57 protein-coding genes (2 of these 57 cut by a window edge) are annotated in these 55,431 nt (G+C 70.3%); 35 read left to right on the forward strand and 22 right to left on the reverse strand.

Translation table 11 applies throughout. The features are described 5' to 3' along the window. Nucleotides 1–475: the start of a betaine/proline/choline family ABC transporter ATP-binding protein gene (locus ABZS64_RS16210; RefSeq protein ID WP_355829101.1), read on the reverse strand. The gene continues 707 nt to the left of window position 1, outside the view; 475 of the gene's 1,182 nt are visible here — the first part of the coding sequence; the start codon lies at nt 473–475; the stop codon falls past the left edge of the window. A gap of 128 nt (nt 476–603) precedes the next feature. On the opposite strand from ABZS64_RS16210, the gene ABZS64_RS16215 reads away from it, so the two are divergent. The 4 genes from ABZS64_RS16215 (at nt 604) to ABZS64_RS16230 (ending at nt 4,086) form a co-directional block, all read left to right on the forward strand. Further along, nucleotides 604–1,332: an ABC transporter permease gene (locus tag ABZS64_RS16215; protein ID WP_355829104.1), complete on the forward strand. Its 729-nt coding sequence runs from the start codon at nt 604–606 to the stop codon at nt 1,330–1,332. Next, nucleotides 1,332–2,009 carry an ABC transporter permease gene (locus ABZS64_RS16220; protein ID WP_355829107.1) on the forward strand — a complete coding sequence of 226 codons (678 nt, stop codon included), beginning with the start codon at nt 1,332–1,334 and terminating at the stop codon, nt 2,007–2,009. Before ABZS64_RS16215 ends, ABZS64_RS16220 begins: the two co-directional genes overlap by 1 nt. Before the next feature lie 37 nt (nt 2,010–2,046). Beyond that, nucleotides 2,047–3,018 carry an ABC transporter substrate-binding protein gene (locus ABZS64_RS16225; RefSeq protein ID WP_355829110.1) on the forward strand — a complete coding sequence of 324 codons (972 nt, stop codon included), beginning with the start codon at nt 2,047–2,049 and terminating at the stop codon, nt 3,016–3,018. Nucleotides 3,019–3,102: 84 nt separating this feature from the next. Beyond that, nucleotides 3,103–4,086: a hypothetical protein gene (locus tag ABZS64_RS16230; RefSeq protein WP_355829113.1), complete on the forward strand. Its 984-nt coding sequence runs from the start codon at nt 3,103–3,105 to the stop codon at nt 4,084–4,086. Nucleotides 4,087–4,125: 39 nt separating this feature from the next. Here ABZS64_RS16230 and ABZS64_RS16235 read toward each other — a convergent pair whose 3' ends face one another. Together ABZS64_RS16235 and ABZS64_RS16240 are read right to left on the reverse strand one after the other, a co-directional pair. Beyond that, on the reverse strand, nt 4,126–5,268 hold the full coding sequence (locus ABZS64_RS16235; RefSeq protein ID WP_355829115.1) for an NADH-quinone oxidoreductase subunit D: 1,143 nt from the start codon (nt 5,266–5,268) through the stop codon (nt 4,126–4,128). 56 nt (nt 5,269–5,324) lie between these two features. After that, complete coding sequence (locus tag ABZS64_RS16240) at nt 5,325–6,323, reverse strand: SAM-dependent methyltransferase (protein ID WP_355829118.1); 999 nt, start codon at nt 6,321–6,323, stop codon at nt 5,325–5,327. 96 nt (nt 6,324–6,419) lie between these two features. Between ABZS64_RS16240 and ABZS64_RS16245 the strand changes: the two genes are divergently transcribed. Further along, nucleotides 6,420–7,619, forward strand: coding sequence for a sensor histidine kinase (locus ABZS64_RS16245; protein ID WP_355829120.1), 1,200 nt, complete (start codon nt 6,420–6,422; stop codon nt 7,617–7,619). A 64-nt stretch (nt 7,620–7,683) separates the two neighbouring features. Continuing rightward, complete coding sequence (locus tag ABZS64_RS16250) at nt 7,684–8,361, forward strand: response regulator transcription factor (RefSeq protein WP_355829123.1); 678 nt, start codon at nt 7,684–7,686, stop codon at nt 8,359–8,361. A gap of 279 nt (nt 8,362–8,640) precedes the next feature. Here ABZS64_RS16250 and ABZS64_RS16255 read toward each other — a convergent pair whose 3' ends face one another. The 3 genes from ABZS64_RS16255 to ABZS64_RS16265 all read right to left on the reverse strand — a co-directional run bounded on the left by ABZS64_RS16255 (nt 8,641) and on the right by ABZS64_RS16265 (nt 11,392). Beyond that, nucleotides 8,641–9,843 (reverse strand): SPFH domain-containing protein, encoded by a 1,203-nt coding sequence (locus ABZS64_RS16255; protein WP_355829125.1) that lies wholly within the window; start codon nt 9,841–9,843, stop codon nt 8,641–8,643. A gap of 11 nt (nt 9,844–9,854) precedes the next feature. Next, on the reverse strand, nt 9,855–10,106 hold the full coding sequence (locus tag ABZS64_RS16260; RefSeq protein WP_355829128.1) for a hypothetical protein: 252 nt from the start codon (nt 10,104–10,106) through the stop codon (nt 9,855–9,857). A gap of 179 nt (nt 10,107–10,285) precedes the next feature. Beyond that, nucleotides 10,286–11,392, reverse strand: coding sequence for a DUF5937 family protein (locus ABZS64_RS16265; RefSeq protein ID WP_355829265.1), 1,107 nt, complete (start codon nt 11,390–11,392; stop codon nt 10,286–10,288). 105 nt (nt 11,393–11,497) lie between these two features. Here ABZS64_RS16265 and ABZS64_RS16270 point away from each other — a divergent pair, with 105 nt between their 5' ends. Beyond that, nucleotides 11,498–11,722, forward strand: coding sequence for a hypothetical protein (locus tag ABZS64_RS16270; protein ID WP_355829131.1), 225 nt, complete (start codon nt 11,498–11,500; stop codon nt 11,720–11,722). Between the two features lie 42 nt (nt 11,723–11,764). On the opposite strand, the gene ABZS64_RS16275 is transcribed toward ABZS64_RS16270, so the two are convergent. Beyond that, nucleotides 11,765–12,907, reverse strand: a complete 1,143-nt coding sequence (locus ABZS64_RS16275; RefSeq protein ID WP_355829133.1) for a beta-eliminating lyase-related protein — start codon at nt 12,905–12,907, stop codon at nt 11,765–11,767. Between the two features lie 141 nt (nt 12,908–13,048). Between ABZS64_RS16275 and ABZS64_RS16280 the strand changes: the two genes are divergently transcribed. The 10 genes from ABZS64_RS16280 to ABZS64_RS16325 all read left to right on the forward strand — a co-directional run bounded on the left by ABZS64_RS16280 (nt 13,049) and on the right by ABZS64_RS16325 (nt 21,142). After that, entirely contained in the window at nt 13,049–13,969 is a 921-nt protein-coding gene (locus ABZS64_RS16280; protein WP_355829136.1) for a DUF2520 domain-containing protein, read from the forward strand. After that, complete coding sequence (gene panC / locus ABZS64_RS16285; protein ID WP_355829139.1) at nt 13,966–14,976, forward strand: pantoate--beta-alanine ligase; 1,011 nt, start codon at nt 13,966–13,968, stop codon at nt 14,974–14,976. Before ABZS64_RS16280 ends, panC begins: the two co-directional genes overlap by 4 nt. Beyond that, nucleotides 14,973–16,682, forward strand: coding sequence for an L-aspartate oxidase (locus ABZS64_RS16290; protein ID WP_355829142.1), 1,710 nt, complete (start codon nt 14,973–14,975; stop codon nt 16,680–16,682). The genes panC and ABZS64_RS16290 overlap by 4 nt, the downstream gene beginning before the upstream one ends. 2 nt (nt 16,683–16,684) lie before the next feature. Further along, a complete protein-coding gene (gene nadC / locus ABZS64_RS16295; RefSeq protein WP_355829144.1) occupies nt 16,685–17,713 on the forward strand; it encodes a carboxylating nicotinate-nucleotide diphosphorylase in 1,029 nt (342 codons plus the stop codon). Next, nucleotides 17,713–18,510 carry a type III pantothenate kinase gene (locus ABZS64_RS16300; RefSeq protein WP_355829147.1) on the forward strand — a complete coding sequence of 266 codons (798 nt, stop codon included), beginning with the start codon at nt 17,713–17,715 and terminating at the stop codon, nt 18,508–18,510. Before nadC ends, ABZS64_RS16300 begins: the two co-directional genes overlap by 1 nt. A gap of 316 nt (nt 18,511–18,826) precedes the next feature. Then, nucleotides 18,827–19,432, forward strand: coding sequence for a hypothetical protein (locus ABZS64_RS16305; protein WP_355829268.1), 606 nt, complete (start codon nt 18,827–18,829; stop codon nt 19,430–19,432). A gap of 14 nt (nt 19,433–19,446) precedes the next feature. Continuing rightward, nucleotides 19,447–19,620 carry a hypothetical protein gene (locus tag ABZS64_RS16310; RefSeq protein ID WP_355829150.1) on the forward strand — a complete coding sequence of 58 codons (174 nt, stop codon included), beginning with the start codon at nt 19,447–19,449 and terminating at the stop codon, nt 19,618–19,620. A 116-nt stretch (nt 19,621–19,736) separates the two neighbouring features. Beyond that, nucleotides 19,737–20,132, forward strand: coding sequence for a BlaI/MecI/CopY family transcriptional regulator (locus ABZS64_RS16315; RefSeq protein ID WP_355829153.1), 396 nt, complete (start codon nt 19,737–19,739; stop codon nt 20,130–20,132). A 9-nt stretch (nt 20,133–20,141) separates the two neighbouring features. Beyond that, nucleotides 20,142–20,663 (forward strand): amino-acid N-acetyltransferase, encoded by a 522-nt coding sequence (locus tag ABZS64_RS16320; protein WP_355829156.1) that lies wholly within the window; start codon nt 20,142–20,144, stop codon nt 20,661–20,663. Nucleotides 20,664–20,806: 143 nt separating this feature from the next. Beyond that, nucleotides 20,807–21,142: an Lsr2 family protein gene (locus ABZS64_RS16325; protein WP_355829159.1), complete on the forward strand. Its 336-nt coding sequence runs from the start codon at nt 20,807–20,809 to the stop codon at nt 21,140–21,142. Here ABZS64_RS16325 and ABZS64_RS16330 read toward each other — a convergent pair. Further along, complete coding sequence (locus ABZS64_RS16330) at nt 21,121–21,735, reverse strand: SCO3374 family protein (RefSeq protein ID WP_355829162.1); 615 nt, start codon at nt 21,733–21,735, stop codon at nt 21,121–21,123. The genes ABZS64_RS16325 and ABZS64_RS16330 overlap by 22 nt on opposite strands. A 432-nt stretch (nt 21,736–22,167) precedes the next feature. On the opposite strand from ABZS64_RS16330, the gene ABZS64_RS16335 reads away from it, so the two are divergent. Next, the gene (locus tag ABZS64_RS16335) at nt 22,168–24,693 is read left to right on the forward strand and encodes an ATP-dependent Clp protease ATP-binding subunit (protein ID WP_355829165.1); all 2,526 of its coding nucleotides are present in this window, start codon (nt 22,168–22,170) and stop codon (nt 24,691–24,693) included. Between the two features lie 82 nt (nt 24,694–24,775). On the opposite strand, the gene dacB is transcribed toward ABZS64_RS16335, so the two are convergent. Then, on the reverse strand, nt 24,776–26,389 hold the full coding sequence (gene dacB, locus ABZS64_RS16340) for a D-alanyl-D-alanine carboxypeptidase/D-alanyl-D-alanine-endopeptidase (protein ID WP_355829168.1): 1,614 nt from the start codon (nt 26,387–26,389) through the stop codon (nt 24,776–24,778). 534 nt (nt 26,390–26,923) lie between these two features. Here dacB and ABZS64_RS16345 point away from each other — a divergent pair. Then, a complete protein-coding gene (locus tag ABZS64_RS16345) occupies nt 26,924–27,652 on the forward strand; it encodes a M23 family metallopeptidase (protein ID WP_355829171.1) in 729 nt (242 codons plus the stop codon). Between the two features lie 31 nt (nt 27,653–27,683). Here the strand turns inward: ABZS64_RS16345 and ABZS64_RS16350 are convergent, their stop codons facing one another. Further along, a complete protein-coding gene (locus tag ABZS64_RS16350) occupies nt 27,684–28,244 on the reverse strand; it encodes a helix-turn-helix domain-containing protein (protein WP_355829174.1) in 561 nt (186 codons plus the stop codon). A gap of 103 nt (nt 28,245–28,347) precedes the next feature. On the opposite strand from ABZS64_RS16350, the gene ABZS64_RS16355 reads away from it, so the two are divergent. The 3 genes from ABZS64_RS16355 to ABZS64_RS16365 all read left to right on the forward strand — a co-directional run bounded on the left by ABZS64_RS16355 (nt 28,348) and on the right by ABZS64_RS16365 (nt 31,058). Further along, nucleotides 28,348–29,958 carry an MDR family MFS transporter gene (locus tag ABZS64_RS16355; protein ID WP_355829177.1) on the forward strand — a complete coding sequence of 537 codons (1,611 nt, stop codon included), beginning with the start codon at nt 28,348–28,350 and terminating at the stop codon, nt 29,956–29,958. 172 nt (nt 29,959–30,130) lie between these two features. Next, nucleotides 30,131–30,538: a helix-turn-helix transcriptional regulator gene (locus tag ABZS64_RS16360; RefSeq protein ID WP_355829271.1), complete on the forward strand. Its 408-nt coding sequence runs from the start codon at nt 30,131–30,133 to the stop codon at nt 30,536–30,538. A gap of 73 nt (nt 30,539–30,611) precedes the next feature. Continuing rightward, entirely contained in the window at nt 30,612–31,058 is a 447-nt protein-coding gene (locus tag ABZS64_RS16365; protein ID WP_355829180.1) for a VOC family protein, read from the forward strand. Nucleotides 31,059–31,091: 33 nt separating this feature from the next. Here ABZS64_RS16365 and cseC read toward each other — a convergent pair whose 3' ends face one another. The 5 genes from cseC to ABZS64_RS16390 all read right to left on the reverse strand — a co-directional run bounded on the left by cseC (nt 31,092) and on the right by ABZS64_RS16390 (nt 35,513). Further along, a complete protein-coding gene (cseC, locus tag ABZS64_RS16370) occupies nt 31,092–32,417 on the reverse strand; it encodes a two-component system sensor histidine kinase CseC (protein ID WP_355829182.1) in 1,326 nt (441 codons plus the stop codon). Then, nucleotides 32,414–33,121: a two-component system response regulator CseB gene (gene cseB, locus ABZS64_RS16375; RefSeq protein ID WP_355829184.1), complete on the reverse strand. Its 708-nt coding sequence runs from the start codon at nt 33,119–33,121 to the stop codon at nt 32,414–32,416. The genes cseC and cseB overlap by 4 nt, the downstream gene beginning before the upstream one ends. 12 nt (nt 33,122–33,133) lie before the next feature. Further along, entirely contained in the window at nt 33,134–33,805 is a 672-nt protein-coding gene (locus ABZS64_RS16380; RefSeq protein WP_355829186.1) for a hypothetical protein, read from the reverse strand. Beyond that, nucleotides 33,793–34,365, reverse strand: a complete 573-nt coding sequence (locus ABZS64_RS16385) for a SigE family RNA polymerase sigma factor (protein WP_355829189.1) — start codon at nt 34,363–34,365, stop codon at nt 33,793–33,795. Before ABZS64_RS16385 ends, ABZS64_RS16380 begins: the two co-directional genes overlap by 13 nt. Nucleotides 34,366–34,604: 239 nt before the next feature. Continuing rightward, nucleotides 34,605–35,513 carry an A/G-specific adenine glycosylase gene (locus tag ABZS64_RS16390; RefSeq protein WP_355829192.1) on the reverse strand — a complete coding sequence of 303 codons (909 nt, stop codon included), beginning with the start codon at nt 35,511–35,513 and terminating at the stop codon, nt 34,605–34,607. Nucleotides 35,514–35,719: 206 nt separating this feature from the next. On the opposite strand from ABZS64_RS16390, the gene ABZS64_RS16395 reads away from it, so the two are divergent. Beyond that, on the forward strand, nt 35,720–36,526 hold the full coding sequence (locus ABZS64_RS16395) for a hypothetical protein (RefSeq protein WP_355829195.1): 807 nt from the start codon (nt 35,720–35,722) through the stop codon (nt 36,524–36,526). Nucleotides 36,527–36,605: 79 nt separating this feature from the next. Here ABZS64_RS16395 and disA read toward each other — a convergent pair whose 3' ends face one another. The 3 genes from disA to ABZS64_RS16410 form a co-directional block, all read right to left on the reverse strand. Next, entirely contained in the window at nt 36,606–37,730 is a 1,125-nt protein-coding gene (gene disA, locus ABZS64_RS16400) for a DNA integrity scanning diadenylate cyclase DisA (RefSeq protein ID WP_355829198.1), read from the reverse strand. A 101-nt stretch (nt 37,731–37,831) separates the two neighbouring features. Beyond that, entirely contained in the window at nt 37,832–39,253 is a 1,422-nt protein-coding gene (gene radA / locus ABZS64_RS16405; protein WP_355829200.1) for a DNA repair protein RadA, read from the reverse strand. 65 nt (nt 39,254–39,318) lie between these two features. Next, entirely contained in the window at nt 39,319–39,900 is a 582-nt protein-coding gene (locus ABZS64_RS16410) for a dihydrofolate reductase family protein (protein WP_355829203.1), read from the reverse strand. Nucleotides 39,901–40,036: 136 nt separating this feature from the next. Here ABZS64_RS16410 and ABZS64_RS16415 point away from each other — a divergent pair, with 136 nt between their 5' ends. Then, a complete protein-coding gene (locus ABZS64_RS16415) occupies nt 40,037–41,758 on the forward strand; it encodes a hypothetical protein (RefSeq protein WP_355829206.1) in 1,722 nt (573 codons plus the stop codon). A gap of 31 nt (nt 41,759–41,789) precedes the next feature. Here the strand turns inward: ABZS64_RS16415 and ABZS64_RS16420 are convergent, their stop codons facing one another. Next, nucleotides 41,790–42,617 carry a hypothetical protein gene (locus ABZS64_RS16420; RefSeq protein WP_355829209.1) on the reverse strand — a complete coding sequence of 276 codons (828 nt, stop codon included), beginning with the start codon at nt 42,615–42,617 and terminating at the stop codon, nt 41,790–41,792. A 40-nt stretch (nt 42,618–42,657) separates the two neighbouring features. On the opposite strand from ABZS64_RS16420, the gene ABZS64_RS16425 reads away from it, so the two are divergent. From ABZS64_RS16425 to ilvD, 4 genes are all read left to right on the forward strand, one after another. Beyond that, nucleotides 42,658–43,587, forward strand: a complete 930-nt coding sequence (locus ABZS64_RS16425) for a Ppx/GppA phosphatase family protein (RefSeq protein ID WP_355829212.1) — start codon at nt 42,658–42,660, stop codon at nt 43,585–43,587. A gap of 23 nt (nt 43,588–43,610) precedes the next feature. Continuing rightward, complete coding sequence (locus ABZS64_RS16430) at nt 43,611–44,450, forward strand: sugar phosphate isomerase/epimerase (RefSeq protein WP_355829215.1); 840 nt, start codon at nt 43,611–43,613, stop codon at nt 44,448–44,450. After that, nucleotides 44,447–45,061 (forward strand): TetR family transcriptional regulator, encoded by a 615-nt coding sequence (locus ABZS64_RS16435; protein WP_355829217.1) that lies wholly within the window; start codon nt 44,447–44,449, stop codon nt 45,059–45,061. Before ABZS64_RS16430 ends, ABZS64_RS16435 begins: the two co-directional genes overlap by 4 nt. A 94-nt stretch (nt 45,062–45,155) precedes the next feature. Beyond that, nucleotides 45,156–47,006, forward strand: coding sequence for a dihydroxy-acid dehydratase (gene ilvD, locus ABZS64_RS16440; protein ID WP_355829220.1), 1,851 nt, complete (start codon nt 45,156–45,158; stop codon nt 47,004–47,006). Between the two features lie 134 nt (nt 47,007–47,140). On the opposite strand, the gene ABZS64_RS16445 is transcribed toward ilvD, so the two are convergent. Beyond that, a complete protein-coding gene (locus ABZS64_RS16445) occupies nt 47,141–49,285 on the reverse strand; it encodes a serine/threonine-protein kinase (RefSeq protein ID WP_355829223.1) in 2,145 nt (714 codons plus the stop codon). Between the two features lie 143 nt (nt 49,286–49,428). Here ABZS64_RS16445 and ABZS64_RS16450 point away from each other — a divergent pair, with 143 nt between their 5' ends. The 5 genes from ABZS64_RS16450 (at nt 49,429) to ABZS64_RS16470 (ending at nt 52,469) form a co-directional block, all read left to right on the forward strand. After that, nucleotides 49,429–49,740 carry a peptidase gene (locus tag ABZS64_RS16450; RefSeq protein WP_355829226.1) on the forward strand — a complete coding sequence of 104 codons (312 nt, stop codon included), beginning with the start codon at nt 49,429–49,431 and terminating at the stop codon, nt 49,738–49,740. An 81-nt stretch (nt 49,741–49,821) separates the two neighbouring features. Next, nucleotides 49,822–50,325, forward strand: coding sequence for a hypothetical protein (locus ABZS64_RS16455; RefSeq protein ID WP_355829274.1), 504 nt, complete (start codon nt 49,822–49,824; stop codon nt 50,323–50,325). Nucleotides 50,326–50,350: 25 nt separating this feature from the next. Beyond that, a complete protein-coding gene (locus ABZS64_RS16460; protein WP_355829228.1) occupies nt 50,351–50,866 on the forward strand; it encodes a hypothetical protein in 516 nt (171 codons plus the stop codon). Between the two features lie 56 nt (nt 50,867–50,922). After that, entirely contained in the window at nt 50,923–51,735 is an 813-nt protein-coding gene (locus tag ABZS64_RS16465; protein ID WP_355829230.1) for an ABC transporter ATP-binding protein, read from the forward strand. After that, a complete protein-coding gene (locus ABZS64_RS16470) occupies nt 51,732–52,469 on the forward strand; it encodes an ABC transporter permease (protein WP_355829233.1) in 738 nt (245 codons plus the stop codon). The genes ABZS64_RS16465 and ABZS64_RS16470 overlap by 4 nt, the downstream gene beginning before the upstream one ends. 242 nt (nt 52,470–52,711) lie before the next feature. On the opposite strand, the gene ABZS64_RS16475 is transcribed toward ABZS64_RS16470, so the two are convergent. Beyond that, nucleotides 52,712–53,323, reverse strand: coding sequence for a L,D-transpeptidase (locus ABZS64_RS16475; protein WP_355829235.1), 612 nt, complete (start codon nt 53,321–53,323; stop codon nt 52,712–52,714). After that, on the reverse strand, nt 53,316–53,822 hold the full coding sequence (locus ABZS64_RS16480) for a SigE family RNA polymerase sigma factor (RefSeq protein WP_355829238.1): 507 nt from the start codon (nt 53,820–53,822) through the stop codon (nt 53,316–53,318). Before ABZS64_RS16480 ends, ABZS64_RS16475 begins: the two co-directional genes overlap by 8 nt. Before the next feature lie 137 nt (nt 53,823–53,959). Between ABZS64_RS16480 and ABZS64_RS16485 the strand changes: the two genes are divergently transcribed. Together ABZS64_RS16485 and proC are read left to right on the forward strand one after the other, a co-directional pair. Next, nucleotides 53,960–54,895, forward strand: coding sequence for a L,D-transpeptidase (locus ABZS64_RS16485; RefSeq protein ID WP_355829241.1), 936 nt, complete (start codon nt 53,960–53,962; stop codon nt 54,893–54,895). 155 nt (nt 54,896–55,050) lie between these two features. Then, nucleotides 55,051–55,431, forward strand: the beginning of a protein-coding gene (gene proC / locus ABZS64_RS16490; protein ID WP_355829244.1) for a pyrroline-5-carboxylate reductase. It continues 429 nt past the right edge of the window; 381 of the gene's 810 nt are visible here — the first part of the coding sequence; the start codon lies at nt 55,051–55,053; its stop codon lies off the right edge, out of view.

The raw sequence follows: 55,431 nt of genomic DNA on the forward strand, positions 1-55,431 counted from the left end.
GCAGCACGGGCGGGTCGGCCGCCAGCGCCCGGGCCACGCCGACGCGCTGGCGCTGGCCGCCGGAGAGCTGCTCGGGGTAGCGGTCGCCGTAGACCGACGGGTCCAGGCCGACCAGGTCGAGGAGTTCGGCGGCGCGCTCACGGCCCTTGCCGCGCTTCCAGCCGAGCAGGTGCGGGACGGTCGCGACATTCTCCAGGACCGTTTTGTGGGGGAAAAGGCCGACCTGCTGGATCACATAGCCGATTCGGCGGCGCAGTTGGACCGGGTCGATGGCGGATATGTCGTCCCCGTCGAGCAATATCCGGCCGCTGCTGGGCTCGATGAGGCGATTGACCATCTTCATGGTGGTGGTCTTGCCGCAGCCGGACGGTCCGACGAGCGTGACCAGCTCGCCCTCGGCGACCTCGAACGACAGGTCGTCGACCGCCGTCGTTCCGTCCGGGTACCGCTTGGTGACGTGCTCGAATCGGATCATGGTTCCCCATTGTGACGGGTGTTGTGTGAAAGCCATGTTGCTGCAATGTGGCGGCCCTCGGCGATTGTCAGTGCTCAGGGATATGGTCGCCAGACATACGTTCGGCACGGCTGGGGAGGTGGGGATGCATGAGTTCGCAGGTGGCTGCGCAGAGCTGTCTGGCGGCCAATGACTGGATCTGCGGGGAGTATCTCCGCACCCGCAGCCAGGAGTTGACCGACGCCACGATCCAGCATGTCTGGATCACCGTGGTGTCCGTCCTGATCGGCCTCGCCGTGGCCTTTCCGCTGGCGCTGCTCGCCCGTGCGAAACCGCGGTTTGCCGGCCCGGTCCTGGGACTGACGACTCTGCTCTACACCATTCCGTCACTGGCGATGTTCTCGCTGCTGCTGCCCGTCTTCGGGCTTTCTGCCGCGCTCGTGGTGACCGGCCTGGTGCTGTATTCGCTCACGATTCTTGTGCGGAACATCATGGCCGGGCTCGACGCGGTGCCCGACGAGGCGCGCGAGGCCGCACGCGGGATGGGGTACGGCTCGGGGCGGCTGCTCTGGGAGGTCGAACTGCCTCTCGCGCTGCCCGCGTTGATGGCGGGCCTGCGCATAGCGACCGTCTCGACGGTCGCTCTGACGACGGTCGGCGCGCTGGTCGGCAAGGGCGGTCTGGGCAATCTCATCGACGACGGAGTGCAGACCACCTTCAAGGCGCAGGTGCTGACCGCGTCCGTGCTCTGTGTGCTGCTCGCGGCCGTCGCCGACCTGTTGCTGCTCGGCCTCCAGCGGCTGCTCACCCCCTGGACCCGAATACGCACGGCGAAGCCGGCGGCAGCGCGGGCGCCGAAGGTGAAGGTGGCGGTCTGATGGGTGTGCTCGCCGACGCATGGACCTGGCTCACCACCGGCTCCAACTGGTCCGGGGAGAGCGGTGCCTGGCACCGGCTGGGCGAGCATGTGTACGTCAGCGGGGTGTCCCTGGCGCTGGCCTGCGCGATCGCCCTGCCGATCGCACTGTGGCTGGGGCATCTCGGCAAGGGGGGCGCGCTCGCGGTCAATATCTCCAACGCCGGCCGGGCGATCCCGGTTTTCGCCGTCCTCGCCCTCTTCATGCTCACGCCGCTGCGCAGCGCCGGTTATCTGCCGACGATCATCGCCCTGGTGCTGTTCGCCGTGCCGCCGCTGCTGACCAACGCGTACGTGGGGATGCGGGAGGTGGACCGGGCGGTGGTCGAGGCCGCGCGGGGGATGGGGATGTCGGGAGGCCAGCTCTTCTTCCGGGTCGAACTGCCCCTCGCCTATCCGCTGCTCATGACCGGGCTGAGGTCGGCCGCCGTCCAGGTGGTGGCCACGGCCACGATCGCCTCGATGGTGGGCCAGGGCGGCCTGGGCCGGATCATCACCGCGGGATTCAACACGTACAACACCCCGCAGGTCGTGGCCGGGGCGCTGCTTGCGGCGCTGCTCGCGCTGCTGGTGGAAGGGGTGCTGGTGGCGGCCGACCGGCTGCTGAACCCCCTCCGTAGGACCGTGTCGTCCGGGTGACGACGATCAACCCTTTGCTGTGGACGGAGAGAACCTGATGAGCAAGACCTCGCGCATCGCGGGTGCGGTACTCGGTGTGGTGGCCCTGACGGGTTCTCTCGCCGCATGCGGCGGCGACAGCCTGGAGAAGGAGAAGGGCGGCTCGGCCTCGGGCGGCGGCTCGGACAAGAAGGGCACGCTCGTCGTCGGCGCCGCGTCTTTCACCGAGTCCAAGGTGCTCGCCGAGCTCTATGCACAGCTCCTGGGCGATGCCGGATACAAAACCTCGATCACCACGGTGAAGAACCGTGAGCTGTACGAACCGTCCCTGGAGAAGGGCGAGATAGACGTCGTACCGGAATACGCCGCGACGATCGCCGAATTCCTCAACGCGAAGGTGAACGGCCCGAAGGCGCCCGACGAGAAGCCGGTGGCGTCCGGCGATGTCACCGCCACCGTCTCGGCTCTCACCAAGCTCGCCGAGCCGCGGGGACTGAAGGTGCTGCCGGCCGGTGCGGCCGTCGACCAGAACGCCTTCGCGGTGAGCAAGGAATTCGCCGGGAAGAACAAGCTCAAGACCCTTTCCGACCTTGGGAAGTCGAAGCTCAAGGTGAAGATCGCGGCGGGCGACGAGTGCGAGGTGCGGCCCTTCTGCGCGCCGGGTCTGAAGAAGACGTACGGCATTGATGTCGCGGGCATCGACCCCAAGGGCGTGGGCACTCCGCAGTCCAAGCAGGCGGTCAAGGACGGCGCCGACCAGCTGGTGCTGACCACGACCACCGACGCGGTACTGGACGGACTGGTCTTCCTCGAGGACGACAAGAAGCTCCAGAACGCCGACAACGTCCTGCCGGTGGTCAATGCCAAGGACGCGGGCTCCAAGGAGATAGCCGACGTACTCGACAAGCTCACCAAGGTGCTGACCACCGAGGATCTTGCCGAGTTGAACCGCAAGGTGGACGCCGAGCGCGCGAAGCCCGAGGACGCGGCGAAGGCATATCTGGAGTCGAAGGGCCTGCTCAAGAAGTAGCAGCGGTGCGGCCCGGCGTTCTTGAACGAGAGATTTGCCGGGCCGACACCCCATTCGGCGTCTACGCACGGTAAATTTCAGGCCATGCCACGTGGACGCCACCGCCATTCCCCGCCCCTTCACAGGCTGCTGCCGCCCTCGGCGGTCGCCGGAGCGTCGGTTCTCTGTGCCGCCGGCGCGTGGTTTCTATCGGAGCCAGTCATGCTCCGTTCGCTGGTCACCGCGGCGACGGCCGCGGCTGTGACCGGCGCGGTCCTGATGCGCAGTTGGGACCGTTACGCAGGCCGACGCGTCGCGGAACTCACCCGCGCCCGCGCGAGCGACGCGTGGAAGACCGAGGAGCGCATAGCCGAACTCGAAACCGACATCGACGAATCGCGCGAGCTGCGCGCCAAGCTCGATGCGAAACTCCGGGCAAAGCGGGTCGAACTGGCCGCCCTGCGCGGCGAGCACGCGGCTCTGCTGCGGCGGTACGCGACCGCCGAGACCGAGCGGGCCGGCGTCCTCGAGGACCGCCGCCAGCTCGCGCTGGAAGCGGCATCCCCGGTCAAGGCGCTGCCCCCGGCGGGGACCACGCCCACCCCGGCGACGTATCTGCGCGCCAACAAGGCGCTGGACGAACTGTCGCGCAACGCCGCCGCGCAGGAGGCGAAGCGAACCGTCGAAGAGGCCCGTGCCCGAGATCTGGCCGAGCGCCGTGAGGCGGACGAGCCGCAGGGGAAGCACGCGGCGGTCGACGGAGCAGAGCAGCACACCCGCCCGTCGTCCGCCGTTCCCGCCCGTCGTCCTGTCCCTGCCGCGACCGCAATCGTTCCGTACGGCCCGCAGCGGCGCCCCGCCAGGCGTCCCGAGGGCGGCTTCGACTTCTTCGGCACGGCCGAGGGAGCGGGCGCGCAGAAGGCCATCGAGGCGGTGCAGAACGAGGATCTCGCCGATGTGGTGGGCGAGGAGGCGCTGGCCGATGAGCAGTCCCCGGACTCCCGTGCTGTCGGCAAGGTCATCGACCTGACCGCGCACGACGAGACGGAACAGCTCGACGTGGTCGAGTTGCGCAACGCGGTGAGCTAGCCCGGCGGTCGTCCTTGGAGCGCTCGTACTCGCAGCGTTCTACTTGTCGATGTCTCCGACGACGAAGAACAGCGACCCCAGGATCGCCACCATGTCGGCGACCAGCGTCCCCGGCAGCAGCACGGTGAGCGCCTGAATGTTGTTGTACGACGCCGAGCGCAGCTTCAGCCGGTAGGGCGTCTTCTCGCCCTTGGAGACCAGGTAGTAGCCGTTGATGCCGAGGGGGTTCTCGGTCCAGGCGTATGTGTGGCCCTCGGGGGCCTTCAGCACCTTCGGCAGCCGCTGGTTGATCGGGCCGGCCGGCAGGTCCGCGATCCGGTCCAGGCAGGCGTCCGCCAGCTCCAGCGCGTTGTGCGTCTGGTCGAGCAGCACCTCGAAGCGGGCCAGGCAGTCGCCCTCCGAGCGCGTGACGACCTTGAGGGTGTCCTGCAGCTCCCCGTACGCCAGATAGGGCTCGTCGCGCCGCAGATCGAAGTCGACGCCGGACGCACGGGCGATGGGGCCGCTCACACCGAAGGCGTGCACCGCCTCTGCCGGGAGCACGCCGACGCCGCGCGTGCGGCCGCGGAAGATCTCGTTGCCGAGGACCAGGCGGTCGTAGATGTCCATCCGCGAGCGGAGCTCGGCAACCGCATGCCGCGCCCGGCCGAGCCAGCCCGCCGGGAGGTCCTCCTTGAGGCCGCCGACGCGGTTGAACATGTAGTGCATCCGGCCGCCGGAGACTTCCTCCATGACGTGCTGGAGGTCCTCGCGTTCACGGAAGGCGTGGAAGATCGGGGTGATTCCGCCCAGTTCGAGGGGGTACGAGCCGAGGAACATCAGGTGGTTCAGCACCCGGTTGAGTTCGGCGAGGAGCGTACGGGTCCAGACCGCGCGCTCCGGGACCTCCATGCCGAGCATCCGCTCGACGGCCATGACGACGCCGAGCTCGTTGGAGAAGGCCGAGAGCCAGTCGTGGCGGTTGGCCAGCATCACGATCTGTCGGTAGTCGCGCGCCTCGAAGAGCTTCTCGGCACCGCGGTGCATATAGCCGATGACAGGCTCGGCGTGCCGGATGCGTTCGCCGTCGAGGACGAGGCGCAGGCGGAGGACGCCGTGGGTGGAGGGGTGCTGGGGGCCGATGTTGAGCACCATGTCGGTGCTCTCCGCCGCGCCGCCGATGCCGACCGTGGTCTCCGTCATGCGGCCAGTATCCCCCGTGCGGTAAGCACCCGGGGAGCCGCCCCGGACCCGGGTCCTCACACGCCGGACGGGCCGGATCTGCCCGCGGGAATGCGCTGCACCAGCCAGCCGAAGTCGCCGAGTCCGCCGCGGGCCGTCAGTTCCGCCGCCTCGCTCGCCGAGGCCAGGGCGCGGACGTATCCCGTCGGGTCCGAGGACGCCAGCGACAGCGGTGGGCGTTCGCCCGTGATGCCCAGGCTTCGCAAGGCATCCCGCTGGGTGCGCAGTTCCGCGCCCGCAAGCGCGCAGGCGTCCAGCGCCACATGCGCCGTGATGTCGCAGCTGCCGTCCGGGACCGGGTGCACCTCACGGCCCGCTCGGAAACCGGTCAGCGTGCCGAACGGCGGCCGGGCACCGGCCGTGTGCGCATAGTCGACCGCCACCGCGAGGCCCGCCCGCAGGGTGCCCACCGCCGCGGCCCATGCCTCGTCGCGAGGGCGGCCGATCTCCGCCCGTGTGCCCGGCTCCGTCACGGGCCACCAGCGCGCCAGCCATTCTGCGTCCGCGCCCGTGACGGGGTTGCCGAGGCGCTCGGTGCCGTCCGGGCGTACGAGGACGTGGCGCGGGACCCCGTCGGGGTCGGCCTCGGCGATGTCCACCGGGACGTTGTCCAGCCACTCGTTCGCGAAGAGGAGTCCGCTCACCCCGGCCGGCGGCTCGGCGCACCACTCGATGCGCGGGTCCAGGCCGGCGGGCCGGGAGGCTTTTTCGACGCCGTACGCCTGGACGGGGAAGCCGGGCGGAAGGGCAGCCAGTACGCCGGTGAGGAGTTCGCCGCGGCCCGCGCCCACGTCGACGAGTGCCACCTCGTCGAGTCCCAGGGAGGTCAGTTCGGGGGACGTCAGCAGCCGGGCCACAGCCGAGGCGAAGAGGGGCGAGGCGTGCACGGACGTACGGAAGTGGCCGGCAGGGCCCTCGGGCCGCAGATAGAAGCCGCCGGGCCCGTAGAGGGCGGCCTGTGCCGCTTCCCGCCAGCCTCGCCAGTTACACGTCTCACCCGTCACGTCATCCGTCACGGGCACAAGTCTCCACCTTGCGGAGTACGCCTCCGCCGCCCGGATCGCTCCTCCGGTTGACCCCTGCACCTATCTGCTTTCCCTACTCTGGGTTACGTGCAGCGCCTCTATGACTTCATCCGCAGACACCCGACGGGCGTCGACACCTTCTGGGCTGTCGTGCTCTTCGGGTTCGCCATGCTGTGGGTGATCCAAGTGCCGGTCGGGATCGAGACCCGTTGGGCGGCGGGTTTCATCGTTCTCCTGCTGAGCGTGGTGGTGGCGCTGCGCCGCCGTATGCCGGAGAAGATGCTGGTCCTCGGCGCGCTGCTGGGCGTCGCCCAGCTCGCGCTGGACGTCGGGGTCAATCCGGCCGACTTCGCGATGCTGGTGATCATCTACACCGTCGCCGCCCATGACGGGCCGCGCTGGACATCCCGCCTCGCGCTCGCAGGAGGGCTGTCCGCGGCCACCCTGGCGCAGCTGCGCTGGCCGGAGGAGAGCACCGGCATCGGCGGCAGGATCTTCGTCACGATCGTCATGAGCGTGCCGTTCGCCCTCGCGTGGGTGCTCGGCGACTCGATACGCACCCGGCGGGCGTACTTCGCCCAGCTCGAGGAGCGTGCCACCCGGCTCGAGAAGGAGCGCGAGGCGCAGGCGAAGGTCGCCGTCGCGGCGGAGCGGGCGCGCATCGCCCGCGAGCTGCACGACGTCGTCGCGCACAACGTCTCGGTGATGGTGGTGCAGGCCGACGGCGCCGCGTACGTCCTCGATGCCGCGCCCGACCAGGCCAAGCAGGCGCTGGAGACCATCTCGACCACCGGCCGTCAGGCGCTCGCGGAGATGCGCAGGCTGCTCGGCGTCCTGCGCACCGGCGACGCACCGGAGAGCGGGGAGTACGTCCCGCAGCCCGATGTGCAGCAGATCGAGGATCTGGTCGAGCAAGTGCGCCGGGCGGGCCTGACCGTCGACTTCAAGATCGAGGGAACGCCGCGGCCGCTGCCGAGCGGCGTCGAGCTCACCGCGTACCGCATCGTCCAGGAGGCGCTGACCAACACCCGCAAGCACGGCGGCCCCGAAGCCGGCGCCAGTGTGCGGCTGGTCTACTTCGACGACGGCCTCGGGCTGCTGGTCGAGGACGACGGCCGCGGCTCCGCGCACGAGCTGTACGAGGACGGCGGCGCGGACGGCCGGGGCCACGGCATGATCGGCATGCGCGAGCGCGTCGGTATGGTCGGCGGCACGCTGGACGCCGGGCCGCGGCCCGGCGGCGGCTTCCGGATCAGCGCACTGCTTCCCCTCAAGCCCACCCACTAGAGCACCAGACCCCGCCCACTGGACCACCAGACCCCGCCCACTAGAGACCGAGGACCCAACTGACATGTCCATCCGCGTGATGCTCGTCGACGATCAGGTGTTGCTGCGCACCGGATTCCGCATGGTGCTCGCCGCCCAGCCGGACATGGACGTCGTCGCGGAGGCGGGCGACGGGGCCGAGGCGATCGAGAACCTCCGCTCAACGGCCGTGGACGTGGTGCTGATGGACGTCCGCATGCCGAGGCTGGACGGGGTCGAGGCGACGCGCCGGATCTGCGCCGAGCCGAACGCGCCGAAGGTGCTGATCCTGACCACCTTCGACCTGGACGAGTACGCCTTCTCCGGGCTGAAGGCGGGCGCCAGCGGCTTCATGCTCAAGGATGTGCCGCCCGCCGAACTGCTCGGCGCCATCCGCTCGGTGCACAGCGGCGACGCGGTGGTCGCGCCGTCCACGACGCGCCGCCTCCTCGACCGCTTCTCGCCGATGCTGCCGAGCAGCGTCAACGAGCCGCAGCACAAGGAGATCGAGCGGCTCACCGAGCGCGAGCGCGAGGTGATGATGCTGGTCGCACAGGGCCTGTCGAACGGCGAGATCGCGGGGCGTCTGGTGCTCTCCGAAGCCACGGTCAAGACCCATGTGGGCCGCATCCTCACCAAGTTGGGCCTGCGGGACCGGGTGCAGGTGGTGGTGCTGGCGTACGAGACCGGGCTGGTGCGGGCGGGCGGCGGACAGGCATCCTGACGCGATGCTGCTGTGGATCAGCGGCCCGTTCGGGGGCGGCAGGACCCAGACCTGCGCGCCCCCACGGCAACTACGGTGTCAGCTCTAGGTCCTGTCCGGCCGATCTTGCCGGGCTCGCGTGCCCTGGCACGGCACCTCGCTGCGTTGTCGTCAGTCGCCGACGCTCCGCGTCGGCTCCTGCCTCCGCCTTGCGATGCTCCCCCGTAGCCCTTCGGGCACGGGAGGTGCCCCCATCGCCAGACCCCGCTCCCTCATCCGGCCTGATCGACCGGACAGGACCTAGTCGATGACGACCGGGCCGTCATTCTTCTCCGTCTTCTCCGTCTTCTCCGTGCCCTTCTCGGCTGAAGCCAGGCGTCCCGGGAGGCCGAGCCGGCCATTGCCCTTCTCCGGGTGGTTGTCGGAACCGCTCAGGTTCTGCCTGACCGAGTCCAGGATCGTCAGCCCCTGGCCGACCAGGCCCGCCGCGATCTCGCCGAGGCCGTCGGCGCCGTTGAGCACATTGACATTGGCTCCGGCGAGGCCGCCCGCGGCCTCCTTCACGATCTGAGGCAGCTGGTCGATCAGCATCCGGTCCAGCGCCACCCGATCGTACGAGGCGGCGGCCGCGGCCTGGATCTTCATGCGCTCCGCCTCGGCCACGGCCAGCACCCTGATCCGTTCGGCCTCGGCCTCGGCCGGCTTGACGATCTCGGCCACCAGTTGCTGCTGGCGGAGCTGGGCCGCGCGCTGAGCCAGCTCGGTCTGCGCGTCGAGCACCTCCTGCTGCGCGTGCGCCTGTGCCAGCGGACCGGCCTGCGCCGCCCGGGCCTGTGCGCGGTCCACCTCCGCCGAGTACTCCGCCTTCACGACCGCGGTCTGCCGGGCGTATTCGGCCTGGTTCCGCGCGGCCACCTGCTCCGCCTCGACCGACGCCTGGGTGGCCTGGGCCTGGGCGATCTGGGCCTGCCGCTGGATGGCCGCCTTGTGCGGGGCCGACATCGCGTCGATGTAGCCGACGTCGCCGTCGTCGATCGACTGGATCTGCAGCGAGTCCACGATCAGGCCGATCTTCGCCATCTCGGCCTTCGAGGTGTCCAGGACCTCGGCCGCGAGCTTCTGCCGCTCGGTGACGATCTCCTCGACCGTCATCGAGCCGATGATGGAGCGCAGATGGCCCGCGAAGATCCGGCCGGTCAGCACCGACATCTGGTCCTGGTCGGAGAGGAATCGCTGGCCTGCGTTGACGATGCTCTCGGTGTCGTTGCCGACCTTGAAAGCGATCACGGCGCGGACGTGAAGTGCGATGCCCTGCCTGGTGACACAGGTCTCGGTGACCTCCGCCTCGCACATCGACAGTGTGAGGAAGCGGGTCTTGCGGAAGATCGGGAGCACGAACTTGCCGTGGCCGGTCACCACACGGAACGGCGCACCCCCAAGCCCACGCCTGCCTCCCGAGATCAACATCGCCTCGTCGGGGGCGGGAACCCGATAACCGAACATCCTTCGTCTCCTTAACCAGCGCCGACGGCGCCGCCGCCGAGCGCATCCAACGGATCGGCCCACTCAATGACGTCCACCTGGCGATTGCCACGGGATCCGATCACGAGCACGGTCGCGCCCCTCGGCAGGGGCTCTTCGGACCAGGCGAGGAACGTCTCGGATCCGCCTCTGACCCGCACCAGGATCTCGCCGGGACCGGCCGATCCACGGGTGCCGATGAGTAGCTCTCCGGGGCAGCCGATCACGGCCTCGTCCTGTGCCACTGGCGGCCGCCTCCCATCGTTCTGTTCCCCTTTCAGACCTTAGTCCTGCTGGGATCGGCGGCCTATCCTCGGGGGCCCTTTGTTGATCCAACAAGGCGCGCCCAGTCGCTGTTGAGGACGAGTGCGAGCAGGCCGGGGAAGCGCGCGTCGAACTCCGTACGCCGCAGTCGTGCCGGTGCCTAACGCAGCACCGTCTCCAGGAAGTCGCTCCCCAGCCGGGCGACGGCGCTGACGTCCAGCTGGTGCAGTACGTACCGGCCGCGCCGGCGCGTGGAGATCAGCCCGGCCTTCTTCAGCACGGCGAGATGCCGGGAGACCTCGGGCGCGGTGATCCCGTACACGTCGGCCAGCTCGCTCGTCGTGTACGGAGCGCGGGCGAGGTTGCGGCACATGCGCATGCGCATGGGGTGGGCCAGCGCCTCCATCCGGAGCTTGAGCAACTCGACGGGGGCCGGTCCCGGCAGGGTGGGCGAGCCGACCGGATAGTGGATCACCGGCCGCCAGCCGGGCGCGTGCAGCACCATCAGGTGCGGCCAGCCGAAGCTGGACGGGACGAGGGAGAGCCCGGCCCCGATGCCGGGGTCGAGGGCGGTCGTGCGCCCGTCCGCGAGTTTGTCGGCGCTGATACGGGTGCGGTCCTCGTCCACCGCGAGCGCGGCCGAGACGGCGTGCAGCGCCTCGGCGAGGCCCTTGTGGCGCAGCAGCTCGGTCTTGTGTCGGGCGTCGGCGGCGAGCTGGGTGCCGACGCGGCGCCAGGTGTCGGCGAAGAAGGCCTGGTCGCAGTCCTCGAAGAGGCGGCGCACCCAGGCCCGTACGGACGCGGGGTCGTCCAGCAGTCGCCGGGTGAAGTCGAGCTGCTTGGGGCCTCGAGTGGCGGCGAGTTCGAGGGCTCGCTCGCGGCGGACGGGGTCGGTGAGGGGGGAGGGCCCTCCGGTTCCGTACGTACTGGTGCAGGTGAACTCCAGGGCGGCGGCGACGAAGCGTTCGTCGTCGAGCCGGTCGAGCATGTCCAGCTCTTCGGCGAGCGTGGCGCCGGTCCTGGCGTCGTGCAGCCCGGCGAACGGCATGAAGATGTCCGAGAAGGTGGAGGTCCACAGGAACCCGGCCTCGTGCAGCCGGTCGGCGAGATCGGGCTTGAGCCCGGCGGCGGTGGCCGTCGCCCAGCCGTGCAGCCCGGGATGGTGCGCGGGCTCGGCAAGCGCGTGCAGCGCAACGCCGAGCTCGGCGAGTGGGGAAATCTCGAAGACGATGCGTTCTGGGGCCAGCCCCGCGATGTCGATACTCACGCTCACCCCTCCATGGTGCGGGGTGCGGGGAGTGGTGCTCGACTCGTTTGACGGTGCTCGTCAATCGGCGCGACGGGCGGTGCGGTGCGGGCGCAGCGTGAGGGCATGAACGCCATGCATCAGTACATGCTCGACAATTACCGCGCGGCGCAGCGGGGCGACCAGGCCCCGCCGCAGCCGGGCCTGCACGACGTGCAGGTGCTTCGGGAGTTCCGCGACTACCGCCGCTTCCAGGCAGTCGTCTCGGGCCACCGCGCCCACGGCCGCGCCTGGGCGGCACTGGCCCGCCGGCTCCGCCGGGGCCCTCGGAGCCGGGCGAACTGCGGCTGATCCGGAGCGGGACCGGGGTTCTTCGCACCGGTCCGGCCGGAGTCACCCCAGCCGGCGGGCGAACTCCTCCACCGCCTCTCGCACGTCCTCCCCCGTCCACTCCAGCCCCTCCGGCCCCACCGTCATCTCCGTGACCGCGATCCCGGGCGGGCACCCCTCCGTGAACCAGCGACGGAACAGCGTTACGCCCGTCTCCTCCGCCTGCGCCAGCGAAGCCGCGTTCAGCGCGTCCACGTCGTACGCCAGCCAGACCTGGAACTGGTGGGTGTGCGGCTCCCCCGGGTGGACGCGGAACCACGGCACCCCCGACGCCGCCAGGCCCTCGCGCAGGGCCGTCGCGACGAGCTTCGCGTGCGCGACGTACGACGGCAGGCGCGGCAGCTCGCGCTCCAGGCCCAGCAGCGCCGACAGCGCCGCCGGGTACTGCTGGAAGAGCATCCCGCCGTACCGGTGGCGCCAGGCGCGGGCCTCCTCGATCAGGTCCGCCGGGCCCGCCAGGGCCGCGCCGGAGAGCGCGTCGAGGGACTTGTAGAAGGACACGTACACGCTGTCCGCGAGCGACGCGATCTCCTCCAGCGGGCGGCCGAAGTGCGTGACGCACTCCCACAGGCGCGCCCCGTCGAAGTGGACGACCGCGTCGCGCGACCGCGCCGCCTCGACCACCGCCACCAGTTCGTCCCACTCGGGCAGCACGAACCCCGCGTCCCGCAGCGGCAGTTCGAGCATCAGCGCCCCGAAGGGCTCCTCGAAGTCCCGTACATCGTCCTCCGTCGGCAGCCGCGGTTCACTCGTCGGGTGGACCGTGCGCAGCCCGCTCACCGCCCCGAACGCGCCCCGCTCGTGGACTTCCGGATGCGCCATGGGATGTAGCGCGACCGTCGTATTCCCGGTACGTCCCGCCCAGCACCGCAGTGCCACCTGCTGCGCCATCGTCCCGGTCGGGAAGTACACCGCGGCGGGGAAGCCGAGCAGTTCGGCCACCCGCTGCTCCAGTTCGGCGACGACCCCGTTGCCGTAGACGTCGGTCCATTCGTCCAGGTCGTAGACGGATCTCGCGTCCGCCGCCAGTGCCGTCAGCCGTTCCCCGATACGGCGGTCCGCGGACGCCCGCCACAGCACCCGGTCGCAGGCCCGCCATGCCGCGAGCCTGCGCCGTCGCTCGTCCTGCTCGCTCTTTTCAGCCATGCACCGAATCATCGCCCACGGCCCGCTTCCCGTGGATCGCCCACAGCCTGTGGACAACCGCAAGGGGTGGAGATGCGCTGGCGTAGCATGACGAGAAATCGTCCGGTACCCCCCGCGGACTGGAACGGAAGGCCCCGCCGCGTGAATGCCACAGCACCACAGGAACCGCTCGACCCGCGGGACCGTCCCGCCCGCCTGAGCGTCGGCGTTGTCGGAGCGGGCCGCGTCGGCCCGGCTCTCGCGGCGGCATTGCAGCTCGCGGGGCACCGCCCGGTCGCCGTCTCCGGAGTCTCCGACGCGTCCGTGCGACGGGCCGCCGCACTGCTCCCCGACGTCCCCCTGGTGACACCCGCCGAAGTACTCTCCCGCGCCGAGCTCGTGCTGCTGACCGTCCCGGACGACGCGCTGCCCGCGCTCGTCGACGGCCTGGTCGAGACAGGTGCGGTGCGCCCGGGGCAGCTGCTGGTGCACACATCGGGGCGTTACGGCGCGAAGGTGCTCGACCCCGCCATGCGAGCCGGTGCGCTGCCGCTCGCGCTGCACCCCGCGATGACGTTCACGGGCACGACCGTGGACGTCCAGCGTCTTGCCGGCTGCTCGTTCGGCGTGACCGCCCCCGAGGAGCTGCGGCTGGCCGCCGAGGCGCTCGTCATCGAGATGGGCGGCGAGCCCGAGTGGATCGAGGAGGAGGACCGGCCGCTCTACCACGCGGCCCTCGCCCTCGGCGCGAACCACCTGGTGACGCTGGTCGCCCAGTCGATGGAGCTGCTGCGCAAGGCCGGGGTCGCCGCCCCCGACCGGATGCTCGGCCCGCTGCTCGGCGCCGCCCTCGACAACGCCCTGCGCTCCGGTGACGCGGCCCTGACCGGACCCGTCGCCCGCGGCGACGCAGGCACCGTCGCCGCCCATGTCGCGGAGCTGCGCAAGCACGCCCCCGGGACCGTCGCCGGCTATCTGGCGATGGCCCGCACCACCGCCGACCGCGCCCTGGCGCACGGGCTGCTCAAGCCGGAGCTCGCGGAGGACCTGCTGGGCGTTCTCGCGGAGGATGACCACCGATGAGCCATGGTTTCGAACTCGTTCCGACCGTGGACGAACTGAACTCCGCCCTCGGCCGGCACGCAGTCCCGGGCCGCACCGCCGTCGTGATGACGATGGGCGCGCTCCACGAGGGCCACGCCACCCTGATCCGTACGGCCCGCGAGCACGTCGGCGGCAAGGGCTTCGTCATCGTCACGGTCTTCGTCAATCCGCTGCAGTTCGGCGCGGGTGAGGACCTCGACCGGTACCCCCGTACCCTCGACACCGACCTCAAGACGGCCGAAGACGCGGGCGCGGACGTCGTGTTCGCCCCTTCTGCCGACGAGGTCTACCCGGGCGGCAGGCCGCAGGTCACGATCGCCGCGGGCCCGATGGGCGAACGGCTCGAAGGAGCAAGCCGCCCCGGCCACTTCGACGGCATGCTCACCGTCGTCGCCAAGCTCCTGAACCTCACTCGCCCCGATGCCGCCTTCTTCGGGCAGAAGGACGCGCAGCAGCTCGCCCTGATCCGCCGCATGGCCCGCGATCTGAACGTCCCGGTCGAGATCGTCGGCGTACCGACCGTGCGGGAGCCGGACGGCCTCGCCCTCTCCAGCCGCAACCGCTATCTCTCGGCCGACGAGCGCCGCACCGCACTCGCCCTGTCCGGCGCGCTGTTCGCGGCCCGCGACCGGCTCGCCGCCCAGCAGGCGCTGCGCGCGCGTGCCCAGTCGCAGCCCGCGTCGCAGTCCCGGGCCGCCGCGCTGTCCAAGCTGGGCGAGGCCCGCGCCGCGGCCGACGCGCACGCTGTGGCGCAGGCGGGACCGGGCGGCGCCGATGCCGTACGGGCCGCGGCCCGCGCCCTCCTGGACGAAGCAGCCCGCGCCACCCCGCCGCTTCACCTCGACTATCTGGCCCTCATCGACCCGGCCGACTTCACCGAGGTCCCCGACGACCACACCGGCGACGCGGTCATGGCCGTCGCCGCCCGCGTCGGCACCACGCGGCTGATCGACAACATCCCCCTGACCTTCGGAGCCCCCGCATGACCGGAATACGGCTGAACGCTCCCGCCCCCGGCTGGGCCATCGACGCGGACGTCGTCGTGGTCGGCTCCGGCGTCGCAGGCCTGACTGCGGCGCTGCGCTGCGCCGCATCCGGGCTGAGCACGGTCGTGGTCACCAAGGCCCGCCTGGACGACGGCTCCACGCGCTGGGCGCAGGGCGGCATCGCGGCGGCGCTCGGCGAGGGGGACACCCCCGAGCAGCATCTGGACGACACCCTCGTCGCGGGGGCGGGCCTGTGCGACGAGGAGGCGGTACGCACTTTGGTCACCGAGGGGCCGGGTGCCGTACGCCGCCTGATCGCCACCGGCGCGCACTTCGACACCTCGGACGCCGGAGAGATCGAGCTGACCCGCGAGGGCGGCCACCACCGCCGTCGTATCGCACACGCGGGAGGCGACGCCACGGGCGCCGAGATCTCCCGGGCGCTGGTGGAGGCCGTGCGTGACGCGGGCCTGCGGACGATCGAGAACGCTCTGGTCCTGGATCTGCTGACGGACGCCGAAGGCCGTACGGCCGGTATCACCCTGCACGTCATGGGCGAGGGCCAGCACGACGGCGTCGGCGCCGTCCACGCCCCCACGGTCGTCCTGGCCACCGGCGGCATGGGCCAGGTCTTCTCCGCCACCACCAACCCCGCGGTCTCCACCGGCGACGGCGTCGCGCTCGCGCTGCGCGCAGGCGCTGAGGTCAGCGACCTCGAATTCGTGCAGTTCCACCCGACGGTGCTCTTCCTCGGCACGGACTCCGAAGGCCAGCAGCCGCTGGTCTCCGAGGCGGTACGGGGAGAGGGCGCCCACCTCGTCGACGCGTCCGGGACCCGCTTCATGCTCGGACAGCACGAGCTGGCCGAACTCGCACCCCGCGACATCGTCGCCAAGGGCATCATGCGCCGGATGCAGGAGCAGGGCACGGCCCATATGTATCTCGACGCCCGCCACTTCGGCGCCGAGATGTGGGCCTCCCGCTTCCCCACGATCCTCGCCGCGTGCCGCGCCCACGGCATCGACCCGGTCACCGAGCCGATCCCGGTGGCCCCGGCCGCCCACTACGCCTCCGGCGGCGTCCGCACGGACCTGCACGGCCGCACCACGGTTCCGGGGCTGTACGCCTGCGGCGAGGTGGCCTGTACGGGCGTGCACGGCGCGAACCGGCTGGCGTCCAACTCCCTGCTGGAGGGCCTGGTCTTCGCCGAGCGCATCGCCGCCGACATCGCATCCCGGGCCCAGCTGCGGGCCGATGCGCCCGCCGAGTCCGCGACCCCGACCGTGCTGCCCCTCATCGCCCCCGAGGCGCGGGCCGACATCCAGCGGATCATGTCGCACGGCGCGGGAGTGCTCCGCTCGGCCGAAAGCCTCACCGCCGCGGCCGCCGCGCTCGAAGCCGTCCACCGCGACGCCGTGGAGGGCCGGAACGGCTCGGCCGCCAAGACGGCCGAGCCCGGCGTCGAATCGTGGGAGACGTCGAACCTCCTGTGCGTGGCCCGCGTGCTGACCACCGCGGCCCTGCGGCGCGAGGAGACCCGCGGCTGCCACTGGCGCGAGGACCGCCCCGAGCGCGACGACGACCAGTGGCGCCGCCACCTCGTCGTACGGCTCACCCCCGACCGCAGCCTTGTGGTCCGCCGCACCGAGAACACCGCATTCACCCCGACCGTCCCCGCCGTCCCCGTCGCCCCCAGGGAGCCGTAACCGTGAGCACGCCCGAAGAACGTCCGCGTCCCGTGGACGTACCGCTGATCCAGATCGGCGCACCCGCCGCGGCCTCCACGGGCGGCTGCGGCGACGCCTGCGGCTGTGGAGGCGACGAGGAGGGGTACGACGAGCTGGAGTGCGGCCTCGACCCGGGCCTCGCCCAGCTGCTGGCCGACGCGGGCCTCGATCCCGTACAGGTCGAGGACATCGCGCACCTCGCGCTCGCCGAGGACCTCGACGGCGGCGTGGACGTCACGACGGTGGCGACCGTCCCCGAAGACGCCGTCGCCACCGGCGACTTCACCGCCCGCGAGGCCGGTACGGTCGCGGGCCTGCGGATCGCCGAAGCCGTCCTGTCGATCGTCTGCACCGACGCGTTCGAGGTCGAGCGGCACGTCGAGGACGGCGAGCGCGTCAAGGCGGGCCAGAAGCTGCTGTCCGTCACCACCAACACCCGCGATCTGCTCACCGGCGAGCGCAGCGCCCTGAATCTGCTGTGCCGCCTCTCCGGCATCGCGACCGCCACGCGCGCGTGGGCCGACGTGCTCGAAGGCACCGGCGCCAGGGTCCGCGACACCCGCAAGACCACGCCCGGCCTGCGCGCCCTGGAGAAGTACGCGGTGCGCTGCGGCGGCGGCGTCAACCACCGCATGTCCCTGTCGGACGCGGCGCTGGTCAAGGACAACCACGTGGTGGCGGCGGGCGGCGTGGCGGCTGCCTTCAAGGCCGTACGGGACGCCTTCCCCGACCTCGCCATCGAGGTCGAGGTGGACACCCTCCACCAGGTCCGCGAGGTCCTCGACGCGGGCGCCGACCTGATCCTGCTGGACAACTTCACCCCGGCCGAGACCGAGGAGGCCGTCGCGATCGTCGCGCACCGCGCCCTGCTCGAGTCCTCGGGCCGCCTCAGCATCGAGAACGCCCGGGCCTACGCCGAGACGGGGGTCGACTACCTCGCGGTGGGCGCGCTCACGCACTCCTCCCGGATCCTCGACATCGGCCTCGACCTGCGCGAGGCAGGCATCTGATGCTGCTCACGATCGACGTCGGCAACACCCACACCGTCCTTGGCCTGTTCGACGGCGAGGAGATCGTCGAGCACTGGCGCATCTCCACCGATGCCCGGCGCACCGCCGACGAACTCGCGGTCCTGCTGCAGGGCCTGATGGGCATGCACCCGCTGCTCGGCGACGAACTGGGCGACGGCATCGAGGGCATCGCGATCTGCTCCACCGTCCCCTCGGTCCTGCACGAGCTGCGCGAAGTGACCCGCCGCTACTACGGCGACGTCCCGGCCGTCCTCGTCGAGCCCGGTATCAAGACCGGCGTGCCGATCCTGATGGACAACCCCAAGGAGGTCGGCGCGGACCGCATCATCAACGCGGTCGCCGCCGTCGACCTGTACGGCGGCCCGGCGATCGTCGTCGACTTCGGCACGGCGACGACGTTCGACGCGGTGAGCGCGCGCGGTGAGTACGCGGGCGGCGTGATCGCCCCCGGCATCGAGATCTCGGTCGAGGCTCTCGGGGTCCGCGGCGCCCAGCTCCGCAAGATCGAACTGGCCCGCCCGCGCAGCGTGATCGGCAAGAACACGGTCGAGGCGATGCAGTCGGGCATCGTCTACGGCTTCGCGGGCCAGGTCGACGGCGTGGTCCGCCGCATGAAGGTCGAACTGGCCGACGACCCGGACGACGTCACGGTCATCGCGACGGGCGGACTGGCCCCGATGGTCCTGGGCGAGGCCTCGGCGATCGACGAACACGAGCCGTGGCTGACACTGATCGGGTTGCGGCTGGTGTACGAGCGGAACGTCTCCCGGATGTAGGCGGCGCGCGCCCTGGGTGCGGCCGGCGGCCCGTATGCGACCTTCGGCCGCGTGTCCTCAAACGCCGGAGGGGCTGGATGCGTGGCCGGACGCAGATCCAGCTTCGCCGGCGTTTGAGGCGCGGGGGTCCGGGAGCGGAGCCCCCGCACCGGGGTCCGGGGCTTGCCCCAGTTCGGGAAGGGGCGGGGTGGGGAACAGGCCCGCCGCAGGCGCGCCCGGCAGGATCCGCCGCGCCGCGAACATCGCATTAACCCGATTTTGTCCACGTCGCACGTATCGTCGGCCCATGCCCACGCCATACGGATCCCGCGGCGGCATGGCCTTCAGCGCAGACGAGCTGCGTGTGCTCCGACGCGCCCTCGCCATCGCCCTCCATCCCGTCCCCCTCGCCGACGAGGACGTCCAGGACTGTCTGCGTCTGGCCGAGTCCGTGGACGAGGCCGTACGCGAGGCCGGCCGGCTGCGTACGTTTCTCCTCGCCGACCTCGCCCGTTACCGCGAAGCGCTCCCCGGCACGGCAGCCGGCTATCTGGAGCTCCTCCAGGACGCCCTTGCCGCCGGCTACGACCCCCGTCCGGAGGATCTGGCCGCCCTGCGCACCCTGCGCGGCCATCCCGTCGGCGCCGCCGTGCTGCACCGCTGCCAGACGCTCGCGGAGCAGTCCGTACGCGCCCGGCTGGCAGGCCGCGCGGTGCGGCCGGCCCCGGCGAGCGCCCCGGCTCCCCGCACCCGCCTGCACGCGCTCCCCGGCGGTCGCGCCGCCGACGAGCCGAAGCCGCAGCAGAAACCCCGCGAGAAGCCGCAGCAGGAACCGCAGCCCAAGACCCCCACGCCCGGCGAGCGGCCGGTGCCCAAGCCCTCCGAAGTGTTCCCGCCCCGCCGCAAGCCCGTCCCCCCACCGGAACAGCTCGCCGCCGGATAGCTACTCTGGGAGCCATGGACTACGTATCCGCGCTCCTGCCCCCCGTGGTGATGGCCATCTTCTTCACCTTCCTGGTCGTGACGATCGTCAAGAGCCAGGGCGGCCCGAACAAGGCCAAGGAGGACGCGATCGTGGACGCCGCGCTCGCCCGCGCGCAGTCCACCCGCCAGGCCGGCCGGGACGACTGACGCCGACCCGCGCTCACTGCTCCGCATCGAGGACGTACGGCTGATTTCCCGCCGTACGTCCTTTTTGCTGAGCCAATAACCGGCCATTTCGCCACAACTCGCACTATGGTGGCGCTGTGCCCCGCCAATTGGGAGACCTGGAAGACGCCGTCATGACACGCGTCTGGCAATGGAACCGGCCGGTCACCGTCCGGGAAGTCCTTGAAGACCTTCAGCAGGAACGGTCCATCGCCTACACCACCGTCATGACCGTAATGGACAATCTCCATCAGAAGGGCTGGGTGCGCAGGGAAGTCGACGGCCGCGCCTATCGATATACAGCGGTCTCCACCCGCGCCGCCTACGCGGCCGCACTGATGAACGAAGCCTGGTCGAAGAGTGACAACCCCGCGGCCGCACTTGTCGCCTTCTTCAGCATGATGTCGCCCGAGCAGCGTGAGTCCCTGCAAGCCGCCGTCCGCATGGTTCAGGACGACGAGGCCCCTGAGGGCGGTACGGAGCCGGGGCGATAGCGTCGGGCCATGCCTTATGCCGCAGCAAATGCCATCACCGTCCGGCGGGCCAGGACCAGCGATGTGCACGAGGTCCGCCGACTCGTCGACCCGTACGTGAGTGAAGGCATCCTGCTCGACAAAGCGACGGTCACCCTTTACGAAGCCATCCAGGAGTTCTGGGTCGCGGAACGCGACGACGATGCCCGGGTGGTCGGCTGCGGTGCGCTGCATGTCATGTGGGAAGACCTCGCGGAAGTACGCACTCTTGCCGTCGATCCTTCCTTCAAGGGCACCGGCATCGGTCATCAGGTGCTCGGCAAGCTGCTGCAGACCGCTCGCTGGCTCGGGGTGCGCAAGGTTTTCTGCCTGACCTTCGAAGTGGACTTCTTCTCGAAGCACGGCTTCGTGGAGATCGGTGAGACTCCGGTCGACGGAGATGTCTACAGCGAGCTGCTTCGTTCCTATGACGAGGGCGTCGCCGAGTTCCTCGGGCTCGAACGAGTGAAGCCGAACACCTTGGGCAACAGCCGGATGCTTCTGCACCTGTGATCACCGCAAGAACCGGAACCCTATGTCCGAATCGCGCATGTTTCCCGCGTTCTTGAGCTTCTGAACCTCTCCCAAGGGTTTGTGTTTTCCAAGGAAAAGCGGTTTCCTTTCCGCGTACTGCATTTTCGATGAAAGGAAATCCGGTGGCACAGAAGGTTCAGGTCCTTCTTGTCGATGACCTCGACGGCGGCGAGGCGGACGAGACCGTGACGTTCGCTCTGGATGGCAAGACCTACGAGATCGACCTCACCACCGCCAATGCGGACAAGCTCCGTGGTCTCCTCGACCCGTACGCCAAGAGCGGTCGGCGTACGGGTGGCCGCGCCGCATCCGGCCGTGGCAAGGGGCGTCCCGCCGCGGGCGGTAACAAGGACACCGCGGAAATCCGCGCATGGGCCAAGGCGAACGGCTTCGAGGTCAACGACCGCGGCCGCGTCCCGGCCACGGTTCGCGAGGCTTACGAGAAGGCCAACGGCTGAGTTTTAGTGCGCGGCGTATTCGTACGCAGCAAACGGGCCCGGTGGCACTCGGTCGCCACGGTGTCCACGAGTCGTACGAGATCGGGGCTGATACCCCCACCAGTTCCGGCCCTGCGCCCGAAAGGGGCCAGAGCCGGCAGAGTCGGCTCCACCTCGCGCCCCGGCACGGGGGGTCGCAGCCATTCGGCGACCCCCCGCGAGCCAGGCCATCCGGGCGGCGGCGGGGCGGTCATCCATCCGCCCGCGCCGATGGCGGTCAGATCGAGCGCGATCCCGCCCCACTGAAGCCAGTCGAGCAGCCCAGGCAGCTCGTCCGCGCTTCCCGCGGCCACCAGGAGCCGCATTCTGTGCCCGGCCAGGGCTACGGGCCCGGCCAGGGCTACGGGCCCGGCCAGGGCTACGGGCCCGGCCGTGTTCGTCCGGCGCAGCACAGCGGCGCCTGCGTCCGCGGGCAGCTCCAGCACATCGAAGCGCAGCCCCGTGAGAAGCCGGACCGGCGAACCCTCTGCGGCGGCCCAGCCGAGCTCGTTCTCGTACCACCGTGCGGCACTGCTGTCGCAGGGCGTGCGGGGAAGCGGGACGATGGAAGCCATACCCCCGGGAACGGGAGAGCCACCCCGGGAGTTACGCAGAGTGTGAGTGCGATCGCACAGGGTGTCCGAGTTGGGGGCGTACGCGCGCATTCGAAGGCGCAAGGTTGTTCGCCCGTAGCTGAGGGAACCGGTGTGCGCCGCATGGAGTGTCAGTGCTTACGGGTAAGACATTCCTAGTGGGGAGGGGCGACACGCTCGCAGGGCGGTCTCACGTTCGCCATCGGCGTAGTGATGGTGAGGGTAACTGCCTGGCCTGCGGGAACATCGTCTCGCACCATCGGGTTGGAGCAGTTGTCGGCGTTCAGGGGTCAGGAGGCCACAGACGGGTGTCGGCAGTTGGAATGAGCGGTCCCCGCTTGCGGGACTAAGCTGCGGAAGGACAGGGAGGGGACCGACCCCTTACTGCCTGACCGCTCTGAGGAGCGATTAACGATGTTCGAGAGGTTCACCGACCGCGCGCGGCGGGTTGTCGTCCTGGCTCAGGAAGAAGCCCGGATGCTCAACCACAACTACATCGGCACCGAGCACATCCTCCTGGGCCTTATCCACGAGGGTGAGGGTGTCGCCGCTAAGGCCCTGGAGAGCCTCGGGATTTCGCTCGAGGCGGTCCGCCAGCAGGTGGAGGAGATCATCGGGCAGGGCCAGCAGGCTCCGTCCGGGCACATCCCCTTCACCCCCCGTGCCAAGAAGGTCCTGGAGCTGTCGCTCCGAGAGGCTCTTCAGCTGGGCCACAACTACATCGGCACGGAGCACATCCTGCTCGGCCTGATCCGCGAGGGCGAGGGCGTCGCCGCCCAGGTCCTCGTGAAGCTCGGCGCCGATCTCAACCGGGTGCGGCAGCAGGTCATCCAGCTGCTCTCCGGCTACCAGGGCAAGGAGGCCGCCACAGCAGGCGGCCCGGCCGAGGGCACCCCCTCGACCTCGCTCGTCCTGGACCAGTTCGGCCGGAATCTCACCCAGGCCGCTCGTGAGTCCAAGCTCGACCCGGTCATCGGGCGCGAGAAGGAGATCGAGCGGGTCATGCAGGTGCTCTCCCGCCGTACCAAGAACAACCCGGTTCTCATCGGCGAGCCCGGCGTCGGCAAGACGGCGGTCGTCGAGGGCCTGGCGCAGGCCATCGTCAAGGGCGAGGTGCCCGAGACCCTCAAGGACAAGCACCTCTACACCCTGGACCTCGGTGCGCTGGTCGCCGGATCCCGCTACCGCGGTGACTTCGAGGAGCGCCTGAAGAAGGTCCTCAAGGAGATCCGCACCCGCGGCGACATCATCCTGTTCATCGACGAGCTCCACACCCTGGTGGGTGCGGGTGCCGCCGAGGGCGCGATCGACGCTGCCTCGATCCTCAAGCCGATGCTGGCGCGGGGCGAGCTGCAGACCATCGGCGCCACGACGCTGGACGAGTACCGCAAGCACCTGGAGAAGGACGCGGCCCTGGAGCGCCGCTTCCAGCCCATCCAGGTCGCGGAGCCGTCGCTGCCGCACACCATCGAGATCCTCAAGGGTCTGCGGGACCGCTACGAGGCCCACCACCGCGTCTCCATCACGGACGAGGCGCTGGTCCAGGCCGCGACGCTGGCGGACAGGTACATCTCGGACCGCTTCCTGCCGGACAAGGCGATCGACCTGATCGACGAGGCCGGTTCCCGGATGCGCATCCGCCGGATGACCGCGCCGCCGGACCTCCGCGAGTTCGACGAGAAGATCGCGGGCGTCCGCCGTGACAAGGAGTCGGCGATCGACTCCCAGGACTTCGAGAAGGCGGCCTCTCTCCGCGACAAGGAGAAGCAGCTGCTCGCCGCGAAGGCCAAGCGCGAGAAGGAATGGAAGGCCGGCGACATGGACGTCGTCGCCGAGGTCGACGGTGAGCTCATCGCCGAAGTCCTCGCCACGGCGACCGGCATTCCCGTCTTCAAGCTGACCGAGGAAGAGTCTTCACGACTTCTCCGCATGGAGGACGAGCTGCACAAGCGCGTCATCGGTCAGAAGGACGCCATCAGGGCCCTTTCCCAGGCGATCCGGCGTACTCGCGCCGGTCTGAAGGACCCGAAGCGCCCCGGTGGCTCGTTCATCTTCGCCGGCCCGTCCGGTGTCGGTAAGACCGAGCTCTCCAAGACGCTCGCCGAATTCCTCTTCGGCGACGAGGACGCGCTGATCTCCCTCGACATGTCGGAGTTCAGCGAGAAGCACACGGTTTCCCGTCTCTTCGGTTCCCCGCCCGGATACGTGGGTTACGAAGAGGGCGGCCAGCTCACCGAGAAGGTGCGCCGGAAGCCGTTCTCCGTCGTCCTCTTCGACGAGGTCGAGAAGGCCCACCCTGATATCTTCAATTCCCTTCTGCAGATCCTGGAGGACGGTCGCCTGACCGACTCCCAGGGCCGCGTCGTGGACTTCAAGAACACGGTCATCATCATGACGACCAACCTCGGGACCCGGGACATCTCGAAGGGCTTCAACCTGGGCTTCGCCGCCCAGGGCGACACCAAGTCGAACTACGAGCGGATGAAGAACAAGGTCAACGAAGAGCTCAAGCAGCACTTCCGGCCCGAGTTCCTCAACCGTGTCGACGACACGGTCGTCTTCCACCAGCTCACCGAGGAAGACATCATCCAGATCGTCGACCTCATGGTCGCCAAGGTGGACGAGCGTCTGAAGGACCGCGACATGGGCCTCGAGCTCAGCGCTACGGCCAAGTCGCTCCTCGCGAAGAAGGGCTACGACCCGGTCATGGGCGCCCGGCCGCTGCGCCGGACGATCCAGCGCGAGATCGAGGACGAGCTCTCCGAGAAGATCCTCTTCGGCGAGCTGCGCCCCGGTCACATCGTGGTCGTGGACACCGAGGGCGAGGGTGAGGAGAAGAAGTTCACCTTCCGTGGCGAGGAGAAGTCCCCGCTGCCCGACGTGCCTCCGATCGAGCAGGCGGCCGGCGGTGCCGGTCCGAACCTGTCGAAGGACGCATGACGCTCGCGCTGAGCTGAGTGTCTGAAGGGGCTGCCCCGGAACCAGTGATGGTTCCGGGGCAGCCCCTTTTCCGTGCGGCGTTTCAGCAGAACTTCGGCTTCTGCCAGGAGCATTCGAGATCGGCCGGCGCATCCGTACTGCGCGCCGCCTTCGGCGCCGCGGCGTTGATCGTGCCCGCCGCGGTGTCCGATTTCGCCAGCGTGACCACGATCGCGTCCTCGATGCTCTTCACCGAAGACGCCAGGTAGTTGTTGAGGACGATGCTGTAGACGAGTTCACGTCCTCCGGCATCCTTCACATACCCCGACAGCGCCGAGGCGCCGGTCAACGACCCTGTCTTGCCCCGGGCGTTGAGAGCCGCAGGGGTCCCGCACATACGGGAGCGCAGGGTGCCGCCGATCGCGCGGTCGGTGTTGCAGGCCACCGGGAGGGATGCGTACCAGTCGGCGTACCAAGAAGCGTCCCGTACCGACAGGAGCAGGGTGGCGAGCTGTTCGGCCGGGAAGAGGTTCATGCGGGTCAGGCCCGAGCCGTCGAACTGGCGGATCGTGGAAGTCTGCACGCCCTCCTTCTGCAAGTAGCCGCCGATCGCCGACAGGCCCGCGTCCCAGGTGCCGCGGCCGGCCGTCTCGTAGCCGATCGTCTTGGTGAGCGCCTCGGCGTGCATGTTGTTGGACAGCTTCATGAACGGGAGCATCAACTCCCGCAGTGGCATGGAGTTGTGGGAGGCGAGGAGCTTCGCGCCTGGCGGGGTCGCGCGGCCGAGGCGGGGGCTGCCCGATATGCGTACGCCGTGGGCCGCCAGCGCGTCGGAGAAGACCGCGGCGGCGTAGCCCGTGGGCTCCCAGGTGGTCACCCATTCCTTGGTCGCGCTCGCGCCGACGGGGATGTTGCCGCTGACGGTGATCGTGTTGGTACCGTGCTGCCGCTCGATGGCGAGTGTGTCGGTCTGCCCGGCGGGGACCGTGGTGCCGCGGATGTCGAGGCGTACGTAGTCGGTCGGCGGGGTGAGCTTCACGCGCGGCTTGTCGCCGGGGGCGGCGCCGGGGAGCGCCTCGACGATGACCGTGCCGGCGTCGTAGTCCGTGTCGGGCGCGACGGTCAGCGGTGAGATCTGCGCGGAGTAGTACGAGGACTCGTCGTCGGCGGCCCAGGAACGGCCCAGGCGCTGGGTGTCGAAGCGGGTGTCGTCGGCGACGAGACGGCCGGTGACCCGCTTCACGCCCGAGGCGGCGAGGTCTGCGGCGAGCCGGTCGTAGTCCTTGGCGAGGGTCGTGGGGTCGCCGCTGCCGCGCAGATAGAGGTCGCCGCGGAGGGTGGAGCCGTCACGGCGGCCGGTGGACAGGACGTCGGTGCTGAAGCGGTAGTCGGGGCCGAGCAGGGCCATCGCGGCGGTGGACGTGGCGAGCTTGGTGTTGGAGGCGGGCATCAGGCGGTCGGCGCCGTCCCGCTGGTAGAGCCGCTCCCCGGTGGCGGCGTCGGCGATCACGACACTTGCTGCCCCTCCGTCCAGGCGGGCGTCGGTGAGGATCTTGTCGATGGCGCCCTTGAGCCCGGTGTCCGAAGGACCGGCCCCGGCTGGTGCGCTCCAGGTGAGTGCGGACGTCAGGATGCAGACGAGCCCTAAGACGGCGGGCCGGAGCCGGCCGCGGCGCTGTCCGCGGCCTCGGGTCGAGGGAATCACGGGTCTACTCATGGCACAGGAGCATCCCGGAGGGCGGGCGGGGCGGGAAGGTGGCGGTTCGGCCCTGTGAGCACGAACCCAAGTGCACTTTTCGGGCGAAAGGGGCATTCGGGGCTTGGGTGTTGGTGTGTCGTGGGCAACACCCAGGGGCCTCGCCCGGCCCTCGGTCCGTGACAAGCCACACAGGCCCATCCGGCTCTACTAGCCGGAATAGGAGCACCGTTCAGCCCCTGTCGGGGGTCTCCCGTCCCGGTCTCGGCGGGACCTTTGGCCCAGAGATGGGAGAGAGGTCCTTATCCGTGCCTGATGTCGCTTTCGCTCGGTTCGTACATGGGGTTAAACCTCTCCACGCTGGGATGGTTTGTCCGATTTTCAAGGGACTCCGGACGCGGCAGGAGCGGCGTCAAGGGTCGGATTCCCGGGATGGCAGCTACGACGCAATGTCGTAGATGGGTGGTTTGAGGTGGAACGGGGGCTCGGGTTACCAAGGGATGGCCAGCCCGGCGCCTGTGTGCCGGGTCCATTCATGCCCGGAGGTTCTCCCGTATGTCGAAGCGCGTCATCAACCACCGTCTCCGCCCGTCCGTGCTCCGTAACCGTGGTGCCGTCGTGGCTGCCGGACTCGGCGCCGTGATGGTCGTCGGAGCCGGTGCCGGTGTCGCCTCCGCAACTGCGGGCAAGGCGGCAGCCGCGACTCCCGCCACCGCCGTGGCCGCTCAGGCCAACGTGCAGGCAAAGGCAGCCGCAGCCGCCAAGGCCGCCGCGAACGCGAAGGCCGTCAAGGCTGCCGCGGTGAAGGCCGCCGCCGTGAAGGCTGCCGCGGCGAAGGCTGCCAAGGCCAAGGCCGCCAAGAAGGTCGGCTGGGTCAAGCCGGTCACCCACTACACGCTGAGCGCGAGCTTCAACCAGGGCGGCGCCATGTGGTCGCACAAGCACTCCGGCCAGGACTTCGCCGTTCCCGTCGGCACCTTGGTCAAGGCCACCCACGGCGGTGTCGTCGTGAAGGCCGGCCCGAACGGCGGCGGCGACGGTCCCGCGTACGGCAACGCCATAGTGATCAAGCACGCCAACGGCACGTACTCCCAGTACGCCCACCTGTCGCAGATCAACGTGCACGTCGGCCAGAACCTGAAGACCGGCCAGGCCATCGCCCGCTCGGGCAACACCGGTAACTCCTCCGGCCCGCACCTGCACTTCGAGATCCGTACGACCCCGAACTACGGCTCCGCGGTCAACCCCATGGCCTTCCTGCGCGCCGAGGGTGTCTCCGTCTGACGCACCGGTCCGGCCGGTTCTGACGCCCGCGTCAGTTCTTGACGCCGTGAGCCTGGCTCACGAGATCGATGGCGACCTCGAGGACGGCCATGCGCTTGTCCTCCGGGTCGCCTTCGACGTCCTTGAGCAGGAACATCCCGGCGTGCATCGTGAAGAGCGCGCTGAAGCAGCGGACCTGGTCGGGCAGCTTGGCCTCGGGCTCCTTGATCAGGTCGAGCATCGCCAGCATGCGGTCCTTGAAGGTCTCGCCGATGCTCAGATCGCGCAGCGTCGCCTGGTTCTCCTGCATGAAGCGGAAGAGCGGGGCCGCGCCGAGGAGTGCCTCGCTGTAGCGGCGCAGGATCTCCTTCTTCGTCTCCAGGGTGTGCGGCTGTGTGTGCGCCCACTCGATCAGCTCGTCCATCGGCCTGGTGAGGTCCTGGAAGAGGCTGACCAGGATGTCTTCCTTGGTCTTGAAGTGGTAGTACAGCGCCGCCTTCGTGACGTCGAGGGCCTCTGCGATCTCGCGCAGTGAGGTCTTCTCGTAGCCCTGCTCGGCGAAGAGCTCCAAGGCCACGTCCTGAATGCGCTGGCGGGTGTTGCCTCTGGCCATGGGGCTCTCCTGGGTACTTACTTGACGCCCGGCTAGTTACGGGTCTACCTTCCCAGTGTAGTCAACTAGCCGGGCGGCAAGTAAGTGTCGGGGAGTGGGAACGATGGCCGGTATAGCGAGAGACAAGAAGAAACAGCCCAGCGCCGAGGCGCGGGGGGAGGCGCAGGTGCAGCAAGAGGCTCAGCCGCAGGCGCGCAGCGTGCGGGTCGTGATCCTCGCGCTCATGATCGCCATGCTGCTGGCCATGCTCGACAACATGATCGTCGGCACCGCGATGCCGACCATCGTCGGCGACCTCGGCGGCCTGGAGCATCTGTCCTGGGTCGTCACCGCGTACACCCTGGCCACCGCCGCCTCCACCCCGATCTGGGGGAAGCTCGGCGACCTGTACGGCCGCAAGGGCACCTTCCTCACCTCCATCGTGATCTTCCTGATCGGCTCGGCGCTCAGCGGCATGGCCCAGGACATGGGCCAGCTCATCGGCTTCCGGGCTATTCAGGGCCTGGGTGCGGGCGGCCTGATGGTCGGCGTCATGGCGATCATCGGCGATCTGGTTCCGCCGCGGGAGCGCGGTAAGTACCAGGGCATGATGGCGGCCGTCATGGCCGTCGCGATGATCGGCGGACCGCTGGTCGGCGGCACCATCACCGACCACCTCGGCTGGCGCTGGAGCTTCTACATCAACCTGCCGCTGGGCGCCGTCGCGCTCGCCATGGTCACCACGGTGCTCCACCTGCCGAAGAAGGAGCGGACGAAGCCGCGCATCGACTATCTGGGTGCCGGGCTGCTGACCGTGGGCATCACCTCGATCGTGCTCGTGACCACCTGGGGCGGTACGGAGTACGCCTGGGACTCGGCCGTGATCATGGAGCTCATCGCCATCGGCGTGGCGGCGCTCACCGGCTTCTTCTTCGTCGAGACCAAGGCCGCCGAGCCGATCATGCCGCTGCACATCTTCCGCAGCCGCAACTTCACGCTGATGTCGGTGATCGGCTTCCTGACCGGCTTCGTGATGTTCGGCGCGGTGCTCTTCCTGCCGCTGTACCAGCAGTCGGTGCAGGGTGCCTCGGCGACCAACTCCGGACTGCTGCTGCTTCCGATGCTGATGTCGATGCTCGTCGTCTCGATGATCGCGGGCCGGGTCACCACCAGCACCGGTAAGTACCGGCTCTTCCCGATCATCGGCGGCGGGCTGATGATGGTGGGCCTGTTCCTGCTCTCGACGATGGACACCGAGACCTCGCGGCTGACCTCCGGCCTCTACATGGCGGTGCTCGGCGCGGGCATGGGCTTCCTGATGCAGATCACCATGCTGGTCGCGCAGAACAGCGTGGAGCTGAAGGACATGGGCGTCGCGTCCTCCGGCGCCACCCTCTTCCGTACGCTCGGCAGCTCCTTCGGCGTCGCGATCATGGGCGCGCTGTTCACCAGCCGGGTGCAGGACGAGATGACGGCCAGGGGCGGTTCGGCGATCACCCAGCACTCCGCGCAGCTTGACGCCGCCAGCCTGGCCAAGCTGCCGGACCCGGTGCGCGAGGCGTACGAGTTCGCGGTCTCGTCCGGCACGCACGCGGCCTTCCTGCTGGGGGCGACGGTCACGGTCATCGCCTTCGTGGCGGCCTTCTTCGTCAAGGAGGTTCCGCTGCGCGGGGCGGGCCCGGCGCCGGCGGCCGCCGCCGACGAGCCTGTGGAAAAGGTGGCCGAGACCGTCTGACCTCGGCACAGGACCCGGCAGAAGACCCGGCCGACGGCCCCCGGTGTGCACCCCGTGTGCACACCGGGGGCCGTTGTCAGTGGTGCGTGCCAGCATCGGATGTGTGGAAAGCACCACTGCGGCGCCGGCGCGCCTGGCCCATCTGCGGCAGCTGCGCCTCGCCAAGGACGCCATGGACCGCGACTGGGCCGAGCCGCTCGACCTGGACGCGGTCGCCGCCCATGCCGGGTATTCGCGGTACCACTTCGTGCGCGCCTTCAAGGCGGTGTACGGACAGACGCCCGGCCAGTATCTGTCCCGCCGGCGCATAGAGCGGGCCGAGGAGCTGCTGCGCTCGGCGGATCTGTCCGTCACCGAGATCTGCACACTCGTCGGCTTCAGCAGCCTCGGCACCTTCTCGACCCGGTTCAAGAAGCAGACGGGGCTGACCCCGAGCGAGTACCGGGCCAGGCATGTGGGGCGGGGGGCTGCGCTGATACCGGGGTGCTATGCCCTGCTGTGGGCCGGCGGCTTCCCCGGCAAGCAGAGCGCGGCCGATCCGGGCCGGGGCGAGAAGAGCAATTCTGGAGAAGCCGGCTGACCGGGCCGCTGCCTACGGTGGCAGGGCGAGCAGGACACACCCCGCTCGGCACACCCCCACCGAGGAGCACCTCATGATCAAGGGTCTTGCCATTTCCACCGTCTGGGTCCTGGACCAGGACCGGGCCAAGGAGTTCTACACCGAGAAGCTGGGTCTTGAGGTCCGCACCGACATGACCATGGGCGACGGCGGGATGCGCTGGCTGACCGTGGGCGCCAAGGATCAGCCGGACGTGGAGCTGACGCTGATGGTGCCGGGCGCGCCCGCGATGGACCCGGAGGCGGCCGAGGCGATGAAGACGCTCATCAGCAAGGGGGTCATGGGCGCCGGGGTTCTGACCACCGACGACGTCCACGGGGACTACGAGAAGCTCAAGGCGCGGGGGGTGGAGTTCCTGCAGCCCCCGCAGGAGCGTCCGTACGGCACGGAGGCGATCCTGCGCGACGACTCGGGCAACTGGTACTCCTTCACCCAGCGGCGCGAGGGCGACCTCGACCTCGACAAGGACTGGGCCTGTTAGGCCCTGTCAGCCGGGCCTGCCGGCTGAGGTTTGTCAGTCCGAGAGCGGCATCATCGGGAAGCTGCCGGTGTTCGTCGGCGCGTGCTCGGGCAGCCACAGCACCGCGATCGCGCCGCCCGACTCGCCCAGGGGCGTCTCCATGCCTTCCGGCGCGGCATTGCGGAAGGTCAGCCGCGCGCCGAGGACGCGCGCCTGGCCTGCCGCGATCGTCAGGCCCAGGCCGTGGCCGGTGCCCGCGCGGTCGCTTGCGCCGGTGCGGAAGCGGCTCGGGCCCTCGCGCAGCAGCGCCTCGGGGTAGCCGGGACCGTGGTCGCGGACCCGCACCACGCGGCCCTCGACCGTGACCTCGATGGGCGGCTTTCCGTACTTGGCGGCGTTGGTCAGCAGATTGAGCAGGATGCGCTCCAGCCTGCGCGGATCGGTGCTGACCCAGGACTCGTGCACGACTCGGACCACCACGTCGGGGTTGAGTGCCGCGATCCGGCGGCTGACGAACTCCCCGAGCGCGATCTCCTGGAGCTCGGCCCGTTCCGACGCGCTGTCGAGCCTGGCCACCTCCAGGACGTCCTCGACCAGGGTGCGCATGGCCTGTGCCCGGTCCCGTACGAGCTCGGTGGGGCGGCCGGGCGGCAGTAGCTCGGCCGCCGTGAGCAGTCCTGTGACGGGGGTGCGCAGCTCGTGCGCGATGTCCGCGGTGACCCGGCGCTCCGCCTCGATGCGCTCGTTCAGCGCGTCGGTGAGCGCGTCGACGGCGCGGGCGAGATCGTCGGTCTCGTCGCGTACGACACCGCCGATGGCGTCCCTGACCCGTACGTCCGTATTGCCCTGGGCGACATTGCCGGCGGCCGCGGCGGCCTTGCGCAGCCTGCGCGAGAGCTGTCCGCCGATCAGCACGCCGAGTGCGCAGCCGCCGAAGACCACCGAGACGGAGCCGATGATCAGCGCCCGGTCGAGGTCCTTCATGACGGTGGCGCTGCGGCCGGTGAACTCGCTGTGCAGGGAGAGCACATCGCCGTTGGAGAGGGGGACGGCGGCCCAGATGTCGGGCGTGTTGCCGTGGCCCTCGTCCACGAAGGTGCCGCGCCGCTTCTCCCGCATCAGCTTCTGGAGTGACTTGGGCAGCGCGGGGTCATTGATCTTGATCTTGGTGTTGAAGCGGGTGTCCTTCTTGGACGTCTCGTACCAGCGCTGCGCGAGCAGCACCCGGTCCATCTGCACATCGCGCGCGTTGTCCAGCATCGAGACGCGGGCTGCGTTGTGCACGACAAGACTCAGCGCCACGGCGATCAGCGCACCCACGGCTGCGATCGCGATGCTGATCTTCCAGCGGACTCCGGTGCGCAGTACGAGCCGCTTCATGCCTTGAGCTTGTAGCCGAAGCCGCGGACCGTCTCGATCCGGTCCTGTCCGATCTTGGTACGCAGCCGCTGGACATGGACGTCCACGACCCGGGTGTCGCCGCCCCAGCCGTAGTCCCAGACCCGCTCGAGCAGCTTGTCGCGGGAGAGCACGGTGCCCGGCGCGGACGAGAACTCCAGCAGCAGCCGCATCTCGGTCGGCGTCAGCGCCACAGGCTCACCGGCCTTGCGCACTTCCATGCCCTCCGTGTCGATCTCCAGATCACCGAAGGCCAGCAGCGCCTCCTGCGGATCCTGGCTCGCGGCGCCGGAATCGCCGCGGGCCGCCCCTCCCGCGTGGCCGAAGCGGCGCAGGACCGCGCGGATACGGGCGACCAGTACCGCGCCGTCGAAGGGCTTGGTCACATAGTCGTCGGCGCCGGCCTCCAGGCCGAGCACCACGTCGATGGAGTCGGCGCGCGCCGAGAGCATGATCACGGGCACGGTCGACTCGTCCCGGATACGGCGGCACAGACTCACGCCGTCCAGGCCCGGCACCATCACATCGAGCAGCGCGATGTCCGGCCGGTTCGCCCGGAACGCCTCGAGGCCCTGGAGCCCGTCGGGCATCGCGGTGACCCTGAAACCGTCGCGCTCCAGCGCAAGCTGGGTCGCCTCACGGATGACGTCGTCGTCCTCCACGAACAGGACATGGGTCTCGGCCATCCCGCTGCTCTCTCAGTTCTCGCTCGTCGACGGCGGTTCGGGGACGACTGCCTCGCCCTCGCCAACCGCTCTGCTGAATTCATTGCGTACCCAGTACTGCTGGACGAACTTCCCGCCCGCCCAGTGGTAGGTGGTCACTTCCTCGCCCGACGGTTCGGCGACCGGATCATCCTTGGCGTACACCTGCTTGGTCACCACCAGGTCGCCCCGGTCGATCGCGGAGTACACCGCGGGCTCCTGGGCGGCGAAGACATTCTCGTACTTCTCGCCGTTGTTGCGGTACACATACGTGCCCATGCCGACCGCATCGCCGCACGTCAGAACGTTGACGACCACATCCGGCGTGGTCCCGCCTGTGAGGTTTCCGTAGGACGTGTCCACCGGGTAGGAGTCCTTGGCGCACGGCTTGAGGTCGGCCTTGACCCGCTCGCTGACCTTGGGGTCACTCATGATCAGCTTCACCGGGTTCAGGCCCTCGGTTTTCTGCGCACCGCTCGTGGGGCTCGCATTGGTCGAGGGGGTGGCCTTGGCGAGCGCGTCGGCATGAGCCGCGCCCTCGTCCTGCACACCCGTGCCGCCCGAGGAGCAGGCGACGGTGAACACGCCTACGGCGGCGAGCCCGGCCACCGCCGCGCCACTCGCCGCCAGGCTTCGGTTTCCGCCCCTGCCTTTCAGGCCGCGCACCGCTCCTGCCCCCGTTCGTCGTGCTCACGGTCACGCCGCACTTCGCCGCGCTCGAGGGCGCGGGCGTCCAGGTCCCGGCTCTCCAGTTCCTGGCGCAGCCGGGCGAGGGCCCGGTGCAGCGTGCTCTTCACCGTACCGGCCGACATGCCCAGCGCGGCAGCTGTCTCCTCGGTGCTCATCTGCTCCCAGTGTCGCAGCACCACCACGCTGCGCTGCTTGGGAGCGAGCACCTTCAGGACATCCATCAGCAGGGCGCGGTCCGCGCGCTGTTCGCTGCCGTCCTCGACGCTCGCGTCCGGCAGCTGCTCGGTCGGGACCTCTTCGAGCTTGCGGGCCCGCCACCACTCCGTACGCGTATTGATCATCACGCGGCGGAGGTAGGCGTCGGCCAGCGACTTGTCGGCGATGCCGTCCCAGCGGCCGTAGGTGCGGACCAGAGCGGTCTGCAGCAGGTCCTGGGCGTCGATCGGGTCGGGTACGAGACGCCGGGCACTGCGCAGCAGAGCCTCCTGCCGGTTGCGTACGTACTCTTCGAACTCGAGCACCTCGCTGTGCGCCATTTCAACCGCCTCCGTCCCCGTGAATCCCCGTGACAAGCAACTGCCGTTCCCTTACGCGACATGAAGCTACGGAGCTGTTGTCACGGGCCTGTGCGGTCCAGCCGTCGGAGGACGCACGGCCGTCCATCGGTTGTGTAACAGGAGAGGTTTCAGGCACGGTTCGGGTGGGAAAAGGCACCCGGGCCCGTCACGGACCGGGCGCCGGTTCGGCCCTGCGTCTGCTCTGTTTCGGCTCTGCGTCAGCTCTGGGGTAGGCGGTACACGCCGTTCTCCAGAGGCTCCACAAGGCCGTCCGCGACCAGTCCGTCCAGCGCCCGCGCCCGCTGCACAGGCTCGTGCCAGACCGTGTCCAGCACCGACTGCGGCACCGGCACCACGGCCTCGCGCAGTACGGCGAGGAGCCTGCCCCGCACCTGGCGGTCCGTGCCCGCATAGGTCTGGCCACGGCGCGCGGGACCCTGGTGCGCGGGCTTTCCCGCCAGCCGCCAGGCGCACCCGGTGGCGATGGGGCAGCGCGAGCAGTCCTCGTTCTTCGCGGTGCACACCAGCGCGCCCAGCTCCATGGACGCCGCAGCCCAGCGGGCCGCTGTGGCGTCGTCGTCGGGCAGCAGCGCCCGGGCCAGCTTGCGCTCGGCCGCCGTCGTCGCGGTCGGCGGGTACTGGATGCCGGTCGCTGCCCGCGCGAACACGCGGCGGACATTGGTGTCGAGGACGGCATGGCGCTGTCCGTACGCGAAGGAGGCCACCGCGGCCGCCGTGTACTCCCCGATGCCGGGCAGCGCGAGCAACTGCGCGTGGTCGCTGGGCACATCGCCGCCGTGCCGCTCCGTTATCGCCTGCGCGGCCCCGTGCAGGCGCAGCGCACGGCGCGGATAGCCGAGCCGCCCCCAGGCGCGGACCGCCTCGCCGGGCGCGTCGGCCGCGAGATCGGCGGGACGGGGCCAGCGGGCCAGCCACTGCTCGTACACGGGCAGCACCCGGCTGACCGGGGTCTGCTGCAGCATGAACTCGCTGACCATCACACCCCAGGCGCCGGCTTCAGGGCGGCGCCAGGGCAGATCGCGGGCGTGCTCGTCGAACCAGGCGATGACGGGGGTGTGCAGGGACGCCGCGTCAGCCGGTGCAGGGTCTGTGGTGGTGTCAGTCATGGCACTCCGATCCTGGCACGTCCCGGGGAGCCGATGCTGCATACGCTCCGTGAGGCTGCCGCCTTCTCTCGACGGCAGGCCGTCCGGCTCCGCTGTCACATCGTGCGCACGGGGCCGTGCTGCCCGTGATGATGATCCGCAGAACTTGCGAAGTCGGGCGGCGGGTGGGGCCGGAGTTGGCCCGGATCTCTCGTAGAGTTTGGGCCGTGGGATCTATGCGCAATCCGATCGGGCCGCTCCCCTCCTCCATCTACTGGCGACGGAGGGCAGTCGCGGCGTCGTTGATCGCGCTGCTCGCGGTGCTGATCGTATGGGCCGTCAGTTCCGGTGGCGGCAAAGGAGACACGACCGACGACAGCGCCAACGGCGCGACGCCCGCGCCCTCCATCACGCCCGGACCTTCGCAGTCCGGTCCCGCGATCAGTGAACAGCCGGGCGGGCGCGACGAGTCGGGCGAATCCGGTGGCAGCGACGGCACGGGTGGCGACGGCGGTACGGGCGGCGGTACGGGCGGTGACGGTGGCGCCGGCTCGGGCAGCGGCGGCGCCGCAGGTGCGGGCGGCGCGGCCGGGGGCGCCGGGGGCGGCCAGCAGGTTCCGGCGGGCTCCAGTCTTCCCGACTGCGCCCCGGGCGCACTGAAGTTGACCCTGCGGAGTGCTGAAGTCGCGTACGGGCCGGGGGAGAAGCCCTCGTTCCAGCTGGTCGTCTCCAACTCGTCGGCGACGACATGCAAGGCGGACTTCGGGCCCAAGGCGGCGGTGCTCACGGTCACCGACGACAAGGATGACGCGGTGTGGTCGTCGAAGGACTGCCCGCGGACGGCCGGGAGCCTGCTGCTGAGGGTTCCGGCGGGGGCGAGCATCACGCACACCGTGGAGTGGGACCGCAAGCGGAGCGCACCGCAGTGCGCCACGCCGCCCGCGGGGGCGGTGGCGCCGGGCACGTATCTGGTGGAGGCGGAGTTCCCGGGGGTGACGGTGCGCCCGGCGTCGTTCCGCCTCGACAAGGACTAGGGCCGTCCGGCGGCCGGTCCTTCCTCAAACGCCGGACCGGCTGGAAACCAGCCCGTCCGGCGTTCGAGGACAAGGCCTCCTACACGTACCGCTCGAGGATCGAGGACTCCGCCAGGCGCGACAGGCCCTCTCGCACGCTCCGGGCCCGCGCCTCGCCCACGCCGTCGACCGTCTGAAGGTCGTCGACACTCGCCGCCAGCAGCTTCTGCAGGCCGCCGAAGTGCTCGACGAGCCGCTCGATGATCGCGCCGGGCAGCCGCGGCACCTTCGCCAGCAGGCGGTAACCCCGCGGCGAGACCGCGGAGTCGAGCGTCTCCGGCGAGCCGCTGTAGCCCAACGCCCGTGCCACTATCGGCAGTTCGAGCAGCTCCGTGTGCGTGAGGTCGTTCAGTTCGGCGAGCGCCTCGTCGACCGTGCGGGACCGCTTCGCGGTCGGCTCCGGCACATAGTCGCGTACGACCAGCTCGCGCTCCGGCTCGACGCCGGCGATCAACTCGTCCAGCTGCAGGGAGAGAAGACGGCCGTCGGTGCCCAACTCCACCACGTACTCGGCGATCTCCGTCGCGATCCGGCGCACCATCTCCAGGCGCTGGGCCACGGCCGTCACGTCCCGGACCGTCACCAGGTCCTCGATCTCCAGCGCGGAGAGCGTGCCGGCGACCTCGTCGAGGCGGAGCTTGTACCGCTCGAGCGTCGCGAGCGCCTGGTTGGCGCGGGAAAGGATCGCGGCCGACTCCTCGAGGACCCGGCGCTCACCGTCCACGTACAGCGCGATCAGCCGCATCGACTGGGACACGGAGACGACCGGGAAGCCGCACTGCCGCGAGACCCGGTCGGCTGTGCGGTGGCGGGTGCCGGTCTCCTCGGTGGGGATGGACGCGTCCGGGACCAGCTGCACACCGGCCCGGTGGATCTTGCTGATGTCCTTGTCGAGGATGAGCGCGCCGTCCAGTTTGCACAGCTCGCGCAGCCGGGTCGCGGTGAACTCCACGTCCAGCACGAAGCCGCCGGTACACATAGATTCGACCGTTTTGTCCAGGCCGAGGACGATCAGGCCTCCGGTGTTGCCGCGGAGGATCCGCTCCAGGCCGTCGCGCAGGGCCTGGCCGGGCGCGACCGCGCTCAGGGCGGCGCGGATCAGTGCTTCGTTGCCGGAGCCTCCGCCGGACTTTCCGGGTGCTGCTGCCCCGTCCTTGGCTGCCACTGCACTCCTCCGGCTCGTACGGATGGGCGAGACCAGGGCAAAGTCTACCGGCGCGTGTCGCCCGCCCGTGGGGCCTCCGTGCGCTCTTTCCCCGCGGCGGCCTACTGACCCCTTTCGGGCACCCTTTCGGAACTCCTGTCGGGAGCCTTCTGACGGCCGCGCGGAAGCACCCTGAGAGCGTCCCCCATGTCGGCCACTTCCGTGACCTTCATGCCCGCCGGGATCTTGCCGGGATCGGACGGGACAAGGGCATGCGTGAATCCGAGCCGGTACGCCTCGGCGAGCCGTCGCTGGACGCCCGTCACCCTTCTGACCTCGCCCGCGAGACCCACTTCGCCGATCGCGACCAGATTCTTGGGCAGCGGGGTGTCGCTGGCCGCCGATGCCAGGGCGAGCGCGATCGCGAGGTCCGCCGCGGGCTCGGAGAGCTTCACACCGCCGACCGTCGCGCTGTAGATGTCGCGCTTGCCGAGGGCTGTGATCCGGCCGCGCTGCTCAAGGACGGCCAGCATCATCGAGACCCGCGAGGTCTCCAGACCCGAGGTCGTGCGCCGGGGCGAAGGGATCTGCGAGTCGACGGTCAGCGCCTGCACCTCGGCGACAAGGGGGCGGCGGCCTTCGAGAGTGACCGTCAGACAAGTGCCTGGGACGGCCTCGGCGCGGCGGGTGAGGAAGAGGCCGGAGGGGTCGGCGAGGCCGGTGATGCCCTCGTCGTGCAGCTCGAAGCAGCCGACCTCGTCCGTCGCGCCGTAGCGGTTCTTGACTCCTCGTACGAGACGGAGGCGGGCATGCCGGTCGCCCTCGAAGGACAGGACGACATCCACCAGATGCTCAAGGAGCCGCGGCCCCGCGATCGCGCCGTCCTTGGTGACATGGCCCACCAGGAGCGTCGACATCCCGCGTTCCTTGGAGACGCGGATCAGCGCGCCCGCGACCTCGCGGACCTGTGCCATGCCGCCGGGTGCGCCGTCGATCTCAGGCGATGCGACTGTCTGTACGGAGTCGAGGATCAGCAGCGAGGGCTTGACTGCGTCCAAGTGGCCGAGGACGGCGGAGAGATCAGTCTCGGCGGCGAGATACAGGTGGTCGTGCAGGGCGTTGATCCGGTCGGCGCGCAGGCGGACCTGGCTCGCGGACTCCTCGCCGGTGACATACAGCGTGCGGTGGTCGTCGCTCGCCGCCTTCGCGGCGACGTCGAGCAGCAGGGTGGACTTGCCGACACCCGGCTCGCCCGCGAGCAGCACGACGGCGCCCGGCACCAGGCCGCCGCCGAGGACGCGGTCGAGTTCGTCCACGCCGGTCGAGCGGGCGGTCGCCTGCCGGCCGTCGACCTGGCCGATGGGGAGCGCGGCGGTGGAGACGCGGCCGGCGGCGGTGGTACGCACAGCGGGCGCGCCGTACTCCTCGACCGTCCCCCAGGCCTGGCACTCGGGGCAGCGGCCGAGCCACTTGGCGGTCGTCCAGCCGCAGTCGGTGCAGCGGTAGGACGGCCGGTCCTTCGCGGATTTCGTACGGGCAGCCATGCGGAAACCGTAGCGGTGCCCACTGACAATGCCTGCGGCGCAGCCCCTGCGGGCTTCCCTGCGGGCTACTTCACGACCTCGAAGCGCAGATGGATGATGTCCGACGACTCCACGGACCAGAGCCGCCTGAGCTCGACCGGCCCGCCGACATGGTCGAACAGCCGCTTGCCCGAGCCGAGCAGAATCGGGACGAGCATGGTGTGGATCCCGTCCAGCAGACCCGCGTTCAGCGCCTGCTGGGCGGCGGTCGCACCATGCACGCCGACGTCCTTGCCCGCGGCGGTGGCCTTCGCCTGCGCGACCGCGGACTCGATGCCGTCCGTGACGAAGCTGAAGACGTCGGGCGCGACCACGTCCTTCGGGTCCGGCGGGCGGTGCGTGAGGACGAAACAGGGCACCTTGCCCGCCGGTCCGCCGTCGCCCCAGCCGCCGTCGCCCTCGCACAGGTCGTACGAGTGCCTGCCCATGATGATCGCGCCCACGTTCTGCACCATGTCGTCCAGGACCTTGGTGTCGGTCTCGTTCATCTCTCTGACCCACTGGTGAAGGCGCATACCGCCCACGCCCAAGGGGTTCTCGCGGGTGTCGTCCGGCGCGGTGATGAAGCCGTCCAGCGACATGGACATACCTGAGATCACGTTGCTCATGACGGGTTGACTGCCCCGGGCCGTGGAACTCATCGCCGCGGGGTGGACCAGTAGGGGTGGAATTAACGATTCCTGTCCCCCTTCGAGCGAACTGTTCACCCGTAAGAATTAAAAGTGTTCAAGGGGTACGAAGTGGATGTGGTTCAGCGCCTACGGTCACGGCGTGACGAGCAGCAGGCTGGAGCCACCCACCCACACAACCGGCGCACACCGGGCGTACCGGCGTGCGCCCCGCCCGTCCGCACAACAGCCGCCCGCGCGTTATGAGCCCTACCTCGACGGCCTGTTCACCTACTGCCTCTCCGTGCTCTGCGACCACGACGCCGCGACCGCGCTGCTCGGCGACGTACTCGCCATCGCCGAGCGGCAGTACGGGCGTTGCCCGTCGGGCGAGGACGAACGGAAGGGGTGGCTGTACGCGCTCGCGCGCTGGGCCTGTCTGCGCCGGCTGGCCGAACAGCGGCGCACGCGGCAGGGGGCGCACACCGGGCGTCCCGTGCGGCCTGCCGGCCCGGAGGAGGTCCCGCGCGTCCCCGAGGACATGGCGGAGCGCCGCCGCGGCGAACTGGCGCTGCTGGCCTGGCCCGAGGCGGCCGGCACGACACCCGAACAGCGCGAAGCCCTCGAACTCGCCGTACGGCACGGGCTCGGGGCGCGTGAGGTCGCCTCCGTGCTCGGCCTCGACGCATCCGCGGCGCGCGCACTGCTGGCCGCGGCGGCCTGCGAGGTCGAGCGCACCCGGGCCGCGCTCGCCGTCGTCGAGACCGGCAACTGCCCGGCCGTCGCCCGGCTCACCGGCGACCACCGGGTACTGCTCTCCGCCGCACTCCGCCAGGAACTCGTCCGGCACGTCGACGACTGCCCCCGCTGCCGCCGCGCCGCCGAGCGCGCCGGAGCGGGCGGGCCGTGGCCGGGGTCGGCCGTCACCCCGGCCGCGCTGCCGCTGGTCGAGGCGCCGCGGGCCGCCGCGTACATCGCGATGCTGCACGTGCCGCGGGCCCGCGCGGGCGCACCGCGCTTCGGCCCCGGCGGCTTTCCGCTGGACCCGAAGGACCACGCCGCCCGGCGCGACCGGCTGCGGGCCCGCGCCGTGACCACCACCGTCGTCGCGACGGTCGTCGCGGCGCCCGTGTTCGCGCTGTGGGCGGCGTACCGCGGCGCGCCACAGACGGGGGAAGGGCACGACGGGTCCTCGGTCACCGCGAGCGAGGGGAACGAGCCGGGCGGGATGGACGGCCAGCCCTACGACCACTACGAGAACGCGGGCAACGCGCGCGCGGAAGCGGACCCGAGCTTCACGGCGGGCATGCGCTCGCCGGACGTCTCGGTCGAGGTCATCAGTGCGGGCGTCTCGTCCCGGCCGGCCCGCCCCGGAGTCCCCGGCCCCGGCCGCCTCACGGTCGAGGCGGAACCCGCGGGCGACCTGACCCGCATCACGCTCAGGGCATCCGGCGGCTCGCCGGTGACATGGTCGGCGTGGACGGACGCGCCCTGGCTGTACGTGAGCCGCTCGTCGGGCACGCTGCGTCCGGGCGAATCCGTGACGATCTACGTGAGCGTGGATCACGGGCGGGAGCCGGCGGGGCCATGGAGTGCGCGGGTGGGGGTGGATCCGTCGGGAGCGGTGGTGGAGATCGACGGCTACGGGGCGACACCGACGCCGACACCGTCGGACCCGACGCCGTCGCCGTCGGACCCGACGCCGACGCCGTCGGACCCGACACCTACCCCGACGCCGTCGGACCCCACGCCCAGGCCGTCGGACCCCTCGCCGACGGACCCCCCGTCGTCGTCCGAGCCACCTCCGTCGGACCTGCCCCCGTCGTCGGAGGAGACGTCGCCGTCGCCGTCGGGCTGACTCAGGCCCGTCCGGCGACCGAGGGCCGTGCTCAGTCCCTCTGCGGGTCCGCCGGATGCGGCGCCACCAGTGGCAGCTGCGACGACAGCCGCGCCTCGCACAGCCCCGCCAGCACGTCGTACGCCTTCTTACCCATCAGCTCCGTCAGCTCCGGCCGGTACGTCACGTACACAGGCTCCCCCGCCCCGTGCGCCGATGTCGCCGACGTGCACCACCAGTGCAGGTCGTGGCCGCCCGGGCCCCAGCCCCGCCGGTCGTACTCGCCGATCGTGACCTGCAGCACCTTCGTGTCGTCGGGGCGCTCGATCCAGTCGTACGTCCGCCGCACCGGCAGCTGCCAGCACACGTCCGGCTTCGTCTCCAGCGGCTCCTTGCCCTCTCGCAGCGCCAGGATGTGCAGCGAGCAGCCCGCCCCGCCCGCGAACCCGGGGCGGTTCTGGAAGATGCAGGACCCTTCCCACCGCCGCGTCTGGCGTTCGCCGTCGTCGTCGAGCTGGACCCAGCCCGTTTCCGTACCCACGTCGTGGAACTGCCACAGGTCCGGAGTGAGTCGCGCGACATGCCCGGCGACCCGCTTCTCGTCGTCCTCGTCGGAGAAGTGCGCGCCCAGCGTGCAGCACCCGTCGTCCGCGCGGCCCGCCTGGATGCCCTGGCAGCCGCTGCCGAAGATGCAGGTCCAGCGCGAGGTCAGCCAGGTCAGATCGCAGCGGAAGACCTGTTCGTCGTCGGCCGGGTCCGGGAATTCGACCCAGGCGCGGGCGAAGTCCAGGCCCTTCTCGTCCGGCACGCCGTTCAGGTCGCGCTTGGTCTGCTTCGGGGGCTTGGCTTTGCCCGGCTTCGCCTTTTTCGTCTTTGGCACAGGCCCAGGGTATGTCCGCGACCGCAGTAGCGTTCGGTGCATGAGACTCGGAGTCCTCGACGTCGGTTCGAACACAGTGCACATGCTGGCGGTGGACGCCCACCCCGGCGCCCGCCCCCTGCCCGCCCACTCCTACAAGGTGGAGCTTCGGCTCGCCGAGCTCCTCGACGACGGAGCGATCGGCGCCGACGGCATCGACCGGCTGATCGAGACGATCGACGGCGCTGTGCAGGCCGCCGAGGACCAGGGCTGCGAGCAGCTGCTGCCGTTCGCCACCTCCGCGGTGCGCGGGGCCAGTAACGCCGACGCCGTCCTCACCCGGGTCAGGGAGGAGACCGGGGTGGATCTGCAGGTGCTGACCGGCGAGGAGGAGGCCCGGCTCACCTTCCTCGCGGCCCGCCGCTGGTTCGGCTGGTCCGCGGGCAAGCTGCTGGTCCTGGACATCGGCGGCGGCTCGCTGGAGATTGCGTACGGGATCGACGAGGAGCCCGACAAGGCCCGCTCGCTGCCGCTGGGCGCGGGACGGCTGACGGCCGCGATGCTGCCGGGCGACCCGCCCGACCCGCAGGACGTGAAGGCGCTGCGCCGCCATGTGCGGACCGAAATCGCCCGTACGGTCGGCGAGTTCACCCGGCACGGCAGGCCGGACCACATCGTGGCGACGTCCAAGACCTTCCGGCAGCTGGCCAGGATCGCCGGGGCCGCGCGCTCCGCCGAGGGTCTGTACGTACAGCGTGAGCTCAGTCTCAACTCGCTGCGCGAGTGGGTGCCCAAACTCGCCACCATGACGGTCGAGCAGCGCAGACATCTGCCGGGTGTCTCCGAGGGCCGGGCCCGCCAGCTGCTTGCAGGAGCCCTGGTCGCAGAGGGTGCGATGGAGCTGTTCGGTGCCCAGGCGGTCGAAATCTGTCCCTGGGCGCTGCGCGAGGGCGTCATTCTGCGGCGTCTTGACCACCTCCCCGCCTCCTAGTGCGGGCCCGTACGCTGTCTCCCGTGGCAGAACCGGCAGAACCAGTGGTGCGCATCCCGGATGCGAAGGTTGTCCTGTCGACGGCTTCCGTCTATCCGGAGTCCACGGCGACGGCCTTCGAGATTGCCGCACGCCTGGGTTACGACGGCGTAGAGGTCATGGTCTGGACCGACCCCGTCAGTCAGGACATCGAGGCCCTGCGCCGTCTGTCCGACTACCACCAGGTGCCGATCCACGCCGTCCACGCGCCCTGTCTGCTGATCACCCAGCGGGTCTGGTCCACCGATCCCTGGGTGAAGCTCCAGCGGGCGCAGGCGGCGGCCGAGAAGCTGGGCGCCTCGACGGTCGTGGTGCATCCGCCGTTCCGCTGGCAGCGGCAGTACGCCCGTGACTTCGTCAGCGGGATCTGGCGGATGGCGCACGAGACGGACGTCCGCTTCGCCGTCGAGAACATGTACCCCTGGCGCTACCGGGACCGCGAGATGCTCGCGTACGCCCCCGACTGGGACGTCACCACCGAGGACTACCGGCACTTCACGATCGACCTCTCGCACACCGCGACCTCCCGCGTCGACACGATGGCCATGGTCGACCGGATGGGCGACCGGCTCGGTCATGTGCATCTCGCCGACGGCAAGGGGTCGGCGAAGGACGAGCACCTGGTCCCCGGGCGCGGCAACCAGCCCTGTGCCGAGCTCCTCGAACGGCTCGCCCGGTCCGGCTTCGACGGCCATGTCGTCATCGAGGTCAACACCCGGCGCGCGATGTCCGCCGCCGAACGCGAAGCCGACCTCGCGGAGGCGCTCGCCTTCACCCGGCTGCACCTCGCGTCGGCCGCCTCGTCGGGAGTGCGCGGCTCATGACCGGCGCGGACGCTCCGCGGCGGCGTGGCCGCCCGGCCCGTACGGGCGCGGGCGAGGGCCCCGGCGCCCGGGAGCGGATCCTGGAGGCGGCCCGCAAGGAATTCGCCGATCGCGGCTACGACAAGACGACCGTCCGCGGCATCGCCAAGGCGGCAGGCGTCGACCCGGCCCTCGTACACCACTACTTCGGTACGAAGGACGAGGTTTTCGCGGCCGCCATCGAGGTCTCCTTCGAGCCCGCCCTGGTCGTCCCGGCGATCCTGGGGCAGGGCACGGACGGCATCGGCGAGCGTCTCGCCCGCTACTTCATCGGTGTGTGGGAGAACCCGGCGACGAGGGGCCCGCTGCTGGCCATCGTCCGTTCCGCGCTCACGCATGAGGCGGCGGCGAAGGTGCTGCGCGGCTTTGTGCTGCGGCGCCTCCTCGAGCGGATCGCGGGGGAGCTGGACGTACCGGATCCGAAGTTCCGCGCGGAGCTCGCCGCCTCGCACATGATCGGCATCGCGATCCTGCGCTATGTGATCAAGGTGGAGCCGCTGGCCTCGAAGGACCCGGAGGAGATCGTGCGGATGGTGGCCCCCACGCTCCAGCGGTATCTGACCGAAGCGTGAGCCTCGCGTCCCGTATAGCGGACAGAGTGTCCAGATCTTGGAGCCGCGGCGTACGCTCGATCTGAGTCCTACCCCTATCGAGGAGCGAGCGACGATGCCCGAGCTGAGGTCCCGCACTGTCACCCACGGCCGGAACATGGCGGGCGCCCGCGCCCTTATGCGGGCCTCGGGCGTAGCGAGCTCGGACATCGGCAAGCCGATCATCGCCGTCGCCAACTCCTTCACGGAATTCGTCCCCGGGCACACCCACCTCGCTCCGGTCGGCAGGATCGTGTCCGACGCGATCCTGGCTGCGGGCGCCGTGCCGCGCGAGTTCAACACGATCGCGGTCGACGACGGCATCGCCATGGGCCACGCGGGCATGCTCTACAGCCTGCCGTCCCGCGATCTGATCGCCGACTCCGTCGAGTACATGGTCGAGGCGCACTGCGCGGACGCGCTGATCTGCATCTCCAACTGCGACAAGATCACCCCGGGCATGCTGATGGCCGCCCTGCGCCTCAACATCCCGGTCGTCTTCGTCTCCGGCGGCCCCATGGAGGCCGGTCAGGCCACGCTCGTCGACGGTACGGTCCGCAAGCTCGACCTGATCAACGCCATCGTGGACGCGGTCAACGAGAACGTCTCCGACGAGGACGTGCTGCGTATCGAGGAGAACGCCTGCCCGACCTGCGGCTCCTGTTCCGGCATGTTCACCGCCAACTCCATGAACTGCCTGACCGAGGCCATGGGCCTGTCCCTGCCGGGCAACGGCTCGGTGCTGGCCACGCACACCGCCCGCAAGGCGCTGTACGAGAACGCCGGACGCACCGTCGTCGAGATCACCAAGCGCTACTACGAGCAGGACGACGAATCCGTCCTGCCGCGCAACATCGCCACCCGCGCGGCCTTCGACAACGCCATGGCCCTCGACATCGCCATGGGCGGCTCGACCAACACGATCCTGCACCTGCTCGCCGCTGCGCAGGAGGCCGGGCTGGACTACGACCTGAAGGACATCGACGCGGTCTCGCGCCGCGTGCCTTGCCTGGCCAAGGTCGCGCCGAACGTCGCACCCGGCGGCACGTACTACATGGAGGACGTGCACCGCGCGGGCGGCATCCCCGCCATCCTGGGCGAGCTCTACCGCGGCGGCATGCTCAACGAGGACGTCCACACCGTCCACTCGCGCAGCATCAAGGACTGGCTGGAGGCCTGGGACGTGCGCGGCGGCTCCCCGTCGGCGGAGGCCGTCGAACTGTGGCACGCGGCGCCCGGCTGCGTCCGCTCGGCCACCGCGTTCTCGCAGTCGGAACGCTGGGACTCGCTGGACACCGACGCGGCGGGCGGCTGCATCCGCGATGTGGCGCACGCGTACTCCAAGGACGGCGGCCTCGCCGTCCTCAAGGGCAACCTCGCCGTCGACGGCTGTGTCGTGAAGACCGCGGGCGTCGACGAGTCGATCTGGACGTTCGAGGGCCCTGCCGTCGTCTGCGAGTCGCAGGACGAGGCCGTCGACAAGATCCTCCGCAAGGAGGTCAAGGAGGGCGACGTCGTCGTCATCCGCTACGAGGGCCCCAAGGGCGGTCCCGGTATGCAGGAGATGCTCTACCCGACGTCGTTCCTGAAGGGCCGCGGTCTCGGCAAGGCCTGCGCACTGGTGACGGACGGCCGCTTCTCCGGCGGCACTTCGGGCCTGTCGATCGGCCACGCCTCACCGGAGGCGGCGTCGGGCGGCACGATCGCCCTCGTCGAGAACGGCGACCGCATCCGTATCGACATCCCGAACCGCTCGATCGAACTCCTCGTGTCGGAGGAGGACTTGGCTGCGCGGCGTGAGGCGCTGGGTGGCGACTACGCACCGAAGAACCGCGACCGGAAGGTCTCGGCGGCGCTGCGGGCGTACGCGGCGATGGCGACGAGCGCGGACAAGGGAGCGGTCCGGGACGTGTCCCGGCTCGGCTGACGCCTGCGGGGCTGGATGTGCGGCTCGGCCGCGCATCCAGCCCGTCCGGCGATTGAGGACACGCCCGAAGGGCCTGCCGGGTCCAGGGGCGAAGCCCCTTGGTTACGGGAAGGGGCGGGGTGGGGGAACCCCCCTCACCAGCCCGCAGTGCCCCCCGCATCCAACGCGAACACTGCCCCGTCCGGCGCCATCCCGAACACCCTCCCGTCCGCCGCCACCGGCGCCGGCAGCACCGACGCGAAGGTGTAACGCCCGTCGTCCATACGGGGTTTCGACTGACCGGTCAGCACCCCCCGCACCGCGTCCACGGCCAGCAGCCGCCCGTCCCCCGCCGTCACATACACCGCGCGCGCATCCGCCGCCGGGCGGGACAGGTGCGTGACCTGCGTCTCCAGCCGCCACAGCTGCGCGGCGGGCTTCGTCCCGCTGGTGTCGAGCGCGATGAGAGACCCGCCCGACCCGCTGAGATAGACGACACCCCCCGTCACAGCGACCGTCGCCTGCGCCTGATCGAGCGGCGTGGACAGCCGGATACGGCGAACAGAGCGCTTGCCCCCCGCCGTATCGAGCCGTACGACCGCGTCCGTGAAGCCGTCGCTGTTGGCGGAGAGCAGATACAGCGCTCCTCCCACCAGCCGTACCGGGCTCAGCGACCCCTTGACGCGCTTCTCCCACAGCAGTTGGCCACTGGCCGGATCGACGGCGCTGACGAGCGTCGACGTACCGTCCGCCGAAGGGGTCGCGCCCAGCGCGGGCCCGTCGCCGCCGGGGGAGGAGACCCACTGGGTGCCGCGTCCGCCGCGCTGCCGGGTCCAGCGCTCCTTGCCCGTCGTGGCGTCGACGGCTCGCACCCGCCCGCTGTCGCTCACCAGAAGCACCACGTCGCCGATGGGCCGGACCGATGAGTACGGGGAGATGTCGAGGTCCCAGCGGACCGCGCCGGACTCGGGGTCGAGTGCCTCCAGCCGGTTCCCGCCGGGCGCGACCACCTGAAGCAGCCCGCCGGAGAGCACGGGCGTCATGCCCTCGTCGGTCTGCGCGGCGCTGTCGTCCGCCTTCTTCGACCAGAGGATCTTCCCGTTGGCGGGATTCAGCCGGGCCGCCTTGATGCCGGGCGCAGTGCAGTACAGCCCGGAGCCCGCGGCCGCGCAGACCGGTGTCCTGTTCTCGTCTTTCCCGCCGCGCAGGGGAACACTCCAGCCGCGGAAGCCCTGTTCGGCGCGCGGCGCGGAGGGGGAGTGCCGGGGGCTCTCACCGTCGGCCACCGTCCCCGCGATCACGATCCCCGCCGTGGCCAGCACGGCCGCCGCCACCCCCGCGGCCGCCCACGTCACCTTCCGGCTCAGCCACGGCCGGGGACGCGGCCCGGCCGCGAGCCCCGGGGGCACGTTCTCGCGGGGGTCCGGCGTCCGCTGCGCCGGTATGTAGGCCTGTGTGTCGTACGAGGACGAAGGCGAGGACCCGCGCAGCGCGACCATCAGTTCGTACGGCGTCGGCCGCTCGTCCGGGTCCTTCGCGAGACAGCGCCGGAACAGCGGTACGAGGTCGGCCGGCACCCCCGCCAAGTCCGGTTCGTTGTGCACCACTTGGTACGCCACGATGTACGGGCTGTCCGAGTCGAAGGGCCCGCGGCCGGTCGCCGCGTGCACCAGCACCGCGCCCATCGCGAACACATCGGCCGCAGGCCCGACCTCGCGCGGGCGCTGGAACTGCTCGGGCGCCATGAACGGCGGCGTACCGATCAGCTTGCCCGTCTCCGTACGCAGATCGCTGTCCGAGGGACGCGAGATGCCGAAGTCGATGACTTTGGGTCCGTCCGGCGCGAGAAGTACGTTGCTCGGCTTGAGATCGCGGTGCACCACGCCCGCGCGATGGATGTCGCGCAGCGCCTCGGCCAGGCCGGCTCCGGCCTTGCGCAACTCCTCGGCGCCCAGCGGGCCGTTCCGCTTCACCCGCTCGGCGAGCGTCGGGCCCTCGATGAACAGCGTTGCCATCCAGGGGCGTTCGGCCTCCGGGTCGGCATCGACGACGGGCGCGGTGAATGCGCCGCTGACCTTGCGGGCGGCCGCGACCTCCTGATGGAACCGGGCTCTGAACTCCGGGTCCGAGGCATGCTCGGCATGGATGACCTTGACGGCGAGGCGCAGCCCCGAGGCAGAGGTGGCCAGATGGACGACGCCCATGCCGCCTGTGCCGAGGCACGCTTCAAGCCGGTACTGCCCGGCATATTGCGGATGCTCCGCTTCCGGGAACTGACCGGTGCTGCGCAGCGGTGGCATTTCCCCACCCCCGTGTTGTTCGTGCGCACGCGCGACGCACGGAGCCTAGTCGATGATGCGTGCGATGCCGGTGTGGCTTGCTAGCCTGCGCGGCGTACGGGACGAACCGTACGGATCAAGCCACTTTCGCGGGGGAGAGTTTCATGGCTGTTGAAGAAGTGCACGGCGACGTGCAGAGCGCGTCCGAGAGTGTCGAGGAGACCACGGCGAAGCGCTACCCGGTCGCGCCGGGCGTCGCGCTGAATGTCCGCAGCGGTCCCGGCACCAACTACCGGCTCATCAAGGTGCTCCCGATCGGGGCCCGAGTGCCGATCAACTGCCAGAAGCCGGGGGAGTGGGTCAGTGGCCCGTACGGCACGTCCAACCTCTGGGACAACATCGCGAACGGGCAGTTCGTCGCCGACGCGTATGTGAACACGGGCAGCGACGGCTATGTGACCATCCGCTGCTCGTGACGGTACGGGCACAGCGGTACGGGCATTGCGTACGGGGATAGCGGCGCGGGGATAATCGACCCCGTGAGCGACCAGACAGAGATGAACGCCGGCGACGGCCCGCAGCCCGAGCCCATCCGTTTCTTCGGCACGACGTGGGTCGGCCACGACGGCGGCTACGGGGGCTATGGGATGCGCCGCGCCGCCGTCGCCGCCGGTTCGCTCGCTGCCGCCGTCGCGGGCTGCCTCGTCCTGCGCTTCGGCTACCAGGGCCTGGCGATCGCGGACGTCGGCGGCTTCGTCAACATGCTGGTCGTCGTCATGTTCGCGATCTGCAGTGCCGTCGCGTTCCGCAAGACCTGGGAGGGCTTCACCCGCCGTCCCACCGGCCCCGTCACCGAGGACTCGCTGCGCAGCCTCAAGGTGATCGGCTTCATCGGCGTACTCCTCGCGTACTTCTTCCGCTCGCTCGCCGAGGCGCCGGGCGAGAAGCTGCACCGCGAGGAGTACGAGACGGCCCGCAGCCGGTACGAGAAGCGTCGCGGCACCCGCGCGGGCAACCCGGCCGCCCGCAGGCCGAAGGGCGGCAAGTCCCGGCGCAAGTAGCCGCATCGCGGCAAGGATGGAGCGCATGACGGATCCGGATCATGCCCATCGCGCTCTGTCCTTCGACGCGGCAGCGGCTCAGTACGATGCCGCCCGCCCCGGCTACCCGTCCGCCCTCTTCGACGCCGGCGAGGAACTGGACCCGGAGCGTTCCGCCACGGAGGCCCTGCGGGTGCTACGGCCCGGCGGCGCACTCGCCCTGTGGTGGAACGTCTCGGACCGCGACGTTCCGTGGCTAGCCGCGCAGGACGAACGGCTCCGCGCCGAGCTGAAGGACGGCGCCCACGGAGCCGCCGGGCGCGCGCGGCGCCTGCCGGAGGGACTGGAACGCACGGAGCGGCGCATGCACTGGACCCGTCGGGTCTCCCTCGCCACCCACCTCGACAACCTCGGCAGCCACTCCCTCTTCCTGGTACTGGGCGCGAAGACCACGGCGTCCTTCCTGGCCCGCGAGCGCGCCGAACTGCTCAAGGTCTTCCCGGACGGCGTCGTCGAGGAGGCGTACGCCGTCGAACTCAGCGTCACGGTCCGCCCGGCCTAACCGCCCGGGAGCCACTGTTCTTGACGAGGCACATCCTCAGGCGCACTATTCATCACATGATGAATTTTTCAGGAGTGGCCGTCCTGGCCCGCGGCCTCACCGTCGTACGAGGAGACCGCACCGTCCTGCGCGGCATCGACTTCACCGTCCCGCCCGGCCGCATCACCGGCCTCCTCGGCCCGTCCGGCTGCGGCAAGTCGACCCTGATGCGCGCGATCGTCGGCACGCAGGCCAAGGTCACCGGAACCCTCGAGATCCTCGGCAAGCCCGCAGGTGACGCCTCCCTGCGCTCCCGGATCGGCTACGTCACCCAGGACCCGTCCGTCTACGACGACCTGACGGTCCGCCAGAACCTCGACTACTTCGCCGCCGTGCTGCAGCCCGGCCGCCGCCAACGCGACGCCCGCCGCGAGCACGTCACCCGCGCCATCGCCGACGTCGACCTCACCTCGCACGCCGACTCCCTCGCGGGCCGCCTCTCCGGCGGCCAGCGCACCCGCGTCTCCCTCGCCGTCGCCCTGCTCGGCACGCCCGAACTGCTCGTCCTCGACGAACCGACCGTCGGCCTCGACCCCGTCCTGCGCCGCGATCTGTGGGACCTCTTCCACCGCCTCGCCGACGAGCGCGGCGCCGCGATCCTCGTCTCCTCCCACGTCATGGACGAGGCCGAGCGCTGCCACCGACTGCTCCTGATGCGCGAGGGCGCGATCCTCGCCGAGGACAGCCCCGACGACCTGCGCTTCCGCACCCGCTCGGAGACGGTCGAAGCCGCCTTCCTCCACCTGGTCGACGAGGCCAACGCCCGCCAGGCGGAGGACCAGCAGGCCCCGGCGCCCCACACCCAGGTCATTCAGGAGAACGCCCGATGAGCACCTCACGCACCCTCGCCACCGCCGCCCGCGTCCTGCGCCAGCTGCGCCACGACCCGCGCTCCATCGCACTGATGGTCTTCGTGCCGTGCGTGATGCTGTTCCTGCTGCGGTACGTCTTCGACGGCAGCGAGCAGACCTTCGACTCCATCGGCGCCTCGCTGCTCGGCATCTTCCCGCTCATCACGATGTTCCTGGTGGCCTCCATCGCCACCCTGCGCGAACGCACCTCCGGCACCCTGGAACGCCTGCTCGCCATGCCCCTCGGCAAAGGCGATCTGATCGGCGGCTACGCCCTGGCCTTCGGACTCGTCGCCGTCATCCAGTCCCTCCTTGCCACCGGCCTCGCCCTCTGGGCACTGGGCCTGGACGTTGTCGGCTCGCCCTGGCTGCTGCTCCTCGTCGCACTCCTCGACGCCCTGCTCGGCACGGCACTGGGGCTCTTCGTCTCGGCCTTCGCCGCCTCCGAGTTCCAGGCGGTCCAGTTCATGCCGGCCGTGATCTTCCCTCAGCTGCTGCTCTGCGGCCTGTTCATCCAGCGGGAGAAGATGCAGCCCGTCCTCGAAGGGATCTCGAACGTCCTGCCCATGTCGTACGCCGTCGACGCCATGAACCAGGTCCTGCGCCACCCGGACGCCACCGGCGACTTCACCCGCGACGTCCTGATCGTCGCGGCCTGCGCGATCCTCGTCCTGACGCTGGGCGCTGCGACCCTGCGCCGCCGCACGGCCTAGGTCCTGTCCGGCCGGTCTTGCCGGGCTCGCGTGCCCTGGCACGGCACTCCCCCGTAGCCCTTCGGGCACGGGAGGTGCCCCCATGCTGCGTTGTCGTCAGTCGCTGACGCTCCGCGTCGGTTCTCCCCCTGCCTTCGGCGGGGGGACCCCCATCCTCCGCCTTGCGATCGCACGCACCGCAGTGACATCAGCCGCTCCGCGGCGGGCCGCTCCCTGATCCGGCCTGATCGACCGGACAGGACCTAGCCGACAGTGACCGTGTCGCCGACCCTGAACTGGTCGTAGACCCACCCGGCGTCGGCGGCAGGCACCCCGATCACGCTCCGGTTGATGGCCCCCGAGGCATCGTCCGCGAAGATGTACAGCACTTCGCCGCTGGGCCGGGACAGCTCCACCACCCAGCTCGCCTCGATCATGTACCGGCCGTCCTTCCCGAACATCACGGCGGGGATCCTCCGCTTCGGATCCTTGTATACGACCTTCGCCGGACCGGCGGTGACGTCGTCCCTCATCGTCACGGGAATCGAGCGCGGCTTCTGCCCGCCCCGCTCGAACATGAGCACCTTCTTGGCGGTGTTGACGGTGACGCGGGCGGAAGCGGGCACCGGCACCGGCGGATCCGTCGCAACCTGCCGCCGAACAGCGTCGTCTGTGCCCATCACCCGCGGCACCCCGAACGCGACCCCGGCAACCAGCACGACCGCCCCGACCGTCGCGCCCACCACCCTGCGCCGCCGCCCCCGCGCCGCGCCCCGCCGGCGGATCTGCCCGCCCGACAGCGACGGAGGCGTCTGCGCATCGGCGGCCAGCACCCGAAGCGCGGAGCCGAGCGCGTCCGACTCGTGATCAGACATGGCTGCCCTCCCTCTCGTCGGCGGGCTCCTCAGGAGACAACAGCTTGGCGAGCGCGGCCCGCCCACGGGACAGCCGCGCCTTGACCGTACCGGCCGGAGAACCCGACTCCGCGGCAATCTGCTCGATGCTCAGGTCGCACAGATGGTGCAGCACCACCGCCTGCCGCTGCGCCTCCGGCAACTGCCGCAACGCATCCACCAGCACCGTGTGCTCCGGCCCCGGCCCCGGCGTACGGTCCGCCGGCGGATGGTGCCGCACCAGCTCCAGCCACCGCTTCGCCCGCCGCCAGCGGCTCACCGCGAGCCGCATCGCGACCGTACGGATCCATGCCTCAGGAGCCTCCTCGGCCAGGAACGAGGCACGACGGTCCCACGCCCGTACGAACGCCTCCTGGACCACGTCCTGCGCCTCGCCGTGATCGCCCGTCAACGCGTACAACTGCCCCACCAGGCGCGGGAAAGAGGCCGCGTAGAAGGTGTCGAACTCCTCCTCCGTCACGAGCGGTAGGACAGCCCCCACGCCCCCGCGGTTCCCTCAGAACTTTCCGTGTTCCTCCTGCAACCTCCCCCTCTCCCCATGCGTACAGAAGCCGAACCAGCACAGCTGACCATCAGCTGACCCAGGGGGAGGAACCAATGCGAGGAACCATCGGCGCCGCCGTACTCGGCCTGATCTGCGCGCTGTCGCTCACCGGCTGCTCGGGAGCGAGCGTCACATCGGACGCCGCCGCGCCACCCGAGCGACCGGCGGGCAACAGCTCAACCTCGTCCCCCGAAACACCCCGGCCCACGGCCACCCCGCCGACCACCGCCACCCTCGCCCACCTTTCCGACGCCTCCGTCAACATCACCGAGGGCCAGCACATCGGCATCGGCCTGCCGATCTCGGTCACCTTCAAGCGCCCGATACCCAAGTCCGAGCGCGCCGACGTGGAGCGTGAGTTGAAGGTCACCGCCGACCCCGGAGTCACGGGCGCCTGGGCCTGGATCAAGGACCGCAACCTCCACGAAGGCCAGCGCGTTGACTTCCGCCCCGAGACCTACTGGAAGCCGGGCACCAAGGTCAGCCTCACGGCGGGCCCGTCCATCGCACGCTCCTTCACCGTCGCCCGCTCACTCGTCGCGACGGTCGATGTCCGCAGCCACACGATGACCGTGGTCAAGGACGGCGCGCCCACCCAGACCATCCCGATCACCGCGGGCCGCCCCGGCTACGACACCTGGAACGGCACGATGGTCGTCCAGGACAAGCAGCGCCGCGTCTTTATGGACTCCCGCACCGTCGACATCGCCGACTCCTATCAGGGCTGGTACCGCTACGCCGTCCACCTCACCACCTCCGGCACCTACCTCCACGAGAACGACCGGGCCAACACCTTCGCCGGCCGCAGCAACGTCACCCACGGCTGCGTCGGCCTGGCGTCCGACGGCACGGCCCGCCGCTTCTACGAGCAGGTCATCCCGGGCGACGTCATCCGGGTGACCCATTCCAAGGACACCGTCGCCGCGGGCAACGGCTACGGCGACTGGAACCTCTCGTGGTCCGAATGGCGGTCCCGCAGCGCCCTCTAGTCCCGCCCTCCAGCTCAGCCCTCAGGTTCCGTTGCCGTGGCGTCCGGGGAGGCGGGCCGGTGCCCACCCGTACCGCCCCTCGGACGCCACGGCACCGGCACGCCCCCGGTGCGAGGATGGCCGCACGTATCCCCACCGGCGAGGTGAACAGAGCCATGACCCAGACAGTCGCAGTCCTTGGCACGGGCAAGATCGGCGAGGCCCTCCTCAGCGGCATGATCCGTGCCGGCTGGCGCCCCGCCGACCTGCTGGTCACCACCCGCCGGGCCGACCGGGCCGACGAGCTCCGCACCCGCTACGGCGTAGAGCCCGTGACCAACGCCGAGGCCGCCAAACGGGCCGACACCCTCATCCTGGCCGTCAAGCCCCAGGACATGGGCAAGCTCCTCGACGAACTCGCACCGCACATCACTGCCGACCGTCTTGTCATCAGCGCCGCGGCCGGTATCCCCACCTCCTTCATCGAGGAGCGCCTGGCCGCAGGCACTCCCGTCGTCCGCGTCATGCCCAACACCCCCGTACTCGTCGACGAAGGC

Source organism: Streptomyces sp. NPDC005408 (genome assembly GCF_040606445.1).
GTDB lineage: Bacteria > Actinomycetota > Actinomycetes > Streptomycetales > Streptomycetaceae > Streptomyces.

Coding starts and splice junctions, on each gene's coding strand:
- ABZS64_RS16215 (WP_355829104.1), top strand. CDS start 604: ATGAGTTCGCAGGTGGCTGCGCAGAGCTGTCTGGCGGCCAATGACTGG.
- ABZS64_RS16220 (WP_355829107.1), top strand. CDS start 1,332: ATGGGTGTGCTCGCCGACGCATGGACCTGGCTCACCACCGGCTCCAAC.
- ABZS64_RS16225 (WP_355829110.1), top strand. CDS start 2,047: ATGAGCAAGACCTCGCGCATCGCGGGTGCGGTACTCGGTGTGGTGGCC.
- ABZS64_RS16230 (WP_355829113.1), top strand. CDS start 3,103: ATGCCACGTGGACGCCACCGCCATTCCCCGCCCCTTCACAGGCTGCTG.
- ABZS64_RS16235 (WP_355829115.1), bottom strand. CDS start 5,268: ATGACGGAGACCACGGTCGGCATCGGCGGCGCGGCGGAGAGCACCGAC.
- ABZS64_RS16250 (WP_355829123.1), top strand. CDS start 7,684: ATGTCCATCCGCGTGATGCTCGTCGACGATCAGGTGTTGCTGCGCACC.
- ABZS64_RS16255 (WP_355829125.1), bottom strand. CDS start 9,843: ATGTTCGGTTATCGGGTTCCCGCCCCCGACGAGGCGATGTTGATCTCG.
- ABZS64_RS16270 (WP_355829131.1), top strand. CDS start 11,498: ATGAACGCCATGCATCAGTACATGCTCGACAATTACCGCGCGGCGCAG.
- ABZS64_RS16275 (WP_355829133.1), bottom strand. CDS start 12,907: ATGGCTGAAAAGAGCGAGCAGGACGAGCGACGGCGCAGGCTCGCGGCA.
- panC (WP_355829139.1), top strand. CDS start 13,966: ATGAGCCATGGTTTCGAACTCGTTCCGACCGTGGACGAACTGAACTCC.
- ABZS64_RS16290 (WP_355829142.1), top strand. CDS start 14,973: ATGACCGGAATACGGCTGAACGCTCCCGCCCCCGGCTGGGCCATCGAC.
- ABZS64_RS16300 (WP_355829147.1), top strand. CDS start 17,713: ATGCTGCTCACGATCGACGTCGGCAACACCCACACCGTCCTTGGCCTG.
- ABZS64_RS16305 (WP_355829268.1), top strand. CDS start 18,827: ATGGCCTTCAGCGCAGACGAGCTGCGTGTGCTCCGACGCGCCCTCGCC.
- ABZS64_RS16310 (WP_355829150.1), top strand. CDS start 19,447: ATGGACTACGTATCCGCGCTCCTGCCCCCCGTGGTGATGGCCATCTTC.
- ABZS64_RS16320 (WP_355829156.1), top strand. CDS start 20,142: ATGCCTTATGCCGCAGCAAATGCCATCACCGTCCGGCGGGCCAGGACC.
- ABZS64_RS16330 (WP_355829162.1), bottom strand. CDS start 21,735: ATGGCTTCCATCGTCCCGCTTCCCCGCACGCCCTGCGACAGCAGTGCC.
- ABZS64_RS16335 (WP_355829165.1), top strand. CDS start 22,168: ATGTTCGAGAGGTTCACCGACCGCGCGCGGCGGGTTGTCGTCCTGGCT.
- dacB (WP_355829168.1), bottom strand. CDS start 26,389: ATGAGTAGACCCGTGATTCCCTCGACCCGAGGCCGCGGACAGCGCCGC.
- ABZS64_RS16345 (WP_355829171.1), top strand. CDS start 26,924: ATGTCGAAGCGCGTCATCAACCACCGTCTCCGCCCGTCCGTGCTCCGT.
- ABZS64_RS16350 (WP_355829174.1), bottom strand. CDS start 28,244: ATGGCCAGAGGCAACACCCGCCAGCGCATTCAGGACGTGGCCTTGGAG.
- ABZS64_RS16355 (WP_355829177.1), top strand. CDS start 28,348: ATGGCCGGTATAGCGAGAGACAAGAAGAAACAGCCCAGCGCCGAGGCG.
- ABZS64_RS16360 (WP_355829271.1), top strand. CDS start 30,131: ATGGACCGCGACTGGGCCGAGCCGCTCGACCTGGACGCGGTCGCCGCC.
- ABZS64_RS16365 (WP_355829180.1), top strand. CDS start 30,612: ATGATCAAGGGTCTTGCCATTTCCACCGTCTGGGTCCTGGACCAGGAC.
- cseC (WP_355829182.1), bottom strand. CDS start 32,417: ATGAAGCGGCTCGTACTGCGCACCGGAGTCCGCTGGAAGATCAGCATC.
- cseB (WP_355829184.1), bottom strand. CDS start 33,121: ATGGCCGAGACCCATGTCCTGTTCGTGGAGGACGACGACGTCATCCGT.
- ABZS64_RS16385 (WP_355829189.1), bottom strand. CDS start 34,365: ATGGCGCACAGCGAGGTGCTCGAGTTCGAAGAGTACGTACGCAACCGG.
- ABZS64_RS16390 (WP_355829192.1), bottom strand. CDS start 35,513: ATGACTGACACCACCACAGACCCTGCACCGGCTGACGCGGCGTCCCTG.
- radA (WP_355829200.1), bottom strand. CDS start 39,253: ATGGCTGCCCGTACGAAATCCGCGAAGGACCGGCCGTCCTACCGCTGC.
- ABZS64_RS16410 (WP_355829203.1), bottom strand. CDS start 39,900: ATGAGCAACGTGATCTCAGGTATGTCCATGTCGCTGGACGGCTTCATC.
- ABZS64_RS16415 (WP_355829206.1), top strand. CDS start 40,037: ATGTGGTTCAGCGCCTACGGTCACGGCGTGACGAGCAGCAGGCTGGAG.
- ABZS64_RS16425 (WP_355829212.1), top strand. CDS start 42,658: ATGAGACTCGGAGTCCTCGACGTCGGTTCGAACACAGTGCACATGCTG.
- ABZS64_RS16435 (WP_355829217.1), top strand. CDS start 44,447: ATGACCGGCGCGGACGCTCCGCGGCGGCGTGGCCGCCCGGCCCGTACG.
- ilvD (WP_355829220.1), top strand. CDS start 45,156: ATGCCCGAGCTGAGGTCCCGCACTGTCACCCACGGCCGGAACATGGCG.
- ABZS64_RS16445 (WP_355829223.1), bottom strand. CDS start 49,285: ATGCCACCGCTGCGCAGCACCGGTCAGTTCCCGGAAGCGGAGCATCCG.
- ABZS64_RS16450 (WP_355829226.1), top strand. CDS start 49,429: ATGGCTGTTGAAGAAGTGCACGGCGACGTGCAGAGCGCGTCCGAGAGT.
- ABZS64_RS16455 (WP_355829274.1), top strand. CDS start 49,822: ATGAACGCCGGCGACGGCCCGCAGCCCGAGCCCATCCGTTTCTTCGGC.
- ABZS64_RS16460 (WP_355829228.1), top strand. CDS start 50,351: ATGACGGATCCGGATCATGCCCATCGCGCTCTGTCCTTCGACGCGGCA.
- ABZS64_RS16465 (WP_355829230.1), top strand. CDS start 50,923: ATGATGAATTTTTCAGGAGTGGCCGTCCTGGCCCGCGGCCTCACCGTC.
- ABZS64_RS16470 (WP_355829233.1), top strand. CDS start 51,732: ATGAGCACCTCACGCACCCTCGCCACCGCCGCCCGCGTCCTGCGCCAG.
- ABZS64_RS16475 (WP_355829235.1), bottom strand. CDS start 53,323: ATGTCTGATCACGAGTCGGACGCGCTCGGCTCCGCGCTTCGGGTGCTG.
- ABZS64_RS16485 (WP_355829241.1), top strand. CDS start 53,960: ATGCGAGGAACCATCGGCGCCGCCGTACTCGGCCTGATCTGCGCGCTG.